Annotated in this window: 59 protein-coding genes and 1 tRNA gene (2 of these 60 only partly in view); 28 read left to right on the top strand and 32 right to left on the bottom strand. The window is 53.2% G+C overall.

Features of this window, described 5'->3' with window-relative positions; all coding sequences use genetic code 11:
* The 3 genes from SBG41_RS00615 to SBG41_RS00605 form a co-directional block, all read right to left on the bottom strand.
* On the bottom strand, positions 1-762 hold the 5' portion of the coding sequence (locus SBG41_RS00615; protein ID WP_317895605.1) for a hypothetical protein. The gene continues 315 nt to the left of window position 1, outside the view; 762 of the gene's 1,077 nt are visible here — the first part of the coding sequence; it begins with the start codon at positions 760-762; its stop codon lies beyond the left edge, outside the window.
* Positions 763-847: 85 nt separating this feature from the next.
* Positions 848-2,461 (bottom strand): gamma-glutamyltransferase family protein, encoded by a 1,614-nt coding sequence (locus SBG41_RS00610; protein WP_317895604.1) that lies wholly within the window; start codon positions 2,459-2,461, stop codon positions 848-850.
* Positions 2,462-2,530: 69 nt separating this feature from the next.
* Positions 2,531-3,175: a hypothetical protein gene (locus SBG41_RS00605; protein WP_317895603.1), complete on the bottom strand. Its 645-nt coding sequence runs from the start codon at positions 3,173-3,175 to the stop codon at positions 2,531-2,533.
* A 163-nt stretch (positions 3,176-3,338) separates the two neighbouring features.
* Between SBG41_RS00605 and SBG41_RS00600 the strand changes: the two genes are divergently transcribed.
* From SBG41_RS00600 to SBG41_RS00585, 4 genes are all read left to right on the top strand, one after another.
* Positions 3,339-4,286: a hypothetical protein gene (locus SBG41_RS00600; RefSeq protein ID WP_317895602.1), complete on the top strand. Its 948-nt coding sequence runs from the start codon at positions 3,339-3,341 to the stop codon at positions 4,284-4,286.
* A 175-nt stretch (positions 4,287-4,461) separates the two neighbouring features.
* Positions 4,462-4,836, top strand: a complete 375-nt coding sequence (locus SBG41_RS00595) for a hypothetical protein (RefSeq protein WP_317895601.1) — start codon at positions 4,462-4,464, stop codon at positions 4,834-4,836.
* A 118-nt stretch (positions 4,837-4,954) separates the two neighbouring features.
* Positions 4,955-5,866 (top strand): ribonuclease Z, encoded by a 912-nt coding sequence (gene rnz, locus SBG41_RS00590; protein ID WP_317895600.1) that lies wholly within the window; start codon positions 4,955-4,957, stop codon positions 5,864-5,866.
* 63 nt (positions 5,867-5,929) lie between these two features.
* Positions 5,930-7,330 (top strand): ATP-binding protein, encoded by a 1,401-nt coding sequence (locus SBG41_RS00585; RefSeq protein ID WP_317895599.1) that lies wholly within the window; start codon positions 5,930-5,932, stop codon positions 7,328-7,330.
* Positions 7,331-7,773: 443 nt separating this feature from the next.
* Here the strand turns inward: SBG41_RS00585 and SBG41_RS00580 are convergent, their stop codons facing one another.
* Complete coding sequence (locus SBG41_RS00580) at positions 7,774-8,139, bottom strand: ribbon-helix-helix domain-containing protein (RefSeq protein WP_317895598.1); 366 nt, start codon at positions 8,137-8,139, stop codon at positions 7,774-7,776.
* Positions 8,140-8,300: 161 nt separating this feature from the next.
* On the opposite strand from SBG41_RS00580, the gene SBG41_RS00575 reads away from it, so the two are divergent.
* A complete protein-coding gene (locus tag SBG41_RS00575; protein ID WP_317895597.1) occupies positions 8,301-8,474 on the top strand; it encodes a ribbon-helix-helix protein, CopG family in 174 nt (57 codons plus the stop codon).
* 183 nt (positions 8,475-8,657) lie between these two features.
* Here SBG41_RS00575 and hmgA read toward each other — a convergent pair whose 3' ends face one another.
* The 4 genes from hmgA to SBG41_RS00555 all read right to left on the bottom strand — a co-directional run bounded on the left by hmgA (position 8,658) and on the right by SBG41_RS00555 (position 12,885).
* Complete coding sequence (gene hmgA, locus SBG41_RS00570) at positions 8,658-9,944, bottom strand: hydroxymethylglutaryl-CoA reductase (NADPH) (protein WP_317895596.1); 1,287 nt, start codon at positions 9,942-9,944, stop codon at positions 8,658-8,660.
* Between the two features lie 232 nt (positions 9,945-10,176).
* On the bottom strand, positions 10,177-10,608 hold the full coding sequence (locus SBG41_RS00565; RefSeq protein WP_317895595.1) for a Zn-ribbon domain-containing OB-fold protein: 432 nt from the start codon (positions 10,606-10,608) through the stop codon (positions 10,177-10,179).
* Positions 10,609-10,653: 45 nt separating this feature from the next.
* Positions 10,654-11,811 (bottom strand): thiolase domain-containing protein, encoded by a 1,158-nt coding sequence (locus tag SBG41_RS00560; RefSeq protein ID WP_397470758.1) that lies wholly within the window; start codon positions 11,809-11,811, stop codon positions 10,654-10,656.
* 18 nt (positions 11,812-11,829) lie between these two features.
* Positions 11,830-12,885: a hydroxymethylglutaryl-CoA synthase gene (locus SBG41_RS00555; RefSeq protein WP_317895593.1), complete on the bottom strand. Its 1,056-nt coding sequence runs from the start codon at positions 12,883-12,885 to the stop codon at positions 11,830-11,832.
* Between the two features lie 171 nt (positions 12,886-13,056).
* On the opposite strand from SBG41_RS00555, the gene SBG41_RS00550 reads away from it, so the two are divergent.
* Positions 13,057-13,647, top strand: coding sequence for a hypothetical protein (locus tag SBG41_RS00550; protein WP_317895592.1), 591 nt, complete (start codon positions 13,057-13,059; stop codon positions 13,645-13,647).
* Between the two features lie 24 nt (positions 13,648-13,671).
* Entirely contained in the window at positions 13,672-14,208 is a 537-nt protein-coding gene (locus SBG41_RS00545; RefSeq protein WP_317895591.1) for a MarR family winged helix-turn-helix transcriptional regulator, read from the top strand.
* Between the two features lie 45 nt (positions 14,209-14,253).
* Here SBG41_RS00545 and SBG41_RS00540 read toward each other — a convergent pair whose 3' ends face one another.
* From SBG41_RS00540 to SBG41_RS00530, 3 genes are all read right to left on the bottom strand, one after another.
* Positions 14,254-14,724 carry a hypothetical protein gene (locus SBG41_RS00540; protein WP_317895590.1) on the bottom strand — a complete coding sequence of 157 codons (471 nt, stop codon included), beginning with the start codon at positions 14,722-14,724 and terminating at the stop codon, positions 14,254-14,256.
* A 110-nt stretch (positions 14,725-14,834) separates the two neighbouring features.
* Positions 14,835-15,332: a MogA/MoaB family molybdenum cofactor biosynthesis protein gene (locus tag SBG41_RS00535; RefSeq protein ID WP_317895589.1), complete on the bottom strand. Its 498-nt coding sequence runs from the start codon at positions 15,330-15,332 to the stop codon at positions 14,835-14,837.
* Between the two features lie 106 nt (positions 15,333-15,438).
* Entirely contained in the window at positions 15,439-16,782 is a 1,344-nt protein-coding gene (locus SBG41_RS00530) for an amidohydrolase (RefSeq protein ID WP_317895588.1), read from the bottom strand.
* A 174-nt stretch (positions 16,783-16,956) separates the two neighbouring features.
* On the opposite strand from SBG41_RS00530, the gene SBG41_RS00525 reads away from it, so the two are divergent.
* From SBG41_RS00525 to SBG41_RS00515, 3 genes are all read left to right on the top strand, one after another.
* On the top strand, positions 16,957-17,928 hold the full coding sequence (locus SBG41_RS00525) for a translation initiation factor eIF-2B (protein WP_317896478.1): 972 nt from the start codon (positions 16,957-16,959) through the stop codon (positions 17,926-17,928).
* Positions 17,929-17,949: 21 nt separating this feature from the next.
* The gene (locus tag SBG41_RS00520) at positions 17,950-18,942 is read left to right on the top strand and encodes a ribose 1,5-bisphosphate isomerase (RefSeq protein WP_317895587.1); all 993 of its coding nucleotides are present in this window, start codon (positions 17,950-17,952) and stop codon (positions 18,940-18,942) included.
* A gap of 105 nt (positions 18,943-19,047) precedes the next feature.
* Entirely contained in the window at positions 19,048-19,713 is a 666-nt protein-coding gene (locus SBG41_RS00515; RefSeq protein WP_317895586.1) for an endonuclease III domain-containing protein, read from the top strand.
* A gap of 41 nt (positions 19,714-19,754) precedes the next feature.
* Here the strand turns inward: SBG41_RS00515 and SBG41_RS00510 are convergent, their stop codons facing one another.
* Positions 19,755-20,231: a hypothetical protein gene (locus SBG41_RS00510; protein WP_317895585.1), complete on the bottom strand. Its 477-nt coding sequence runs from the start codon at positions 20,229-20,231 to the stop codon at positions 19,755-19,757.
* Positions 20,232-20,509: 278 nt separating this feature from the next.
* On the opposite strand from SBG41_RS00510, the gene SBG41_RS00505 reads away from it, so the two are divergent.
* The 6 genes from SBG41_RS00505 (at position 20,510) to SBG41_RS00480 (ending at position 24,903) form a co-directional block, all read left to right on the top strand.
* A complete protein-coding gene (locus SBG41_RS00505; RefSeq protein ID WP_317895584.1) occupies positions 20,510-21,691 on the top strand; it encodes an FAD-dependent oxidoreductase in 1,182 nt (393 codons plus the stop codon).
* A gap of 136 nt (positions 21,692-21,827) precedes the next feature.
* Positions 21,828-22,409, top strand: coding sequence for a PaREP1 family protein (locus SBG41_RS00500; RefSeq protein ID WP_317895583.1), 582 nt, complete (start codon positions 21,828-21,830; stop codon positions 22,407-22,409).
* 152 nt (positions 22,410-22,561) lie between these two features.
* On the top strand, positions 22,562-23,572 hold the full coding sequence (locus SBG41_RS00495) for a hypothetical protein (RefSeq protein WP_317895582.1): 1,011 nt from the start codon (positions 22,562-22,564) through the stop codon (positions 23,570-23,572).
* A gap of 109 nt (positions 23,573-23,681) precedes the next feature.
* On the top strand, positions 23,682-24,158 hold the full coding sequence (locus SBG41_RS00490) for a DUF123 domain-containing protein (protein ID WP_317895581.1): 477 nt from the start codon (positions 23,682-23,684) through the stop codon (positions 24,156-24,158).
* Positions 24,159-24,267: 109 nt separating this feature from the next.
* Positions 24,268-24,696, top strand: coding sequence for a nucleotidyltransferase family protein (locus SBG41_RS00485; RefSeq protein WP_317895580.1), 429 nt, complete (start codon positions 24,268-24,270; stop codon positions 24,694-24,696).
* A 6-nt stretch (positions 24,697-24,702) separates the two neighbouring features.
* Complete coding sequence (locus SBG41_RS00480; RefSeq protein ID WP_317895579.1) at positions 24,703-24,903, top strand: hypothetical protein; 201 nt, start codon at positions 24,703-24,705, stop codon at positions 24,901-24,903.
* Positions 24,904-24,997: 94 nt separating this feature from the next.
* Here SBG41_RS00480 and SBG41_RS00475 read toward each other — a convergent pair whose 3' ends face one another.
* Complete coding sequence (locus tag SBG41_RS00475) at positions 24,998-26,347, bottom strand: hypothetical protein (RefSeq protein ID WP_317895578.1); 1,350 nt, start codon at positions 26,345-26,347, stop codon at positions 24,998-25,000.
* 235 nt (positions 26,348-26,582) lie between these two features.
* Between SBG41_RS00475 and SBG41_RS00470 the strand changes: the two genes are divergently transcribed.
* A complete protein-coding gene (locus SBG41_RS00470) occupies positions 26,583-28,631 on the top strand; it encodes a hypothetical protein (protein ID WP_317895577.1) in 2,049 nt (682 codons plus the stop codon).
* Positions 28,632-28,652: 21 nt separating this feature from the next.
* On the opposite strand, the gene SBG41_RS00465 is transcribed toward SBG41_RS00470, so the two are convergent.
* The 3 genes from SBG41_RS00465 to SBG41_RS00455 all read right to left on the bottom strand — a co-directional run bounded on the left by SBG41_RS00465 (position 28,653) and on the right by SBG41_RS00455 (position 31,681).
* A complete protein-coding gene (locus SBG41_RS00465; protein WP_317895576.1) occupies positions 28,653-29,555 on the bottom strand; it encodes an MBL fold metallo-hydrolase in 903 nt (300 codons plus the stop codon).
* Positions 29,556-29,604: 49 nt separating this feature from the next.
* On the bottom strand, positions 29,605-30,558 hold the full coding sequence (locus tag SBG41_RS00460; protein WP_317895575.1) for a hypothetical protein: 954 nt from the start codon (positions 30,556-30,558) through the stop codon (positions 29,605-29,607).
* Positions 30,559-30,706: 148 nt separating this feature from the next.
* Complete coding sequence (locus tag SBG41_RS00455; protein ID WP_317895574.1) at positions 30,707-31,681, bottom strand: hypothetical protein; 975 nt, start codon at positions 31,679-31,681, stop codon at positions 30,707-30,709.
* 120 nt (positions 31,682-31,801) lie between these two features.
* On the opposite strand from SBG41_RS00455, the gene SBG41_RS00450 reads away from it, so the two are divergent.
* Positions 31,802-33,733 carry a hypothetical protein gene (locus tag SBG41_RS00450; RefSeq protein WP_317895573.1) on the top strand — a complete coding sequence of 644 codons (1,932 nt, stop codon included), beginning with the start codon at positions 31,802-31,804 and terminating at the stop codon, positions 33,731-33,733.
* Between the two features lie 29 nt (positions 33,734-33,762).
* On the opposite strand, the gene SBG41_RS00445 is transcribed toward SBG41_RS00450, so the two are convergent.
* Both SBG41_RS00445 and SBG41_RS00440 read right to left on the bottom strand, forming a co-directional pair.
* Positions 33,763-35,040 carry an ABC transporter permease gene (locus tag SBG41_RS00445; protein WP_317895572.1) on the bottom strand — a complete coding sequence of 426 codons (1,278 nt, stop codon included), beginning with the start codon at positions 35,038-35,040 and terminating at the stop codon, positions 33,763-33,765.
* On the bottom strand, positions 35,037-35,972 hold the full coding sequence (locus SBG41_RS00440) for an ABC transporter ATP-binding protein (RefSeq protein ID WP_317895571.1): 936 nt from the start codon (positions 35,970-35,972) through the stop codon (positions 35,037-35,039). Before SBG41_RS00440 ends, SBG41_RS00445 begins: the two co-directional genes overlap by 4 nt.
* A 415-nt stretch (positions 35,973-36,387) precedes the next feature.
* Here SBG41_RS00440 and SBG41_RS00435 point away from each other — a divergent pair, with 415 nt between their 5' ends.
* A complete protein-coding gene (locus SBG41_RS00435) occupies positions 36,388-37,554 on the top strand; it encodes an inositol-3-phosphate synthase (protein WP_317895570.1) in 1,167 nt (388 codons plus the stop codon).
* A gap of 187 nt (positions 37,555-37,741) precedes the next feature.
* Positions 37,742-38,761 carry an FAD-dependent oxidoreductase gene (locus SBG41_RS00430; RefSeq protein ID WP_317895569.1) on the top strand — a complete coding sequence of 340 codons (1,020 nt, stop codon included), beginning with the start codon at positions 37,742-37,744 and terminating at the stop codon, positions 38,759-38,761.
* Positions 38,762-38,795: 34 nt separating this feature from the next.
* Here SBG41_RS00430 and SBG41_RS00425 read toward each other — a convergent pair whose 3' ends face one another.
* Positions 38,796-39,242 (bottom strand): phosphate-starvation-inducible PsiE family protein, encoded by a 447-nt coding sequence (locus SBG41_RS00425; RefSeq protein WP_317895568.1) that lies wholly within the window; start codon positions 39,240-39,242, stop codon positions 38,796-38,798.
* A 128-nt stretch (positions 39,243-39,370) separates the two neighbouring features.
* Here SBG41_RS00425 and cutA point away from each other — a divergent pair, with 128 nt between their 5' ends.
* Positions 39,371-39,700: a divalent-cation tolerance protein CutA gene (gene cutA / locus SBG41_RS00420; RefSeq protein ID WP_317895567.1), complete on the top strand. Its 330-nt coding sequence runs from the start codon at positions 39,371-39,373 to the stop codon at positions 39,698-39,700.
* Here the strand turns inward: cutA and SBG41_RS00415 are convergent, their stop codons facing one another.
* Both SBG41_RS00415 and SBG41_RS00410 read right to left on the bottom strand, forming a co-directional pair.
* Positions 39,701-40,087: a nucleotidyltransferase domain-containing protein gene (locus tag SBG41_RS00415; protein ID WP_317895566.1), complete on the bottom strand. Its 387-nt coding sequence runs from the start codon at positions 40,085-40,087 to the stop codon at positions 39,701-39,703.
* Positions 40,035-40,424 carry a HEPN domain-containing protein gene (locus SBG41_RS00410; RefSeq protein WP_317895565.1) on the bottom strand — a complete coding sequence of 130 codons (390 nt, stop codon included), beginning with the start codon at positions 40,422-40,424 and terminating at the stop codon, positions 40,035-40,037. Before SBG41_RS00410 ends, SBG41_RS00415 begins: the two co-directional genes overlap by 53 nt.
* Before the next feature lie 165 nt (positions 40,425-40,589).
* On the opposite strand from SBG41_RS00410, the gene SBG41_RS00405 reads away from it, so the two are divergent.
* Positions 40,590-40,701 (top strand) — tRNA-Lys (locus SBG41_RS00405).
* An 85-nt stretch (positions 40,702-40,786) separates the two neighbouring features.
* On the opposite strand, the gene SBG41_RS00400 is transcribed toward SBG41_RS00405, so the two are convergent.
* On the bottom strand, positions 40,787-41,350 hold the full coding sequence (locus SBG41_RS00400) for a hypothetical protein (protein WP_317895564.1): 564 nt from the start codon (positions 41,348-41,350) through the stop codon (positions 40,787-40,789).
* Between the two features lie 171 nt (positions 41,351-41,521).
* Here SBG41_RS00400 and SBG41_RS00395 point away from each other — a divergent pair, with 171 nt between their 5' ends.
* Positions 41,522-41,845, top strand: coding sequence for a hypothetical protein (locus SBG41_RS00395; protein ID WP_317895563.1), 324 nt, complete (start codon positions 41,522-41,524; stop codon positions 41,843-41,845).
* A gap of 22 nt (positions 41,846-41,867) precedes the next feature.
* On the opposite strand, the gene SBG41_RS00390 is transcribed toward SBG41_RS00395, so the two are convergent.
* Positions 41,868-42,248, bottom strand: coding sequence for a hypothetical protein (locus tag SBG41_RS00390; protein ID WP_317895562.1), 381 nt, complete (start codon positions 42,246-42,248; stop codon positions 41,868-41,870).
* Between the two features lie 167 nt (positions 42,249-42,415).
* Complete coding sequence (locus SBG41_RS00385) at positions 42,416-43,150, bottom strand: DUF6062 family protein (RefSeq protein WP_317895561.1); 735 nt, start codon at positions 43,148-43,150, stop codon at positions 42,416-42,418.
* A 602-nt stretch (positions 43,151-43,752) separates the two neighbouring features.
* Here SBG41_RS00385 and SBG41_RS00380 point away from each other — a divergent pair.
* The gene (locus tag SBG41_RS00380) at positions 43,753-45,225 is read left to right on the top strand and encodes a leucyl aminopeptidase family protein (protein WP_317895560.1); all 1,473 of its coding nucleotides are present in this window, start codon (positions 43,753-43,755) and stop codon (positions 45,223-45,225) included.
* Positions 45,226-45,363: 138 nt separating this feature from the next.
* A complete protein-coding gene (locus tag SBG41_RS00375; protein WP_317895559.1) occupies positions 45,364-46,266 on the top strand; it encodes a hypothetical protein in 903 nt (300 codons plus the stop codon).
* Between the two features lie 15 nt (positions 46,267-46,281).
* On the opposite strand, the gene SBG41_RS00370 is transcribed toward SBG41_RS00375, so the two are convergent.
* Positions 46,282-46,983 carry a hypothetical protein gene (locus SBG41_RS00370; RefSeq protein WP_317895558.1) on the bottom strand — a complete coding sequence of 234 codons (702 nt, stop codon included), beginning with the start codon at positions 46,981-46,983 and terminating at the stop codon, positions 46,282-46,284.
* A gap of 212 nt (positions 46,984-47,195) precedes the next feature.
* Positions 47,196-48,485, bottom strand: coding sequence for a DUF401 family protein (locus SBG41_RS00365; RefSeq protein WP_317895557.1), 1,290 nt, complete (start codon positions 48,483-48,485; stop codon positions 47,196-47,198).
* 127 nt (positions 48,486-48,612) lie between these two features.
* On the opposite strand from SBG41_RS00365, the gene SBG41_RS00360 reads away from it, so the two are divergent.
* Complete coding sequence (locus tag SBG41_RS00360) at positions 48,613-49,110, top strand: ferritin-like domain-containing protein (RefSeq protein ID WP_317895556.1); 498 nt, start codon at positions 48,613-48,615, stop codon at positions 49,108-49,110.
* A 157-nt stretch (positions 49,111-49,267) separates the two neighbouring features.
* Here the strand turns inward: SBG41_RS00360 and SBG41_RS00355 are convergent, their stop codons facing one another.
* From SBG41_RS00355 to SBG41_RS00335, 5 genes are all read right to left on the bottom strand, one after another.
* A complete protein-coding gene (locus tag SBG41_RS00355; protein ID WP_317895555.1) occupies positions 49,268-49,750 on the bottom strand; it encodes a PaREP1 family protein in 483 nt (160 codons plus the stop codon).
* Between the two features lie 85 nt (positions 49,751-49,835).
* On the bottom strand, positions 49,836-50,426 hold the full coding sequence (locus tag SBG41_RS00350; RefSeq protein ID WP_317895554.1) for a DUF445 domain-containing protein: 591 nt from the start codon (positions 50,424-50,426) through the stop codon (positions 49,836-49,838).
* A 130-nt stretch (positions 50,427-50,556) separates the two neighbouring features.
* Positions 50,557-51,498: an NrfD/PsrC family molybdoenzyme membrane anchor subunit gene (gene nrfD, locus SBG41_RS00345; RefSeq protein WP_317895553.1), complete on the bottom strand. Its 942-nt coding sequence runs from the start codon at positions 51,496-51,498 to the stop codon at positions 50,557-50,559.
* Positions 51,499-51,516: 18 nt separating this feature from the next.
* Positions 51,517-52,326: a 4Fe-4S dicluster domain-containing protein gene (locus tag SBG41_RS00340; RefSeq protein WP_317895552.1), complete on the bottom strand. Its 810-nt coding sequence runs from the start codon at positions 52,324-52,326 to the stop codon at positions 51,517-51,519.
* Between the two features lie 18 nt (positions 52,327-52,344).
* Entirely contained in the window at positions 52,345-56,175 is a 3,831-nt protein-coding gene (locus SBG41_RS00335; RefSeq protein WP_317895551.1) for a molybdopterin-dependent oxidoreductase, read from the bottom strand.
* A gap of 194 nt (positions 56,176-56,369) precedes the next feature.
* Between SBG41_RS00335 and SBG41_RS00330 the strand changes: the two genes are divergently transcribed.
* Positions 56,370-56,531, top strand: a complete 162-nt coding sequence (locus SBG41_RS00330; RefSeq protein WP_317895550.1) for a hypothetical protein — start codon at positions 56,370-56,372, stop codon at positions 56,529-56,531.
* A gap of 31 nt (positions 56,532-56,562) precedes the next feature.
* Positions 56,563-57,249 (top strand): formate dehydrogenase accessory sulfurtransferase FdhD, encoded by a 687-nt coding sequence (locus SBG41_RS00325; protein WP_317895549.1) that lies wholly within the window; start codon positions 56,563-56,565, stop codon positions 57,247-57,249.
* A 35-nt stretch (positions 57,250-57,284) separates the two neighbouring features.
* Here SBG41_RS00325 and SBG41_RS00320 read toward each other — a convergent pair whose 3' ends face one another.
* Positions 57,285-57,385 carry the final stretch of an ADP-ribosylglycohydrolase family protein gene (locus SBG41_RS00320; RefSeq protein ID WP_317895548.1) on the bottom strand. 847 nt of this gene lie beyond the right edge of the window, so the window shows 101 of its 948 coding nt (coding positions 848-948); its start codon lies beyond the right edge, outside the window; its stop codon occupies positions 57,285-57,287.

Genomic DNA, 57,385 nt, shown 5'->3' with positions numbered 1-57,385 from the left:
TGGATAGAGGCTTACGTTTTGGCTGACTATGAAGATTCTTCCGAGTACGTGTTTCTTGCTTAGTGCGTGGTAGTGTCTGAGGACGTATTTGATGCTTAGCTCTGCACTGTCTTTGAGCTGTTTTTCTATTCGTGCTCTGACGGGGTATATGAGTTTGCGTAGCTCTTTGAGCGTTATGGTTGGGTTTACTTCAAGTGATGCTATGAGCATGTAGTCGAGGAATCTGTTTCTGCTACGATATGGGGGTATGTTTTTCAGCGTTGTTAGCATGCGGGCTCCAAGGTCTTCGGCGTCCTCTATGGTTGCTTCTGGGTATAGTTTGCCGAGGCAGTTCATGACCGGGTAGACTCTGGCTTCGTGGACTTCGTCGTAGAACGTGTCTAGGCGTGCTGCTATTTCGTCTTTAAGCTCTCTGGGCGCGTAGTAGAGGGCTCCGGCTGTCTTATCTCCGAACAAGTATAGTTTGCCTAGGTAGCGGTGGACGGGTATACTGTGAAGGTCTTTAATGTATCTTGTGTCAGCGGAGAAGTACTTGTCTCGTATCATTCTCCATTTCTCGGGGTCGGTTATCTTAGCGTACAAGTAGTCTATGCCGATTGGGTGAAGGTATGTGAGGTGGATCATCTGGTACTTCTTGAGAGTAGGCACGAGGACCTTGTAAACCCATCCCTTCCAGCGCTCGAAAACACTCCTTTCTAGCCGGAAATCGTGGCACGAGACGAGCAGTAGGTCCCTTATTGTTACGCTGCTCTTTCGAGGCATGGTAGCACCGCGTAGCCGGGTTCCACGTATTCTTAGGAGGAGCCTAGAGGGTATTGCTTTTGGCTTTGGAAGGGTGTCAAGGATTTCAGATTTTTGCTAGTGCTGTTCCGTCTCCCCTCGCGTCGCTGCACGCTGCGTGTTTGCCGTTTTTCTCTAGCAGTATTGATGCTACTCCTAGCCTGCTTGGGTAGGGTGTCTCCTCGACTGTGTAGCCTGAAAGGGTTGTTGTTCTGTAGCCTTTCTCGACTCTTAGCTTCTTTGTGCCGGGCGGCCATGCGAATCTCGGGGCGTCGAGTGCTTGTTGGGGGTTCATCTCGTAGTCTAGCAGGTTTGTTGCGAGGAGGCTGTGGAGCTGTGGGCGTGGGTGTCCCCCGGAGAGCCCTAATGCGTAGGTTTCTTCGCCGCGGTCTATGATGAGTGCTGAGAGTGTGTGCATTGTCTTCTTCCCGGGCTCTAGTGTGTTTGCGTGGCTTGGGTCTAGGCTGAAGCTGCTCGCCCTATTGTTTAGCGGTATCTGGTAGGTTGGCTCTACTACTAGGGAGCCGAAGGGGTGGAAGAGGCTCTGGATTCCCGCTACTATGTTGCCCTCGCTGTCTGCTACCACGTAGAATGTTGTGTCTCCGCTGGGCTTCCTCGGCTCTTCTACGCTGAGGCCTCGCCTCCTTCTGAGATCCTCTATGAACTTGCTTGATAGGAGCTCCTCCACTGGGATCCTCATGTAGCGCGGATCTGTGACGTAGGTGTCCCTGGCCCAGTAGGCTGGGACATAGGCTTCGAGGTGGGCTCTAATCCTCTCGGGGCCGAGGGGGTCAACTCTGGACAGCTCTATGGCTTCTAAGAGCTTCATTATGTGCAGCGTCGTTATCCCCTGCGTCGGCGGGGGCATCTCGTAGAGCCTTGCCCCGCGGTAGCTGGTCTCTAGGGGTCTTCCCTCCTCTGCGCGGTAGCTTGCCAAGTCTTCGGGGCTTAGTACTCCGCCTCTCTCCTCGATGTAGTTCGATATTTTCTCAGCTATGTCTCCCTCGTAGAAGCTCCTCGGATCCCTCGCTACCTCTTTCAGTGCCCTGGCTAGGCCTGGGAACCTGAGCCAGGACCCCCATCCGCGGTACTGCTTGCAGAATGTTTCCCGGAGCCCGGGGTCCTCGGCTTCGCTGCACAATGCTTCTAGGCTCCTGCCTAGGCTCGGCGGGGCCCCGAACCCGTTCTCCGCGATCCTTGCCGCTGGCTCTATGAGCCTGCTCCACTCTAGGCTTCCGAGCCTCTCCCATAGCAAGCGTAGCCCGTCAACCATTCCAGGGACGTTTACGGCGAGAGGACCGCGGAGCGGCATCGAGTCGTAGCCGCGGGAAGCCAGGAGGTCGCGGCTGAGCCCTCTCGGCGCAGGGCCAGAGCCGTCAATGAACAATGTTTCGCCGCTGCCGAGCCTAATGAGTGCGAAGAAGTCGCCTCCAAGCCCGCCAAGATGGGGAAGAGCAACGCTAAGAACAAAGCCGACGGCGACTGCCGCGTCGGCAGCGTTTCCGCCCTCCTCGAGGACGCGTACACCGGCCAAGGCAGCCAATGGGTGTTCTGCCGCGACTACTGCCTCCCCGGAGGCACATCTGGCTAAAGGTACTTGTCCCACGCTAAGCCCGCACCAATGTACAAGGGGGTCAACGACGGCCCTATAAGCAGCACTGCTTGCGCCCTGGAGGCTCAAAGAAGGGGTTCTGGAAAAGAAAAGAGGAGCGAGTTCTACGAATCAATGAAAATAGGCATGGAGGGGTACTTAGGCTTCTTTTTCTTCTCCCTGGCTCTCCGGCTCTCTTATCCTTTCTACTTGCCTTGTTATCGTCCTGGTTATTCTCTCTGTCTCGGGTACGCCGCGGGCCTCTATACAGATGATTACTGTTGCCACTATTGCTGCGAGGACCCAGCCAACGCCGTTCATGAATACTGCGAGGACAGGGGACACGGTGTAAAGTATTGAGGCACCCCATGCTGCCCTGTCCCTGGCGCGGTCGGCCTCGTCGAGGAACACGAGTCCCGCAAGGGCCGTGGCTGCTACGAGGAGCGGGGCGGCGATGTATAGGAAGAGGAGTCCTGCCTTAAAGGTGAGAGTACTGTTTGCTATGACTGCTAGTAGTTCTAGGAGGAAGCCGAAAGAGGCAAGCCCTGCCCCAATGGTGAAGGCTGTGCCAGCGGTCCCTGCTCGTGGGTCGTGGCGCCTCATGCCTGCCAGTACTGCCCCGGAGAAGACGTAGCCGAGGCCGGCTACGAGTAGGAGGAAGTAGGCGAAGCTGAGGGCGAAGCGCCCGAAGATTGCTGGCGAGCTCGCCTCGATGAGCTTCCCGGTGAGGGCAACCATTGCGCTGACGGCTTGTATGCATGCAACCATTCCTAGCCTGCTACTAAACCTATTAGTCTCTGCCAAGGCTTAATGCACCAATCAATTTCCTACAGATAGGTGTAGTTGCTGCCAGGAATAAAAACACTCCTACACCGGCACCGTGGATCTTGTCCAACGAACCATTAGTACAGATAGAGGACGCTGGACAAATGGATAGTAAGCTGGGCTACCGGGGTGGCCGGAGGGAATGGAGACTGTTGAAAAGATATGGCTCGCAACTCTTCTCGGACTCGTAGTAGCCGTGCTCGTGGCCAGTATATGGGTTATAGCGTCGCTCGGCGGTAAGACGGGCTGCAAGGGTAGTACTACAACTCTTGTTACGGTGACCTCGACGACTACGGTTACGCATACAATAGCCAAGGTGCCGGAGGGTGTTACTCCCTCGTGCTGGTACTCTGGCATCGCCTTCACAAATAAGTCGTGCTACGTCTTCGTCGAGCACCTATTGAGCCTCGCGGCCCAGGAGGCCAAGAGCGTGGCTGTTGCGCCCAAGTATCCGGTTGAGCTGCGCATTGCTCGCCTCGCGGAGTGGATGTCGCGGCGCCTCTGCCACCTTGACGACCCCTATGTGCGGGTAAGGGGCTCTGTGACCCACGGAGTACTAGAGCTGCCAAACGAGACGATAACCAGCGGCGGAGGAGGCTCCGACGACCTAGCCTTGTTGGCGTACGGCGTGCTTGAGGCGACGAAGAGACAGTATGAGCACTTCTTCTACGTGGCGGCGCTGCGAGGGGACGAGGTACACGCGATAGTCCTTGGCGTGTTCTTCGAGCCCCGGGGCGGTAAGAGCTACCACGTCTTCGACCCTGCAGCGCTGTATTTCGAGGGCGTCGTGATGCGGGCCCGGCTCGGAGAAACCCTAGTCAACCCAATGGATCTGTGTGGCGATGCAAAGGACCTGCTACGAGTATCCAAAACAGTGTACATTGACTCATCGGGCTACGAGCACGGCACAGTGACGGTTCAGACCTACTATGACGCCTACGAGGCCATAGCCGCATGGCTTAACAGGCTGCCGGCAAGGCCGGAGAAATACATAGTATTCGACCAGCACAGTTACCACGTGTTTCGATACGCAGACGAGCTCGCCGAGTGGCTACAGAAGCTAAGCCTTCAAGACATAGGTGCGGGATAAACATAGGGGGGATTCCTGACCCTTACCTACAGGGGATTAGCTGAAGCGGCTGTGAGGAGTGAGCCCCGCGCGCGCAGTCCCGCTGAGCCCTCCTGGGCCGTGAAGCTGGCTAGGGGTGGGCCGAGCCCTTCTTTAACCTGTGTTCAACCAGTGGTCCCGGAGTGGGGAGAGCAGGGTGATCTTCAAGTGGATTAGGCGGGAGACCGGCCGGAAGAAGCCCAACACTGCACAGTATGACCCCCGCGTCCTAGAGCTGTTTAGGAGAGCCGAGGAGGCACTCAGCAGGGTAGAGGTCCCTGGCTACGACGTTGACCTCGTTTCGTCGGGTATTGTTAAGAGGCTCCGGCTGAGCAGGGATAATAAGCTCATAGTCTTCCTAGACTATTATGGCACAGACCCCTCGTGCTACTTCTGTAGGTTCATTAACCAGGCGCTCTGGAATACTATACTCTCCAAGGCCCGTAGGGAGCTTGAGGAGGCAGGGATAACTAGCGTCGTCTTCGTAGACTATGCTACCGGGCTGGAACTGGAATACAATAAGGAGTGGTAGTAATCGGAGATTAGTAGAGCTGTAAAACGAGTATCTGCTCCTAGTTTCTCCGCAGCTCGCCCAAATTCTTGATAAAGCCTTACGCGTATGCTGCAATAGGTCTACGGAGAAGCCTGTCTTGGAGCTCGGTGTAGTGTTCCTCGGCTCGTCGGCGGCTGTTCCTACGCGTAGTCGTGGACTTCCAGGAATCGCTGTGGTTTATCGGGGCTCTGTCGTATTGCTTGACTGCGGCGAGGGTACTCAGGCTAGGCTTACGGAGGCCGGTATTAGCCCGCTGCGGCTTGCGGCGGTGCTGATTACTCATCTCCACGGCGACCATGTTTTCGGCTTGCCGGGTCTTCTCCAGTCAATGTCTATGCTTGGTCGTCGCCACGTCTTGCTGGTTGCTGGGCCTCCTGGGCTCTACGGGTTTCTCCGAGAAGCCGCTAGGTACACGGGGTGGTTGCCGCCATATCCTCTCTATGTCGTTGAGCTTGAGCCCTGGGAGAAGCTTGTCCTGCCGAACGGCTTCGAGGCAACAGCCTTCCCTGTTGACCATGGGGCCCGCGTCGCCTATGGTTATCGCCTCGTGGAGCCCCCGAGGAAGCCAAAGATAAACCTAGAGAAGGCTGCGAGGCTTGGGCTCCGGCCCGGCCCGTTGTTCTCCAAGCTGCAGCGCGGGGAGCCAGTAGTTATTGATGGGAGGCTTATTCGGCCCGAGGATGTTGTCGAGGAGCAGCCCCGTGTAACAATAGTCTATACCGGGGACACGAGGCCTACAAGAACAGTTGTGGAGGCAGCGAAGGGCGCTACGGTGCTGATACACGACTCGACATTTACCAGCGACATGGCCGAGGAGGCCCACGAGCAGGGCCACAGTACAGCATTGGACGCGGCGCGGGCTGCTGGCGAGGCTGGCGTGGAGATGCTGGTTCTCTACCATATTAGTGCGAGATATGACGACCCAGAACCCTTGCTCGCCGAGGCTCGGAGGATTCATCCGCGAGTGGTTGTTGCCGAGGATCTTGCTAAGCTCGTTCTGAGACCATAGCGTCGCCACAGATACAGAATTTAGAGTCTCAGACTCTGGAGTCTGTACTCTGGAGTCTAGGAGTTGCAGAGTCGATTCGTTGACAGAAAAGATGAGCTGAGGTGGCTTGAGGAGCACTGGAGAAGCGGTAGGGCTGAGCTACTCCTCGTTTATGGGCGTAGGCGCGTAGGCAAAACCAGGCTCCTAAGGGAGTTCTCCAAGAGCCATAGAGTATTCTACTTTGTCGCCGAGGAGGTCCCGGAGAAACTGCTCCTAGAAAGGCTCAGCAAGGAGCTGGCGGAGTTCATCGGCGACGAGCTGCTCGCTGAGCATCCCTTTACTTCTTGGAGGCAGTTTCTCCTCTACCTGGAAAGAATTGCAAGCAAGAGAACCGGGGTCGTCATCGACGAGTTCCAATATGCTGTCTCATCTAGCCCCGCTCTGCTCTCACTACTCCAAAACGCCTGGGATACGAGGCTCAGTGACACGGGACTCTTCCTAGTACTTGCGGGAAGCCTCGTATCATTCACAGAAGGCGTGCTGTCCTATAGGAGCCCCCTCTACGGCCGCTTTACCGGGGTCATGAAGCTTAGGCCCCTAGGCCCCTTCGAGACTAGATGCTTTGTGCCGAGCTGGGACCCGGGTGACGCGCTCCGACTCTATGGGGTCTTTGGCGGCATCCCCGGCTACCTGGTAGAGATTGATCCAGGCTCAACGCTCTGGGATAATATCGCAAGACTGGTTCTCAGCCCCAATGCGAGATTTCTCGACGAGGCAAAGTACTTGCTTAGAGAAGAGCTGCGTGAAGTCACTAGGTATTTCGCGGTACTCGAGGCAATAGCCCGGGGAGCAACCACTTATGGCGAGATAGCCTCGAAGAGCGGTATCCCCGCAGAGAGCCTCTCCAAGTACCTACGCGTCCTCGAGGAGATGGAGCTTATTCGCAGAGAGCAACCAGTAGTAGGAAAGGGGAGATCAAGATACATTATATCAGACCCGTTCCTACGCTTCTGGTTCCGCTACGTCCCAGCCCACCGCGCGGCAATAGAGCTTGGGCTTACGGAGAGAGTCGTTGAAACCGTTAGGAGGGATTTCGAGGAAAACCTCATGCCGATTGTATGGGAGGAGGTAGCCGCAAGGATCATTGCCGAGAAGCTGAAACATGGCTGGCTAGGCATTACGCCGACAAGGATTGGCAAGTGGTGGCATAGGGGAACAGAAATAGACATTGTAGTGGTAGACGACTCTGAGAAGCCACTGCGAATACTAGTTGCTGAGGCAAAGTGGTCAAGCCTTAGCGCTAGAGAGGCGCGGAGAATCCTTGACAATCTGCGCGCGAAGGCTGCCCACCTCCCCGTGAAAGCCTCTACGATACACTATGTCCTCGCAGCCAGAGAGCTTGAAGAGGAGCCGCAGCTACTCGGAAACGAGCACACAGTAACCATGAAGGACTATGAGGAGCTCTCCCGAAAGGCTTGCAAATAAGATGTGCTGGCCCCGGGGTAGTATCGTGCTAGATAATATTGCCCGAGTTTAACCTGAAATACTCAACAAGTTTACAATATTGTAAATTATTAGCTCTCTGCCCCCAGGCCGTCTCCATGTAGTCTCTCTACATATTAGTTTACATAAAAGTAACACAATGATTAAGCCCCTCTGCAAACCCTGCAAGAACCACAAGGTACGAGGAAGAGAATAGACGACTAGCATGCAGAAGGATACGGCATTAAGGGCCTCGAGTCAACCAAGAATAATCTATTCAGAGAAAGCAGCCAGCTAGCTATGGAGAACGGGGATTGTACGAGAAGCTGTGTGAAGGGTTGGGGTTGGGGGCGGTCCCGGGGCGGAGCCCGCCCGGGAGGGATCCCTCTGCGGCTTGGGGCCGGGGCGCGTGTACAGCGCGGAGAGTAATCGTGAACTCTGTACTGCTAGGGCGAGACGACTTCTGTCTCAACGGGGTAGAGCTGCTCTTCTACAGTGTCTTCTAGGCGTGATACTCTCTTCTTTAAGCTCTGTAGGCTAGTATTAATCCTGTAAAGCTCTCCCTCCACGTACACCTTGTACTCTTGGAACTCTCGGCGCATCTGCTCTATCTCGTGCAGTACTTGTAGCAGCACCTTTGTCGCTTCTTCGCTCTGCTTGCGCCTCCTCTCCTCGCGCTCCTTGCGCAGCTTCTCGAGCCCGTCACGGATTAGCATCTTCACTAGGCTCGTCACCTGCATCCCCATCTCGTCAGCGTACTCCCGTAGCTCATTGTACACCTGCTCTGGCAGCGAGAGATGAATAGTCGGCACTGTACACGTCCCATGTACTCTCTCTCAAAGAGGCCTCTATATAAGCGAAACGCACCCTGTAGCCCTCTTACAAGAATCCTCTAGTAATACTCGTAGGGGTAAGCTTCTACACTAAGCGCCCTACTACTAGAAAGAGACACGGGGTTGGGGGCGGTCCCGGTATGAGAGTAGTCACATTCAAAGTAGAGGAGGACCTCCTCGAGAAGCTAGATAGTTTTGCAAGACTAAAGGGAGTAACAAGGAGTGAGATAATAAGGAAAGCAATAGAGCTATACCTTAGGCTTGAAGACTACAAGGTCCAGCCCCAGCCTAAGGTAGTGAGACTACTAAGCTAACGGCAACCCCCTGTCAGGAGAACCACTGAGAGCTTTTTATAGCCTAGGTAGCACCGTTTTTACCCACATACTACCCTTAGAAGAGCCTCCACCATCCACGTATTCTATTCCAAAATGGCGAGGATGCTTCAACAAAAACGCTAGGGTATAGGAGAAGCCGGGTAGAGGAGCAAAAACTATGGGCTACTGTTGCTTCTTCGCCTCGCCTCTACCGAGGAGCCTATGTGCCCTTGCAAGCTCGTTTGCAGCAAGTGCTGCTAGGAGGTTGAGCTCGCCAGCTAACACTGTTGCCGCAACTATCTCGGCGAACTTTTTCGCATTGGTGCCAGGCGGGTCTCCGCCGCCAGCTACACCCATGATGCTTAAGGCTTCTCTCTGCGTGGGGAGCCTTGTGCCGCCGCCCACGGTGCCCACTTCGAGGCTTGGAAGGGTTACCGAGATGTAGAGGTCTCCATCGCGTACCTCGGTCCACGTGTAGCCCATACTGCTCTCAACTATTTGTGCCGCATCCTGCCCGGTAGCGAGAAATATCGCTGCCACTATGTTAGCGAAGTGTGCGTTGAGGCTGGGAGACCCGGCCCTCGCCGTGCCTAGGAGGTTCTTAGCCTTGTTAACATAGTCGATTTCCTCCGGCGGCGCCTTGAGAACCTTGAGCGCTACATCCCTCTTTATCAGCGCCTCAGCTATTACTGTCTTCCCTCGCCCCAGTAGCTGGTTGATAAGCGCTGGCTTCTTGTCGGTACACATGTTCCCGCTCACAGCTACGAGACGGGCCCTGCCCGGGAAGTTAGAGACAATGTACTCCGCCGCCTTATCCGTAGCAATAGTGGCCATGTTCATCCCCATAGCGTCCCCCGTATCGTAGACGAAGCGGAGCCACACGAGGTTCCCGGTAAAGAAGACCTGGATGTCCCTGAGCTTGCCGTGCCTAGTAGTGCTCTCGGCTTCTCGGCGAACCTCGTCAAAGTGCTCCCTCACCCACTGAACCAGCCTAACAGCCTCCTCGACGCTAGGAGTCCAGAACAGCGGCGCACGCGTCATACCATCGTAGACTATTCTCGTCCTAGCTCCACCACTCAGCGTTATCGCCTTCGCGCCACGATTCACGCTCGCGACTAATGCGCCCTCAGTAGTAGCCATAGGCACGTAGAACACGCCCTTAGCATACTCGCCCTCAACTCGGAGAGGCCCGACAATGCCTACAGGTATCTGAACAGCCCCAATAGGGTTCTCGATGTTCCTCCCCACGAGTTCCTCGAAGTCGAGAATAGTGCTACCAATAGACGAGAGACTAATCCCAAGCATCTTCTCCAGGGCAAGTCGGCGAGCAAGCGCACCAGCATTAGCATTTCCAAGAACCTTGTCGGCCTCATGGAGCTTAATCTTACCCTCGATTATCCCCTTAACTACTTCCTCGAGCCTGTCTTGACTATAGTGCTCTACGCGATCCTGCTCAGACGTATTCGGCAAAGAGGTACACCCCGTTACGTGGAAGAGCCATTATGTGTACACGCGTCTCGTTGCCCAACCTATTACACATATCCTCGGGGGATTATAATAGGGGCTTATTCATTGCTTTCATAAAAACTCGAAAAGGTTGTTGAATAGGCAACGGAAGCCCTTGCGCCCCAGAGCTAAGGTGATTAAGAAAACACCTCGGCCGAGAAGTAGCTAGAAACAATCCTTCAGTAATCGCATTACCCTATTTCCTTGGCTCGCTAAGTACTGGGCGGAATGCCACTCCGTAAGCTATTAGGCCGTGTTCACCGTCCTGCTTGATTCTGCGGAGTACTGCCTCTACGCGCATACCTGTCTTTATCTCCTCGGGGTCGATGTCTGTTAGCGGCGCCAGTACTCTTGCACCGTTGTCTAGGCCGTTGTCTAGGCGGACTATTGCTATTGGGAGTGGGGCTTTGTGGCGGAACCCATCCATGACCGTGTAAATTATGGTGTACGTCTCGACCGTGCCTGTTCTTGGCAGCTCTACATCCTCTAGATCTCTTGAGCCACAATGCGGACACGCTGGCCGTGGCGGGTAGATTATTGCTCCGCACTTCTTGCAGCGTTTTCCTACTAGGCGGTATCTTGGCTCACGTTCACGCCAAACCCTTGCGGGGGATATGCTTAGAGGCATGATTATTCACCCAGAGCTCCTCCGATCCACATGCCCCGTGGAGGGCTAGGTTTTCCTCAAAATGTGGACTGAGAGACTTGAGCCGTCGCCACCCATATTCGTGGTTAGTCCCGCTTCTGCGCCGTCTACCCGTAGTCCAGGGAAGTCTCCTCGTAGCTGCATAGCCACCTCTGCTACCTGGTAGACGCCAGTGGTTCCCACTGGGTGGCCTCGTGCCTTGAGGCCCCCGCTTGGATTTGCTGTCGGCCTGTCTCCTGGGTGGAAGCGGCCCTCGTTGAGTAGCTTCGCGGCCTTACCGTAGGGTGCAAACCCTAGTTCCTCGAGAAGCATTATCCCGTTTACGGTGAACGCGTCGTGTATCTCGATCACGTCTATGTCTTTCGGCTCGAGGCCTGCCATCTTGTAGGCCTTCTCTGCCGCGATCCTGGCGGCCGGTATGCGGTCGAGGCTCTCCCTATTCGTTAGCTCCACTGTGTCAACGGCCATCCAGGCACCCGCTATGTAGACGTCTGGCTTGTTGGGCATCTTCTTGGCCAGCTCCTCTGAGACCAGGAGTACCGCTGCCGAGCCATCGCCTATGGGGCTGCTGTCGAGGAGCCTTATCGGATCTGCTACTACTTGGCTCTTAGCTACGTCCTCCTTGGTTATTTTTCGGCGGAACTGTGCATACGGGTTACTCACTGCATTGCTGTGCATCATTACTGGCCACTCGCTCATCTCGTCCCTAGTGACGCCATGCTTCTCCATATAGTATCTCATCATTAGCGCGTTGAGACCCGTGAAGCTCGCGCCGTAGAATAGCTCGTACTCGGCGTCTGCTGCCTGCGCGAGAGCAGCCGTGACTGTCGACGTGGGGTAGTCGGTCATCTTCTCTACACCGACCACCAGCACGGCGTTGAAGAGTCCGCTGCGCACCATGAGGTAGGCGTTGTATACTCCTGCTCCGCCGCTGCCACAGGCCGCCTCAACCTTGAATGCCGGTTTTCCTCGGAACCCTAGGCCGGCAGCAATGTATGCTCCCAGGCTGTCTTGCTCGTTGAGCCTACTCGACATCATGTTCGTGACGACTATTGCTTCGGGCTCAATGCCGCCAGCGTCGTCTATCGCCTTGAACGCTGACTCGGCGGTTAGGTCTAGGAAGCCCTTGTCGAAGTGCCTACCTATCTTGGTCATTCCTACTCCTGCGACATAAACACGCGTCACGACCATCTACCTCCTGTTTTACTCGAGTATGCGCTCTATTATACCCCTCATCTTAGCGTATAAACCATAGTCTACGTACTTCTTCCTATTAATGTAGTCGTCGACCTTCGGCGCCTTGTCCCTCCTCTCCTCAACCTTGTCAGTAACAACGAAGCTGTAGGCGTCGCTTCCAGCACCGCTCCCGAACGGCGCAACGAGTATTCGCTGGCCGGGCTTGGCCTGGTCGAGGACTCTCGCGAACCCTATGAGTGCGCTACCGTTGTAGGTGTTGCCTATTACTGGTGTCACTAGGCCGGGGAGGATCTTCTCCTTAGGTATGCCTAGCCGGGCTCCTACGCGGAGAGGGAACTTGCCGTTTGGCTGGTGGAAGATAGCGTAGTCAAAGTCCTCGGGGCGTAGACCAAGGTTCTCCATGAGGCCCTTTACGGCGCCTATTATGTGGGCGAAGTACGCTGGCTCACCTGTGAAGCCTTCACCGTGGAGCGGGTACTTGCTGTGCGCTCCTCTCCAGAAGTCGGGGGTATCGGTCACATATGTGTAAACACCTTCTAGTACAGCAACGCTCTCAGATGCCGGCCCAACCACGAAGGCTGCTGCACCGCTTGCAGCCGTGAACTCCAACACGTTCCCGGGATTCGCTTGGGCAGTGTCAGAGCCTATCGCGAGCGCATACCTCATGTAGCCGGCCTCTACTAGGGCAAGGGCTGCTCTCAAGCCCTCGCTCCCAGCGCGGCACGCGAACTCGAGGTCAGACGCCATTGTCTCCGGCGAGATGCCCAGTGCGTCAGCGATGATGGTTGCAGCAGGCTTGACGGCGTAAGGCTTCGACTCTGAGCCGAAGAAGACGGCCTTTATCTCGGCTGGATCAACTCCTGCCCGCCGTATAGCGTTAAGTGCTGCCTCATAGCCCATTGTGAGGGAGTCTTCGTCGGGCCCGGCTATGGCCTTTTCTACTACGCCGAGGCCCTTCGGGACGCTTGGTTCCCAGCCCCAGACCCTGGCTATCTCTTCCATCTTTATCCTGTAACGGGGGACGTAAGCCCCCCAGCCGACCACACCACTATTGCGCGGCATCTTGTTCTTCCAGGGGGTTCTTGGCCTCCGGGGTGGAGGTACAAGTATCCTTCCCCCAAAGCAATAGTCGATAATACCATTCGACTATAGTCTATAAGTTCTTATTGCTCAGCATAACCCAAAGAATAAAGGGCCGCAATAATGCTTTAACACTTGTTAAAGGGAGGAGCTGTGGAGGAGCAAACAGTACTGCTAAGAATAAGAGCGGGGCGAAAGCTAAGCCCGCGAAAGGCCCAGGAGCTTAGGAGAAAACTAGTACGAATAGTGTCGCCACTAAACGTGAGAATAAGCGGCGACATCGTAGAACTTACGATATTTAAGGAAATAGACCGAGGAGTCGCCGAGCGCATTGCAAGAGCTATTGACGAATCATGTGCAAAAATAGAGGAAATAACAAGGCCGAAAATATGGAAGAGAGACCCTTCCCACATGCTTGACGCATATCACGAGCTATTGATCCGTAACAGGTTCTGGGAAGCACATGTAGCCGGAGAAACCATATGGAGAACCATAAGCCCCCTAGGTAAGCACTTAGCAGCACTCGCCGGAGCATACGCAAAGGCCCAGGAAGGCCTCCTCGACCCAGCACTTACTATACTAGAAAAAGCCACCCATGAACTAAGAGGACTAGTTGACGAAGAGTGTCTGAGGAAAGAACTCATCAAGGTCTATGAGTCCGGGAGGGGAGAGCCGTGGAGGTGCATATTCTTCGACCGAATAAGAGAGGCGCTACTGAAAAGACAGTCGAACCGTGAACACTAATTCACAGATGGGTTCCGGTGAGGCTTGCCAACCGATAGCTACGGCCTCCGGCCCTCCGAAGCAGCTGTATTAGTCGCTATATCGCGCGGAATAGACACAGCAGAGGCTATTGCAAGCCTTCTAAACACGGACAAAAACACTGCTAAGAACATCATCGAGACACTCATCGCGAAGGGCCTGGTAAAAGAGGTCGTTGAGGGCAGGATCATTAAGCGAAGAAGACTAGTATTAACCGAAAAGGGGCTTGACGCACTACCCGAGGCGCAGAAAATACTCAGCCAGGCAGCCACAGTAGCCAAGGAATACGCGGAGAGAAAGGAGGTTCCTCCCGCTTGGCCTTGGAGCCCTGCTGAGCTGTTCCTCGTACTGCCGGTCCTCGACATGCTAGGACTACTTCCTCTAGGCTTCCTAGCACTGGAAGCCGTAGATGCCTCTATGCATGAAGTAGACGAGTATAGTGATGACGAAGAGGAAGACCTTGCCGAGGACGACATAGATGACTGGGAGAGCGGAGATATCGACATGGATATAGGGATTGATGACGGTATAGACGTTTCCTGAAAACAGTAACCCCTTGAACCCGGAAAAGGATAGGACCAAGGATGGCTACATTAGGTAGGTTGCTGGCTCTTTTTGTTTCTCTTTCTTAGTCTCGGCCTCTATTATGTAGGCCGCTTGGCCGCCCATGTATATCCTAGCGTACACTCTTGGCACTTCGCCATTCGTTAGCTCTCTTACTCGTCCGCACTTGTTCAGCCCCTTAATCCCTATCTCTACCAGCATCTGGCCCTGGAACGCGTAGAAACCTATAGGGAGGTCAACGCGCTCACGAGATGCAGGAACCTCTATTTTCTTAAAGCCAGCGCGTAGAAGCTCCTTTGACGCCTTCTCCTCGAGCCTGTCAAGTATCTCCATGAACTCGTGGCTACAACTATTCATTTCAAGTATACGTGGATACTCGTTCTCAAGCTCCTTCTGAAGAGCATTGATAACCCTCTGTACCACGAGGAGCGGGGGCTCCGAGGCCAATTGTGGACCAGTTGCTCCGCCCTGGCTAGGGGACGTGTAGGCTGGCAAGGCTATCGCCGCATCAAGACTCCTTGTTGAAACGGGTACCCGTGTACCACTAAGGTGGGGATACAGGAGTTTATGTAGTAATCGCTGACGCAGTAGCTACTTCCAGACCCTTAATGGCGGTGACCGTGGTGCTGGTGCTTCTTTCCACGAAGCTGCTCTACCGCGTGCTCACCGATCTCCAGGAGGAGCCTAGTCATAGTCTCGGCTGCGTCAGGGTTGCCCGGGCTCACAGCGATCAGTCTCCCGGCGAAGCCGCAACCCGTGGCCCTGCTCAGCATAGCATTTACTACGCCTCGCTCAATGCTTCGCCGCCTAAACTCTTCCCCTATGCCTGGTAGCTCGCGGTCACAGATCCGCTTAGCAATGTCGACTGTTATGTCGCGGGGATTTGGCCCTGTCCCGCCAGTGGCCAAGACTATGTCTGCTGATCGCAGAGCCTCGGCTAGCGCCCAGAGTATCTCGGCTGCATCATTGCCCACGAGGAGGCGCTTGGCGAGAACGTGTCCCTTCTCGGATAAGAGCTTCTCGACAATTGGGGTTATTTGGTCGAGTGAGGGATCGGCTTTAACCCGGTCACTGGTTATGACGAGGGCCCAGCGGAGACCCATTGGGGCATACCCGTAGTGTATGAGAGGATGATAACAGGTAATATGCTGTACCCCTTGGGCATCGACAGGGTTGTCAGCGGTACAGCACGAACGAGGCTACAAGTGACTAAGAGCACGCTTCCCTAGGGCTGCATGGGGGCTCGCTGGTCTCGCCGGGCCCTATCTTCTCTATGAACTTGCTTAGCTCGTCCGCCGCCCTCGCTGCCTCTTCGAGGAGTTTTTCACGGTTCTCCGGGCTGAGCACTATCCTGCCACCTACTAGGACGTGGCTTGGGGTGCACTTTTCGCAGCTGTAGACGAGTATTTGCTCGAGGTTGTCTCTCCGCAGGGGCTGGGAGGATGGGTTGGAAACGTCTAGTACTACTAGGTCGCCCGGGGCCCCGATCCTTATCGTTCCGGCGCCGCTGGGGAGCATCATTGCCTTCGCTGAGCCCGTTGTGGCTGCGCGGAGGACGTGCTTGGCTCTAACCCTTGTATCCCAGTAGCTGTGCCTCTGCATGAGCACAGCGGTCTTCATCTCGGAGAACATGTTTAGGGAATCGTTTGAGGCAGCTCCATCCGTTCCCAAGGCCACGTTTATCCCGGACTCCATTGCCTCATAGAGGGGGAAGTGGCCAGCGGTAGCCAGCTTCATGTTGCTGGCCGGGCAGTGTACTAGGCTTGCCCCCTTCTCTTTGACAAGGCCGAGTTCCCACGAGGCTATCCACCCCGCGTGCACGAGCACGGAGACTTTGCTGAGCGCGCCCAGCTTGTCCAGGAGCTGCACGGGGAACAAGCCGTAGCGCTTCTTGGCCTCGTAGACCTCTCTTCGCGTCTCGGAGACGTGTATATGGAACGGTATGCCGAGTTCCTGGGCTACGCGGTGACCCTCCCTAACGGCTTCAAGCGGTGCCGCGTAGATGCTGTGAACGTTTATCACGCCGCCGACCAAGTCGTCCCCGCTAATTCTCTTAGCATATGCAGCGGCTGCTTCAACAGCCCTCCAGGGATCAACGCGGCCCATGATGACGGGGCCCAGCCGGGCCCTTACTCCTAGCTCCCTCGCCGCCCTTGCAGCCTCGTCGGGGAAAAAGTACATGTCCATGAAGCCGCACGTGGCGCTGAACAGCATCTCTATGACTGCCAGCTTGGAGCCGAGATACGCCTCCCCCGGCCCCATGTGCTTCTCGACCCACCACATGTGGCGGAGCCACTCGTGTAGCTCCGCGTCGCCATAGTATCCTCGGAGAAGAGTCATTGCCGCATGGGTGTGAGCATTGTAAAAGCAAGGGATGACTACGTGTCTTCTCCCGCACTCCACTACGTAGCCACTACGGGCTCCCGGAGGCTCGCTGTCCCCGATGTAGCGTATTTCTCTATCATCGACGAGGATATTGGTTCTCGCTGATGGCTCGCAGCCAGCACACGGCAAGACGAGGCAATTCTTCAAAAACACGGGGTCATCGACCAAGGTTTTCGGTGAGCCTCCTCTATCTTACTTTGGTTGCCTCTAGGTAGTGAGGCGGGGATTTATTACGCTTAGCTCTGGGATGCCGCTACTTATTAACCTAGGTCTCTCCTACAACTAGTACATGCAGGCGTCTCTACAGAAGCTGTGACGAGAGTGGTGCGTGTATCTGCCTTGGTGTCGCAAGCCGTGTCCGGCTTCATTGGTAGGGTCCGAGGCCTAGGGGCTACGGAGGCCTCGGAGCTCGTTATAAAGGAGTTTAGGAGGATGATTGAGAACGCTGCTTCTGTTAGCGATGTGTTGGAGGCACTTGACTATCTGAAGGCGAGGATTGAGGAGTACCCGTTCTCCGCTCTCCTTGTCAACGTTGCACGTGAGGTCTTTGGCGCGCTCGCTGAAAGGAAGTACAAGAGCCTAGAGGAGGCTAAGAATATCATTATCCACGAGCTTGATGACACTATGCGCGCAGTGCTAGAGGAGACCGAGGGGGCCGCTGAGATAGCTGCTAGGAGGCTTAGCGACGGAGACATTGTGCTGACCTATGGGTATAGTCGCAGCGTTATAAGGGCGCTTGAGAAGGCCGCCGCCATGGGGAAGAAGATAAGGGTCATAGTTGCCGAGTCGAGGCCCCTTCTCGACGGCCTTGAAGCTGCTAAAGTTCTTGTCGAGAAGGGGTTTGACACGACTCTCATCGTCGACTCCGCTATGAGGTTCTTTGCCCGGGAGGCCACGAAGGCATTGATAGGCGCAGACGCCGTGATGGCTGATGGCTCTGTTGTTTCGAGGACGGGTAGCGGGTTGTTAGCGCTCGTAGCTAACGAGGCGAGGGTACGGCTCATAGTTGTTGCTGGTAGCTACAAGCTCTACCCGGAGACGGTGTACGGGCTCACAGTCGAGACCCCTGCGCTAGGCGACGAGATAGTACCAGAGGATCTGAGGAGCCTTGGTGTCCAGGGATATGCGCCTCTCTTCGAGATAATCCCGAGCCACTTGATAGACGCTCTTGCCACTGAGAGAGGCCTGGTGGCGCCGGAGGCTGTGCCGCTAATAATTAAGGAGATTTATGGTGAGTGGCCGCCTGAGCTAGAGCCCCTTGACAACCTAGTCGCCAGGGCTTCGAAGAGAGTCATGGATCTAGGCGAGGTGTAGCCAGTAGAGGGGCTGGTATCTATGAGCGAGGCCCGGATAGCTGAGAGGGTACCGGACGAGGTTCTACGCATAGCCGAGGACATTAAGACTATGAGAATAAGGGGGGCTGGGCGCATAGCCAGGGCAGCTGCCGAGGCGCTAATGATTGCTGCCGAGAAGTATAGCGGCGAGAGCCTAGGAGACTTCCTCAACTATATGGAGGGTGTTGCAAGGCTCCTGGTATCGACGAGGCCTACTGCCGTGAGCCTCCCCAACGCCGTCAACTACGTCATGTCGGTTCTAAGGGAGAAGGAGTACGGGAGCCTGGAGGAAGCGAGGAAGGCGGTCATAGAGAAGGCGAGAGAGTTCATAGAGTACTCTAGGAGTGCCCTCCAGCGACTAGGCGAGATAGGGGCTAGGCTAATCAAGACAGGTGACGTCATACTGACGCACTGCAATAGTAGCGCCGTCGAATCAGTGCTGAGGACCGCCTGGAGGCAGGGGAAGAGATTCAAGGTATTCGCTACTGAGACACGGCCCAGGTTCCAAGGCTACATAACTGCTAGGGATCTCGCAGCAGAGGGTATACCTGTCACCCTCATACCCGACTCAGCAGTCCTCACCGTTATAGAGAAGTATCGCGTCACAAAGGTCATTGTAGGCGCTGACACCGTTACGGCGAACGGCGCGGTAATAAACAAGATAGGGACTAGCCAGATAGCGCTGGCCGCGAAGCTCCACGGCGTAACCTTCATAGTCGCGACAGAGACCTACAAGTTCAGCCCATACACCGTGGTAGGACAGCTCGTCGAGATCGAGGAGAGAAGCCCGACAGAGGTACTCGAGAAGCCTATCCCAGGGCTAGCGATAAGGAACCCCGCCTTTGACGCGACACCGCCAGAGTACATAGACATGATAGTGACTGAGCGCGGCATAATACCGCCGAAGTCAGCCGCCCTACTACTATGGGGCATGTTCCGCCGCCACCCCGTCGACAAGGAGAAGCCACAGGTAGAGGAGGACACAATAGCCTAGGGAATGAGGCCTCGCCCGGGCATCGCTTCTCCAATAGCCTTTTGGGAGAGCCGTATATTTCGCCGTGGCGAATTCTCTGCTCCCGTTGCTCCTGGGCTGCAAGCAGTGAGTGATCCTAGGAGCCTCGTAGAGGAACTCGTAAAGAGGCTTAGGGAGTGGTTCCGCGAAGAACCGTGGTGGCGGGGAAAAAGTCCCTACGAGGTATTGCTCCGTATCCTCCTAGGTGCACGCGTCACGTATCGCCAAGTAAGCAGAGTTATTGCGGAGATCATGGAGCGCTATCCTAGGCCAGAAATGCTCGCTGATGCCTCCCTAGAAGAACTACGCAGGCTTGTGAAGAGCCTCGGCCTTGTAGAGCAGCGAGCGAAGCTCCTCCGCGGCCTCGGAGAAGTGATGAAGCAAGTGGGTGGTCTTGAGGAGTTTCTGCGCCTCAGCCCCGAGGAAGCGAGAAGACTCCTCCTCAGCGTGCCGGGTGTGGGCGAGAAGGCGGCCGACCTTGTGCTTGCGGCGCTGTTCGGGCAACGATTATTCGTCGTCGATACACATATCCTAAGGATAGCTAAGAGGCTAGGCCTCCTTGATGAAAGCATTAGCAACATCTATGAGGCTAGGAGGAGGCTCGAACCACTCATACCACCGGAGCACCGGGAATGGCTCCACGTAGCACTCCTACGACTTGGGAGAGAAGTGTGCCGGCCAAGGAGGCCGCGCTGCGAGGAGTGCCCGCTGAGAGATATTTGCAAGCATGCTAGGCAACGAGTAGAAAAATAGTGTCTATTATCTACTCTCCGCGAAGCCTTCAGGGAGGCAGCTCAGTCGGCTTGCTCTCCCTTAGCAAAGGGCTTGAGGGCTTCAATAAGCTTTGAGGCGAGATCGTCAGGATTGCTATACTCGATTACTGCGCGAAGCACCGGATACCCCGGCATGTCGGTGTCTAGCTCGTACCGTATCTCATCGGCACCTAGGCGTGCCAGCACCTTGAGCGCATCCATGTATGCTTTTGCCGCCTCCTCGTCCTCTGCATCACTGCTTGAACCGGGAAGAGGAATAGTTATTACTACTGCATAGCCCGTTTCACCGGCCTCCGTGACCTCTACGCTGAGCATGCCTAGGTGTATCCTGGTTGCCTCGCCCTCTGCCTCAAAGCTTATACCTGATTCCCGGAGGAAGCTCTGAAGCCTCTTGGCCCACTCCTTCTTCCCTGCATGGCCCGGTATGCCTTGCTCCTCCTCAGGGGTTATCTCGTCCTCGATATCACCGCCTATTCGCGCGACCCCTTCCTCCACCATGTTCTCGTCCCTCCTAGTGCCCCTAGATGTATCGCCTAGGTGTTTTTGCAGACCCCTTTCTGCTTATCCACTCATAGTTTGAGGAAGCAGGGCCACATAGAATTGTATATAATTGTTTCTTTCCCTGCAGATACTTTTAGTTTAATGCCGTGCCTAGTAAAAATTGTTTTCGTTACTACTTAGTAGCCGTAACGCTTTTAGGCCTCCCGTAAATCTTCGGTTACACTCCTTACACGGCTGATACAGAAACACGCGTTCAAGTCGTAGGGGTGTAGCGTATGGCGAAGAAGAGGCTCGTGATAATAGGTGGCGGCATAGCAGGTATGGGTGTAGCCCACGCAGTATTCGACAAGGCAAAGGACCTTGTAGACGTAACTGTGATAACAAAGGATCCGTTCTACATGACTGGTCCCAGCAGGCCCCTACTACTAACCAACGAGCAGAGCTATGACAGAATGATACGTGGCTACGAGGAGGCAGCAGCCAAGGGCATTAACTTCGTCTTCGGAAACGTTGTGAGGATCGATCCGGCGGAGAGAGTAGTAGAGGTAGCAGAGGCTCCAACAAGGACACCGGTAACGAGGAAGGTCACCTACGACTACCTGGTAGTTGCTCCAGGCGTAGTGTTTGACGGCAGCAGCATCGAGGGATACAGGGAGAACTGGTATAGGAACGCAACGGTCTACGAGCCGGGACGCGTAGACGTTCTCAAGCAGAGAATATGGACTGCGACCAAGGGCACCGTAATAGTCTATGCTCCTCCGCAGCCATATCGCTGTGCACCAGCACCAGCAGAGACAGCGATGGCTATCTATACTGTGCTCAAGCACCGCGGCGTAAGGGAGAACTTCAGGATCATCCACGTTGATGCGAACGACAAGCCGCAGCCGCCAGTAATCGCTGACGTGATAAAGGAGAGGTACGAGAAGGCAGGCATTGAGCTCATAACCAGCAGGCAGATTGTAGAGGTCGGCCCAGACTACGTAGTGCTCAACGATGGCGAGAAACTAGAATACACGATACTCGCAATGCTGGAGCCCAACAGGGCGCCAAAGTTCATAGAGGAGGCAGGCCTGGGCGAGAAGTGGTTCGAGGTGAGGAGCCCACAGGACACGAGGAGCCCTAAGTACGACGACGTATACGGTGCCGGCGACGCAGCCAAGCTACCATTCCCCAAGAACCAGGAGATAGCCTACGAGAGCGCCCTATTCACAGCCAACAAGCTCCTAGAAGACCTAGGCGCAGGCGCCGAGCCCTACAGCGTACAATACACCTTCGTAGGCTGGGCATACCTCGGCAACCTCGAGGGCAAGCTGGAGACCGAGAGCGTACAGTTCGGCCTCAACTTCACAACGAAGCCGCCAAAGCCGAGCAAGGACCCAGTGCCGAAGAAGGACTACACCAAGCAGAAGGACAGATGGGAGCAGAGCTACCTCAACAGACTATACCACCCCAAGTAAGCCTTTTTCCCCAGAACCCCCGGGACACTATACTCGTCTACCCTTTCCATTTTGTACACCATTTTTCCCTAAGGCGTAGCTCGGCAACCCTATTATAGGAACATCTCTTTTCCTAAAAGGATGGTAGAGAGGGAGCATGGTCACCGCAGAGGTATTGGAGAAGCCGCTGCCTAAGCCTAAGAAGGACCTTGTAGGCTATGCCTCTGCCCGCGTACTGGAAGCGCTTGCTGAGGCATTACTAGCCGTAGAGTTTCTTGAAAAAGGCTATACGCGGAACGCTGCAGGCAAAGCATTCCAGGCATGGAGGGCTCTAACAGCATCAATACTGGCACTGGAGAAAAACAAGATACTAGACATGCTGAAGAGGGCGGAGGAGCGCTCTTGGCTCGCAGAGAAAGGTCTGACTAGAATACCGAGTACTCGGCTGAAGTATCTAGGCCAGCTCATAGAAGGGATTGGTTACGAGAACTACGCGCCCTATACTAATACAGCCCTAGACCTGCACGACTATCAATACCACGGCCCGGATCCCGAAGCCGAGCTAAGCAAGTACACTAGGCGCGAAGAAGCAGTATACGATATCATTTACCTCCTCAACCGCCTAGCGAAGATCGTTCGAGAAAAGCTTAGGCCAGCACTTAGAGGAAAAGACGCTTGGACCGACACGCATGAAGAGATCCTCAAGAAGCTGGAGGAGAGGCTAGCGAGACAACCATAAGTCTACTCGCAGCCTTCGCGCCAAGGCCTTGGCTCTTCTTCTTGCCGGTCCCGCGGCCATTACTATGCATCGCACATTCACCTTGCCAAGGACGGCATCAATAGGTATATATGGAGCGCTTTAAGACTATATATGTGGTGGCTAGATAGCATATGAGCGTTCCCAAAGCCATCAGAGCATTATTCATCGTTCTCGCAGTCTTCGCCTCTGTCTACGCCCTAATCGCCGCAAGCAATGCATCACTGTGGGCAAATAGCTTAGCCGGGAAAGGAGCCACAGAATGGCACAGAGACCTATATTCGTCTCTAAATTCGTCTCTAAACGGGGAGCCAGGGACATCTCTCAACACTATTACCACTAGGCTTGCTCAAGGAGTCGGCGATAGCCAGAACTATTCTGGCAAGATATTCGAGTGCCGCATCGTTATCACCGAGAAGGAGTATGACCATGAAAGAGGATATTGTGATGCATGGATTGGCGGCCCCTACCTCTACTCCCTTGAGGGGGTGAGCATACAGTTCTGCATATATGGTCAGAGCTTTTACACGACCCTCTACTTCGAGGAGTTCGCCGGCCTAGCGCCGGTACTACTGCTCCCGGAGAACGGTTCCGCTGTGCTAAGCCATGCAGGAAAGAGACCGGTGACCGCAAGCGAGTCCGGCTGCACACTCCCTTTGACCGGTAATCACAAGGACAGAGTCTACTTCCACGTAAGATTCGCCTACGAGGAGGGCACCGCGTGGTGCGACAGCTTCTCGGGAATCTGCTACCAGTACTGGAGACTATACCCCGTCGAGATAGCAGGCGTAGCGACTGCCACCCAGCTAGGCGCTAGGCAGCACCCAGAGAACTATACTCCCCCAAGTAGTACAGCGTTGGGCAAGCTACCACCATACGCCATGTATAGTGGTGGCTCAGGCGAGTACTCCTTCTGCATACCTGGACAACATTTTGAAAGCGATATCCCCCTGGCAATTACTCCGATCATAGTCACGTACCCCGACAAATGGTCCATAGGGCTAGCAGTGCACTTCTACAAGGCGGTTATCTGCGACATAATACATACATCGCCACGCGTGAGAAGGATTAGCACCAGGAGTTTTTACTGGTGGTTCAAAGACGGGGACATGACGAATTATGAGATGATACTCTCGCCGGGATAAGTTGCATCCTTTTCTCGATTCAAGTAACTGTAAAAGAAGGTGTAAAAGAAGGGCTTGTCCCCGGCATATTCCATCTCCGAGAATAGCGGCTCGCGGAGATGACCTTGGCGTGAGCGTTGGCGTCTACCTGCTCCTCTTCAGCCTCCGCGACGAGGCTTGCACGAGGCTTGGCAAGGAGAGTCTTTGCTTAGGACCCGGGCTCTACGTCTACATCGGGAGCGCCTGTGGCCCCGGTGGGCTAGGGGCTAGGCTGCGCCGCCATCTCTGCGGCAAGCGCAAGAAAATGCACTGGCACATTGACCGCCTCCTATCCCTGCCCGGCGCGGAGCCCCTCCTCGCAGTCCATGTCCCAGGGGAGCAGCTTTGCTCCCCCAGAGCAGAGCCGTGGCTAGCACTCGCCGCTGCCTCCTCTAGGCTACTAGAGCCCGTTGGAAGAGGCGCCGGCTCCACCGACGACAAGATTGCTCCTACGCACCTCTTCCTCTGCAAACCAGGATCTATAGAGCGCTGCGTCCACGCCTTAATCGGAATAGCCTCGTCCGTCCCCGGGGCCCCCCAGCTGACTACGAAAAACGAAACATGCTAACGCTAGCCTGGCATGCCTAAACCAGGTTAGGCTTGCCTCCTTAGCGGCTCGGGAGGCATATTTTGATTCCCAGACCCCCTCACAAGCAATCGTGGGAGCAGGGGACGCGATGCTAAGGCTCCGAGAAGTTGCGGAGAGTCTTCGGAGGCTTGATTGGAGAAGCTTAGAGGCTGAATGGGTTGTTGTTTTCGGTAGTCTAGCTGAGCGCGGAGAGGGCAGGGATGTAGACCTCCTTGTAAAGCACAGGGGCGGGAAGGGAGGCAGCGAGTGGAGGATAAGAGTCGTGACAGCCGTAGCCGATGCACTAGGCATTGATTATTCCCTCGTAGACGTTGTTGAAGCAGAACCAGATACGCCTTGCCCTATTATTCGTAGCGCTTGGAGACGCGGCGTAATAGTCTACGAAGAAGAGAAAGGGGCCGCCAAGGAGTGGTTACTCAGACGTGTAATGATTTGCTGGGACTACGAGATCGCAGCCAAGAAGCTAAGACTAGTTGAGACCGCCGTTGAGGCGGCTAGGCGGAGGTGGCGGGGCTAGAGCGATATGGGTGTACTGGCCAGGCTGGCTACGACAGTAGCCGAGATGACTGCTAAGCTAGACGAGCTCGCAGAGAAGGGGCTACAGAGCTGGGTCGAAGAGCTAGCAGTGATCCACATGCTACAAGTACAAGCAATACTAGACATGGCTATGAGGCTCGCCTCTCAACTAGGATACACACCCACGTCGCCCCGTGAGGCCATTTGACTCCTACTCAGCAAAGGAATAGCAAACAATAATTGATATAATCTCATTATTTAAATTAAAAAAAATAATTAAAAATAATACAAAATGTTTCTTACTATCCTGGCGAAAACAGTACTTCATAAGTCATTGGATCATTGTCTTTAAACCACCAATAGAAGAACCTTGTATACTCTACATAGACGTATGGCGTTGTATACTGGTTATCGTCTCTACCAGCCTTATAAAAGTGTATCGTAAGTGATGCAGACCATACATTAGAATAGGTAACAGTCACAGTAATACCGGATAGGCTTACGTCGCTTTGGTAGGCTCCATACTGGCCAAAATAGATCTTATCAACATAATAGCCTGGATTAGCATATGGTGGTAAATTGCTTGGAGGTACATAGTCTTCAGGATATGGAGTAATGCCTAAGTCTGAGGCTTTTGCAATTCCTCTTATCATGTAGGGGTATAAAAGCCAGTATTCGTAACATATACCGCTAAAGCTATCACAATAGTATACACTCCATTCATATATGTATTCTGTCCAGAAGTATATCTCTTCCTTGTGGTTACCAGTCAGCGAAGGACAGTGCTGGCTAATCTCAATCTGCGAAGGCACTAATTTCTTCCCAGCAGAGCTCCATTCAACATCGCTTTCTGGCCTTAAAAATATTCCTGCATCAAGATCCTCGAAAGCTTCAAGATAGACAGCTGATTTTGGTGGTCTACTATCTAAGCAAAACTTTGTAGTTAGTCCTTCAATAGAATATAAATAAGGCCCCTTTACCCACGTAAGACAATATCCCTTCTTGTAGTCTGTTCCTTCTTCTTGGATGACTATGCTGCATTTAAAGGGATCTGTAGAAGCAGAATCCGTTATACTAGGGTTTAATCCTCCTCTACTTATGGCCCGGATATGGGTTGTTTTATTGAACTTGTGTGATTGACGTTGGTTCATTAATAACTGGTTAGCTTGAACAGCTATTTTCTTTGTATAGATTATACTCTTGGGGTAGACTTCTACTATTTTACCCCACTTATATACTTGCTTCCCATTCTTTAGGCAATTTACAAGGACAAGGAATTCTTGGGGCTCATAGTAGCCTACACGAAGCTCATTAGTCTTCTTATCAAGAGTGTATTTTGTCACATACGCGTTGAGGATCTTACTAACTATGACCCTGCTCCCGGGTTTATGAGTACCCGTGTATATCGGCTCTGTATAACCGTCTTTTGTAGGATTATAAATAGATGGAAATCTTCTCACATGCACTATGCATTTATCTGCATTTATACTTGGAAGATCTATCTCAAGCTTTACCAGCATCTTTGGCTTTCCTTTTAACCAGTTATTTATGATAACTTGTGCTTCGTCGCTGGCAAGGACGGAATGCATTATGGCAAAGGCCGCAACAACTACTATTGATAAAACAAGGATATTCTTTACCTTATTCTCCACTAGTGAACACCCTTTTCTATCCACGATAATACATTTTATTATATACTCAGATATATATATCACTATATACTAACTAGACAAAAACTTTTTGAATGAGTTAGTGAGTGTTCCATTAGTCTGCCGTATTAGTGCTCTGTACTTATATAATGGATTTAAATAGCGTAGCTGAAAATAAATGCTTATTTATTATCCTCATATACATTACTGTCTTGGCTACATGGGGTTAGGCTCTTAAATGCTGAGTCAACGTTTTAGGGCCTTCAAGCTTGCAGTAATCGTAGCAATAGTTATCATTGTTTTCATCAGTGTATTCATCCTTAGTGTTTCTCTGCCTTGGTTTCAGCGGGGCCACGTGGTAAGCCTGGTCGTCGACCTTGATAAGGCGCTTGTCTATACCGGTGAGGGCTGGGAAAGCCTTGGATCCATGAATGGCTCGGTGCTGCTTCTGGAAACACATCTCCCCTATCCCCATGGAGGCGTGGAGGCTTTCAGAGTAGCTACGATCGGGGGCTCTAAGAAGACTATAAGCTTGGAGATAGACAGGGGGAAAGCGCTTTCAGCGTGGAGCAAACTCTACAACGCTGCGTCGAGGAGCCCTGCTAGCCTTTCCCCGGCTGAGAAGCTGTGGAGCCACTCCCTGCCAGTAATGAGCCTAGTCGCCGTCCTCTATACCCCGGACGGCAAGGAGTATATTGGCGGCGTGACGCTTAGCCCTATAAGACTCCTACTCTCCAAGAACCCCGGGATGAGCCGTGATAAGGCGTACGAACTCGCAGACAAGAACCCCTCCAAGCTGCTTGAGAGCGTCTATGGCGGCGGAGTGATCGTTGTCAAGCAGCTGAGACTCTACCCCATAGACTTCGGCAAGGCGATAGACAACGCAGTGGTGTCTGTGCAAGAGATACTCCACGGCAGAGCATTGCCGGGGCCGAGGCTCGGTGTAGAGTATTGGAGCCCTGAGCCAGGCTACCCAGGGATATACTACGAGGTCTACAACAAAGACCTCTACGACCTAAGCAGCAAGCCTGCTCCGAGCGAGTGGTATAGCAGGATAAGACTCGACAATGGAGGCCCAGCGCCAAGCAGCGACATAGACAGGCTGTGGAAGATCTATACCCAGCACTTCAGCAAAGTCTACTACATAGACAAGAACATGTATAGCCTTGAGCAAGCACTCCGCTTCGCATACATAACCGCCGCAGACGGGGAAGAAAAGGGAGGCAAAGCATGGCTCATAAGGCCTATGAGTGAGTTCCTAACAGACCTAGCCCATTACCGAGCAGGTCTATACAAGTACTACATGTGGCAGGACACAGACATACCCGTAACCGAGGAAACAATACCCGCAATATGCCTAACCGCAGACTACAACAAAAACAACCCTTATTCAAAGTACATTGAAGCATCGATATCATATGCATATAGTAGTGCCGACAAGACTGTCAATGGCTTGTCACTATTCGGGTTCATAACTATAGCTCATCAAGAGAAGGCACAAATACGAAACAAAAACGGTACACCTGCGTACATCAATATACAAAAGCCTAGGAAATGTATAGTCCTTAACTCTGCTATTGGTCCGGGTATGCTCGGCGACTTAGCGATAACCGTAGTTGATATAAGCACTTATGGCGACTACTGGGTGGTCAAGCCGGCAGTAATCTTTGTACCAAGCATATACCTGGACATAGATTACTTAAATCCAGAAAGGAAAGACATAACCGATACAATACCCGGCGATGATAAGGTTCTTTGGGGAGACGCGGCCTTATACGAGACCTTTAGCGACTATGTTAGCTACGATAAGTACGAGAACGGATTCTACTATGATATGACATGGGCTTGGGATACAAGTCTAAGCGGGTTCTGTGGTGACACAATAAGCTACTATTTCCCATCGCTCGGAAAGATGCTACAAGCCCTCGGATTCATAAAGGGTGCAATCGACCTCTTCTCAGAATTCACCAGAGCGGTACAATTATCGCCCTATGCGTCTGCTGCTCTAACAGTTGTTGAACTTGTTCAAAACTCTTTACAGATTACAGTTCTCCAAGCGCACGGCTCGAATCTAGTACTACAAATTCATGGAATAGCACAATGGGAAATGGGGTTTAGTAGCACCTATGTCGAGGTTTATAAACGTAGTCTCAATGTATTGCCAAATGTTGCAACAGGGTTCAAACCACTCTTTGTAGAGTACTATATGACTGTGGGTTATGAGCCTGGTTCGCCGGGAGGCGGTGACCCCTACATCCCGACAAACACGACTATTGTCAATAGGTAATCTTTCCCGCGGAGTAGATAGTTAATACTGGCTCTGTACTTGTACGCTTTTCTCTGCGATGTAGATTGTTGTGCCTGCTTTTGCGTCTATGTAGTGCTGTGGATAGTATGTCCTCAAAACGTTTCTTATTGTGTCGCCGCTGCAGTGTATCGGTGCTATGTACTTTGCTCCCAGCTTGACGAGAGTGTCGGCTATTTGTTTGCAGACTGGTTCTGGTGTGCCGAAGAGGTGGAAGCCGCCGATAACCAGTGCTATGGGGCGGTGGGTTTCCTCTACTGCCTTCCTGGCTATGTTCGTTACTCCGGGGTGGCTGCATCCGACTAGTAGTACTAGGCCCTGGCTGGCCACGTTTACGGCGAGGCTCTGCTCCCATGGAGGCCCGTGGAGCGGGCCAAGTATCAGTATGCCCGGTGCTATCTCCGTTGTCTCGTTGACCACTATGATGCTGTGGAGCCCCATTCCGTGGAGAGCGTCTAGCGTGTCCGGGTTGAAGCCGCGAGGGACGTAGACTGGCTTATCCGGGCAGTGCTGGGCTATGTACGCTAACCCGCCTATGTGGTCTAGGTGCTCGTGCGAGACCACTATGGCTGAGACGTTGCACGGGTCTATGCCGAGCCTATGGGCGTTGAGTCCTAGGATGTAGTCGTCCGGCCCCGTATCGAACAATATGTTGGCTACCGGTGTCTCGACGAATACGCTTAGGCCCCATGCTGGCTCTAGGCCCTTCCAAGCCCGGTTATCCACCACGATGTAGAGCCTTGCCCAGGCAACGCTGCCGATGCCTTGGGCTCTGGGAGTGCCCGTCTCTGACGGTCTGAAGCACTCTCCTACCCTATTTACCCCCAGCACGTACATGCCTAGAAGTGCTAGGAGTACTGCGAGCAATACGAGTATGAGCAAGGGAGATGTAATCGCTCTCGGCAAAACGGGTTGCCCGTGTAGGAAGAGGAGGGATTCCCACGCGTATACGCGTCTATGCTAGCCACGAGGTGTTCCGGAGAATCGTTTCAAGGACCTGGTCGTGGGCCCCGAAGGCCTCGTAGAAGCTATCCACGTAGGCCGACGCCATGCGGTAAATGATGCGAGCAACCTGCTCGTCCACGTCCTTGGTGGCGAGGTTCAAGGGGTACGGGTCATAGTAGTCGTCTCCCCTTATCAGCGAGGAGGCGAAGTGCCAGAGTATTTTCCTCCTCTTCCTGCCCGAGACTTTTTCGAAGCTCGACCCAGTGGCGCTGAATGAGCAGTGGAGAACATATATCGAGTCAATTAGTATTGGCTTCTCCCTATTACTGCGCCCAGCTGCCTCAAGGTCAACAATATGGTAGCCGTGCTTAGTCACACCCACTGGCTCCAGGGGTGGCCGGACACCGTAGCGCTCTATGCCGCGTGGATCGTAGAGCAGCACCGTCGTGCCGCCGAGGACCTCTAGGCGCCCATCCTCTCGGAGCCTTGCAACCGTGTTCTCGGTCGAAGCGACGCCGAGTCCCCGGGCCAGGGAGAGCACTGCGATAGTGCTCTTGCCGCCGTGCGGGTAGCCGAGGAGCAGCACCCCGTGGCCGTTTGACGGATCGTGTATGACCACGCTGTCGGTGAGCAAGATGTAGCCGCTCCTAGCATAGGTCCTGGCAGCGACCTGCAGCATGAAGAAGACAGGAGCCTCGTTGACATAGGGCTCGGGTACACCGCTACGAACATAGTAGGCATCAGCTTTCTCGCCGAACTCGTAGCCCGTTACCTCGAAGCCGTCCCCATTCCACCACTCCACTACAGCCTTGACGGGTATAGAAGCGGTCTCCACGACGCCTTTTACCGGGATATAGCGCCGGGCGAAGAGGCCCTGGTAAGCATCAGCTACTTTGTCCGCTATCTCGGCGCTGCGTACTCTTAGCTCAATACCTATACCGCCAACGAGGCTGATAACTGGCATCAGCTACCCTACCCTGTGCCCCCATGGTAGAATAGCTCCACGTATGCGGCTGGGAGGCAATAAAAGCACCGTCCTAGTGAAAAGAGAGAAACCGATATGTTCATTGCAATACTCCGTGTTACTGAGAGGCGGCCAAGCGTTTAGCGGGCTAAGCTCTTTCTCGCCGAGCATGCCTTGAGCCTATCACAAGTATTGCCAGAAGAGCCAGCGCTGCAACCAGAGCCACGCGTGCATAGCCTAGCCGAGCCGAGCTTTCATTCGGCACGGTTTCTTCGGTTACTGGTTGTTCTGTAACCGTAGTGGTTGTTGTGACTGTTTTCCAGAGGGTCGTTGTACTGGTAACAGTCTTGGTAGCAACAACTAGTTGTTGTACTGTGCTGGTACCTGATGACCCAATAATGTATCCGTTAGGAATTGTTTTGCAGGCCTTTGTGGCAGCCTTGTAGCTCTCCATGCTTTCCCTGTCTAGAACTGTTCCCGGGGCTACCTGCAGTGTTGTACTGTGGAGCGAGACAGTACAACTAGAGCCTTCCTTGGGGTCCTCGAAATACATGTATGTAACGAGCCTGCTCTGAGCGTCATAGACGATTGCCAAGCGTTTCAAAGGACTACACACAACGACGAGGCTCCTGGCACCAGGCTGGGCCCCCGCATCGCCTCCAATGTTTAGCGAGCCTTCGAACCCCTTATCCACTAGGAACCATGCATCGCGTTCTCCGAGATTAGTTACTGTTACTGCCACCCTGTGGTCTCGGAGCAGTTGTTCAAGATCCTGCATTGATAGGAAGCCGAGTTCGCGGACAAAGTCCTGGCACGGCAAGTCATCCATATTATTGCTAGTGCCTACGTCTACTATCTCAGCCCTAGCTACCATCTTGTAGCTAAACGTGCTGCTGGAGCCAGGTGGCGCGAACTCAACATCCTTGGCCACCAATGCTAGGTCTATGACTACGCTACTCGAGTCCTTCGAGCACGTAATCGTGTAGTGTATCTCATCTCCTTCCCGTACTAGGGGGCTAGGAGGTATCATTGCACTAGCACTTACCGCTAGGCCGACGACAATTGTCGTCAAGAGCATTACCACTACTGATATCAATAATACGTGTTCTACACAATGCTCCAAGCCCTCTAGCACCGCTGAGGAGAAGCCCCGTATCTAGGCATTACGATGAGCTTTGATTACGTGTAATCAAGCCCAAACCTATTGCAACCAATAAGGCAGTACCAGGCTATGGTGTATGGCATGAGATACAAGGCTCTATATGGTGGCTTAGTGCTCGTAGTCCTTACTCTAGCAGTGTTTCAGCCAGTGACTGTGAAGGCTAAGAGTACTGGACTTGGATGGATAAGGCCGGGGCTTCACGTTGCCTACGTTTGTGTTTCTGGCTCGCTCACCATTAGCCCGTGGGCTGGATGGAGGTCCTCGCTGAGCGACGAGGTATCAGTGTACGGCGGGGTAGGTCTTGGGCACCACAAGATACCGGTGTTCAAGGTCGGGAGATCTTCTGCGCTCAACATCTATGAGCATTACGTGGTGAAGAGCATCGACAAGAAGGGTGTCCATCTCTACTACGCTGTCTGGGCGAACAAGAGAGACGTGGGCGCATTTAGCGCCGAGGACGCGGTTGTGCCCCCAAAGGAGCCGTTTAATGGACCCTTCTGGGTAGACCCGGGCCTCTTGAGGAACGCTGAGCAGGGCTCACTGATACGCATCAAGTGGGGCGACAAGGAGATACCCTATGCCGTGAAGTTCGAGGGGAGATACGACCTATCGCCCTTCAACCAGGGCAGCAATGGGCTGGCGAAGATCGCTCCAGGCATGACTATCCCCTTGCCCAAGGGCACTACCCGGGACGTAGTAGCACTCGTAGCGGTAATGGATGCTATAGTTGAGCGGAACGGGCAGAAGCAGCAGAAGCGAGTCATACACGAGCTCGTCGTTGACAAAGAGACTGGGCTGATACTCGAGGAAGCCTATATGGAGAGGAGCACTGAGCAACAAGGCCCAGTACAGGCTGTGAGCAGGTCTCTCTATGCACGCTACCTAGCCGAGATAAACATGGAGATGAGTGGAGGCTACAGGTTGTTCCGAGAGGAGAACCCAGTTATCCATGCCGGCTACATGGTTGATGCAAACGGTATGCTCTCGCCGGGCGGTACTCCCTCGCTGAACAGTATAATATCGACCATAGTCGTAGCCGTCATGGGGGTGTACAAAGGCCATGCAGTCACCTATATGCAGCTATTCATAGGCCTAGATACACCGGTCACAATGGCATACATCATTGACTCGAACATAAGGAGCGGAGAAGAACACGTATTGGAGGCAGTCAACCCGCTTACGGGCCAACACGTTGAAACCGTTGAGGGGTCGGGGCAAGGCATACTCTATTTGCCGCAAAACCGGCTAGGGTCAAGTAGGATAGAGGTCTATGGAGCCTCGTTCGTCCTCGTGGATACGAAGAACGCGGAGATAGAGGGGCTAGGGCAGAGAAAGGTATACGTCTACACCACGCAGGACGAGCACAGCCTAATATCCCTAATGGCGTACATAGATACCGGTAAGGGAGGCGTCCTCGCAGTCATACAGCCAGGCGGCGTGCCAGGATACCAGTTCCACCCCGTGCCAGGCGCCCCTGTCTCGGAGACCCCTAACACGTTCCCATACATGGTGGAAATAAGTGAGCTCGTGGCTTCACGTATAGGCAACCAAGCCAGCAATGCAGCGGGAGAGCAGGGAGGAGGGACGCAGAACAATAACCAGGTAGATATTGATCAGCTGATAAACTCGCTCAGCCAGGGAGAAAAGGACAAGGAATCGGGAAACAGTAGCGGCGGGGGATCTGAGAGCACGGGGCAAACCGCTGCCAGCGGATCACAATCAGTAGCCATAACGACTGGGCCTCCAACGTGGACCATGACGAGCAGTAATGGAGGGGGAAAGGCTTCGGCCCAGCCAACGCACTCTGCTACATCAGTAACCATGGCCTCAGGTGAGCAGCGAGGCTCGCAAAACGAGGCGAGTCGTGGAAGCACAGCGAGCAGTGTGGAAAACAATGGGGGAGAAGATAAGCTCGACAAGTATGTATCAATAGGTTTGACGCTGACGGTGTTCCTGGCAATAGTCATCTATGAGGCTAGGCTTAGAGCGAGGCGAGGGATGGCGAGCCGCTAGCCTATATCCTCATGTAGGGAAGGGCGCTTTTAGCCCACAAGGTATTTTCTTAGCCTAGCCCGGTACACTGCTATGTCTAGCAACAGTATCACGAGGGACGCTATTGCTATCTTCACTAGTGCCCCCGCTATCTCGTTGAACCCCATGTTGTACACCATGATGTTTCTCAGCGCGTCCATGACCCATGTTACGGGAGAGTAGTCTGCTAGTAGCTGTGCCCAGCGCGGCATCCAGGACTTCGGGAACCATATGCCCGCTGTAAAGGCTAGTAGGAGGCCTAGCGCTATGCCTAGGCTGCTGGCGCTGTGCTCCGTTTTCGCGAAGACGGATAAGAGTAGGCCTATGCCGACGCTCATGTATGCAGCGATGAATAGGAGCAGTGGTACTAGCCAGTGAACCGGGTTAGCAGGGTCAAAGACTATGTGGGCTCCCGTGCCATAGACGCCTGCCAGGAGCAATATAATTGCCGATATAAGCATCACTACTATGCTGGAAAGCATTAACCCTGCTATCAGCGTTCCAGGAGTTATCGGTGAGGCCAGTATCCTGCGAAGAGTACCATTCGATTTCTCCCGGTAAATAGCTGCCGCTCCCGCCGAGAACCCAGTGTAGAGGAACATCATGCCTATGCCCCCTACGGTGTACCAGCCTAATATATTCTCCCTGGATGCAAGAGTCTCCGGCTTAACCTCCTCATAGGAAGCATTGATAGGCACTGCTATGCCGTAGATAAACCTCTTAGCCATCTCGATGACACTCTTATTCGCACCCAGTGAGCCCATATACTGCTCTATATACGTTATAGAGATCCGCGCCTTAACCAAGCCTATTCTCCGAGAGAACTCGTTGAGAAACCCGCTGACAACCCCGTAGCTTATTGAGGCCGAATAGAGGTCCTTAGCACCTATTAGAACCCTTATCCTGGCCGTCCCCGTGGTCAGGTTCAAGGAGAACCCGCTAGGTATAATTATGCCTGCATCAATTCTGCCGTGCTTTAGGTCATCTAGTAGTGCTGTCTCGTTCTCATAGAGCCTTACATTGAACATGCGCTTGCCCTTATAGGTCACGTTTGACATTATCTTCACGAAATCCTCTGAGGTAAAGTTTAGACCGGGTGGCGGAGCATCCTCGTTAACAATGCCGACGTCTAGCTGGACCGGCGAGCCCGCCCCCGGAGGCACAAAGACGAAGGCGACTAAGTAGATCCAGATGAGGGGCCAGGCTATGAGCCAGAAGACTGCGACCTTGTCGCGGAATACGATTTTCAGGTCACGGATAATGAATGCGAGGATTTGTTTGCCCTTCATCCTCTGAGCCTCCTACCGGTTAGTTTTAGGAAGACGTCTTCGAGCGTAGGCCTCGTTATCCGGAGCTCTAGGACGTGGTAGCCTTTTGAGTAGAGGTCTTCCAGTATGCGTGGAACAATTTTCTCCGGGTCGTCTATGTGTAGCCTAAGCTTGTCTTCTTCGGCGTAAACACCTCTAGTATACCTCGAGGATAGTTCGCTGACGATCTCCCTGGCTGGGGGCTCTTCGAGTCTTAGCTCTACAACTGTTTTCGGCCCATAGCGCTTCTTCAATTCCTCGGGTGGGCCTTCTGCAAGCAGCCTACCCCTATCCATTATGCCTACAACATCCGATAGCTTATCGGCTTCCTCCATGTAGTGGGTTGCAAGAACCACTGCTTTACCCTCCCTTCTCAGCTCCTCGAGGAGGCTCCACACTTCTCGCCGTGTCTCCGGGTCAAGCCCCGTAGTGGGTTCATCTAGCACAAGCAGCTCAGGGTCGTGGAGAAGCGAGATTATTATTGCAAGCTTCCTCTTCATTCCACCACTATACGTTGAAACCTTTCTGCGGAGAACCGCCTTGCTTAGACCAAGCCTTTCTCCGAGACGGGTCGCCTCCTCGATAATCGCGCCGGATTCCAGTCCGTAGAGCCTTCCATAGAACAGCGCGTTATCATAGCCTGACAAGTGCTCTATGAGCCCGTTCTCTTGTGGACAATACCCGATACTCTTTCTCGTCTCTGGGCTGAGAGGCTCGGCTCCCTTGACAAGCACTGTGCCGGAATCCGGCTCCAATACCCCAACTATTATGCTTAGAAGTGTGCTTTTACCGGCACCGTTGGGGCCTAGAAGTCCATATATCATTGGCCTCTCTATAACCATTGACAGATTATCCAATACCAATTGATTGCCGAGATACTTGGTAACGCTATCAACTCTCAGAATAGGTATCAAAGGTCTGCACCGAGAATTCTTTCCCTTCCTTCACGCCCTACAGGTACTATTACGGGAATTAAATCCTACTATACTTTTCCCCTAGATTCTCCAAAAGAGTGTGAAAACAATGCACAGAGGGGCAAGCCGATAACGCCTTGCGGGGGCCGTATCGTAGCAACATTGTCTAAATATATAGGTTTTTGGAAAACATGTACACCATACATATAATGGTTTGGAGAAATGCTTTTATACAAGCAGCTCCCTCTTACCGGTGCTGGACGCTGCGAACACAAACAACGCGCAAGCACACCTTAGCCATTAAGAGGCCTAGGCATTAGGCTTCGTCGGGCTCAGCCCGCATTTTCGATGAAATAACCTCTCCGAAACCGCTCAGGCTTAACTCAAGACCTCTATCTTGTAGGAGGTGATAGGCATGAGTATAAAGGTGGTTTTGGTCGGACAAGGCCTTGTTGCAACCCACTTTGCTGTAGGTGTTGAGAGGATAAAGAGGGGTGAAGTAGAGCCCTACGGTGTGCCGCTGGCAAAGTACAAGCTACCATACAGGATAGAGGATATAGAGATCGTTGGCAGCTTCGATGTTGATGAGGCGAAGGTCGGTAAGACTCTCTACGATGTAGCCAAGGAGGCTGTAGGCGATATCCTACCGGTACCGGATACTCTAAAGAACATTGTTGTAAAGAGAGGTATTCACCTAGACTCCCTACGCGGCCTGCCATTCAGGGCGAAGGGCCTAGAGGATGAACTGGGCTCGGTAAAGGCTGCTGTAGAGGCATTTGCAGACGAGCTCAAGAAGCTCAGCCCCGACGTGGTATTCATAGCGATAAACACTGAGCCCGATAAGCCGTTCAACGACGTAGCAGCACTAGAGAAGGCCATAGAGAGCGGTGAGGGCGTGAACGCCAGCCACGCCTACGCGTACGCGACCTACCTCTACGCCAAGGATACTGGCCGGAAAGTAACACTGGTAAACGTCATACCGAGCTTCATCGCGAGAGACGATGCAATAGTAAAGCTCTTCGAGAGCGTTGACAGCATAGTGCTAGGCGACGACGGCGCAACTGGCGCCACACCGCTCACCGCTGACCTACTAGAGCACCTTGCAGAGAGGAACCGCTACGTACTGAGCATAGCACAGTTCAACATTGGAGGAAACACGGACTTCCTCTCACTGACGATACCGGAGCGCAACAAGATGAAGGAGGCAACAAAGAGCAGCATAGTCAAGGACATCCTCGGCTACGACGCGCCACACTACATCAAGCCGACAGGGTTCCTGGAGCCGCTCGGCGACAAGAAGTTCGTAGCAATGCATATCTGGTGGAAGACCTTCAACGGGCTGGAAGACGAGCTAGTAGTAAACATGAGGATCAACGATAGCCCAGCGCTTGCGGGCCTAATGGTGGACCTAGCGAGGCTCGGAAAGGTACTACAGGATGCTGGCGTAAAGGGCACAGCATACCCAGTGAACGCGTTCTTCATGAAGGATCCAGGACCTCGCGGAGCAAAGAACATGGCAAGGATAAGGGCCTACTACCAGCTACTAGACTATCTCAGAAAGCTCGGACTCGAAATAGACTAAGCCCTGGCCTAGACTCGTTTTTACTAAACCATTCCTCAGCATTCTTAACAGGAAGTATTCTTTCTAATTCTTCTAGTCCAGGCATTATTCATTGCTCACCGGGGCATACATTTAGCACTCCCGTCTTTCACTACGCTATTATACCGCTTCATCCCATTCTTCTTTAACACTTGGAGGAGAACTCGTCGTGCGCTTCGTTATTGGTTGCAAGCCTGGAGAAGCAAAGCCCCGCGAAGAGAAAGTTGCTATCATAGGTGCTGGTCCCGCAGGGCTTGGCGCCGCTGGCTACTTACGCTGCCGCGGCTTCAATGTAACAGTCTTCGACATGCTCCCGGAGCCTGGTGGCCTACTCATCTTCGGCGTACTGGATATACACGTCAATAAGCCGAAGATCAAGGAGGGTATAAAGGAACTCATAAACATGGGTGTACAGTTCAAGCAGTGCGTCAAGGTCGGCAAAGACATCCTTCTCGAGGACTTGATCGAGCGCTACAACGCAGTTCTAATAGCCACCGGTACATGGAAAGGCCGCCGCCTAAACATACCCGGCCGCGACTTACCAGAGGTGGTAGACGCCTTTGACTGGATATTCCAGTACCATCTATGGAAATACGAATATAGTAGAGAAAAGCCGATGATAAAGCCACGCGTAGTCGTGATAGGCGGCGGCTTGACAGCCATCGACGCCGTACACGTGTCTAAGTGGCTTGGCGCCAAGGAGATACACCTGGCCTACCGCCGTACACGTGAATACGCACCCGCAGGTCCAAGAGGCTTCAAGGAGGCTGAAGAAGAGGGAGCCATAATACATGAGCTGCTGAGCCCAGTTGAGTACATTGCCGGGCCCGACGGCCACCTAAAGGCTGTAAGGTTCGAGAAAATGAGGCTAGTACCAAAGCCCGGAGAGAAGAGGCCTGGCATAGAGGGAACCGGCGAATACGTTACAATAGAGACCGATATGGCTATCGAGAGCATAGGCCTCGTGCCCACGCCTCCATTCGAGGACGAGTGCTGCGGGATCAAACTGACCAAGCGCGGCACCATAGACGTTGACGAGTACAAGAGGACTACAAGGGAGCCAGTATTCGCAGCAGGTGACGTGAGCCACGGCCCAAGCCTCATAGGCCCCGCACTGAAGAGCGGAGTAGACGCTGCCAAGGCTATAGAGAAGTACCTTAACGGTGAGCTGGGCTGGAGGAAAGCCTAAGCAGAGAAGCCCCCTTGATTTTTAAACTTCTGCACTAGTTCATCGGCTGCCTTTCCTCCTCTACCCTGATCGTCTGGATCTCTACTCTTCGCGCCATGATCCACAACACAACTGTTACTGAGAGGAGGCCGCCAAGAGTAGCTGCACGTACAACGCTGAATGTCTCTGCCTCGCTTGCTATGCTGAATATGAGGTCACGCGCCAGCGCTATAGTGATGGCCTCTAGCAAGATGTCCATCCGGAACCGGCCGCCAACTATGCTGACAACTATTGTGCGCGTCAAGTCGATAAATATGAAGATGAGCAGGATCTTCTCCAACACCTCTGTATAGCTAAACCCCTCAACGATAAGCGCCTTAAAGAACTCCACTATCGCCGCCAGCGTTGCAGTAGCGAGAGCAATCAGCGCGATCAGCTCAAAGACGTGATACGTTTTCTCAACTATTCTTTTCTCTCGCTCACTCGGCGCCGCAAGAGACAATCCAGCACCACGCCCTCCTATACCTGAAGAACCTCTAGGTGGATAAAAATAATCTAAGAACGACGCCATACTACGATAGACGTGGAGTAAAATCATGGACCTAAGTCCTTGAGCGGGGAGGAGAGACCTTGTCCCTTATAGAGTCTGGAGTATACGTTGTGCTCATAACCGCTCCCAGGGGTAAGGGGAAAGAGATTGCACGAAAGCTGGTAGAGGAGAGGCTTGCTGCCTGCGTGAACATTACAAGCGTTGAGAGCGTGTACTGGTGGCAGGGGAAGATCGAGGAGGATAACGAGGACCTGCTTGTCGTCAAGACGAGCGCCGAGAAGATAGAAGAACTAGTGAGGCGTGTAAAGGAGATACATCAATACGAGGTACCTGAGATAATAGCGCTCCCTGTGGCGGCCTGCCTCCACGACTACTGTAAATGGGTCAGAGAGGAGACCTCAAAGAAGTAGTCAGTGTTTCTCCTCGAACACGCCTAGGCCATCATAGAGTACTTTTTTGGCGCCAAGCATCTGCTTAACCAGGGGGTCGTCCAGCTCGCTGACGCAGAGCACTATTAGGTCGAGGCTGAGCCCTGGCGGCTTCAGTGCACGAGCCTCCTCAGCAACCCCTACTTTGTCGGCACAGTCTTCGTCGCGAAGCACTAGTGCTACATCATAGTCACTGTATGGAAGATGATCGCCGCGAGCCCTTGAGCCGAAAAGCACTATTGCTGAGCGAGGATATTTTTCACGAAGCCTGGCCAAAAAGGCTTCCAGTAGCTCGTCGCTTTTCGCCACTTTCTCTCTAAGAGATCTTAGAAGCCGCCTCCTTAACCCAGTCGATGATTCTCCTGGCATAGCGGAGACACCTCTCACCGAGCTCTCTGTCATATCTCAGAGGTTTCCGGCCAGGATACCGGGCCATAGTGTAGTGAGGTGTAAGTGCATCTGCGTAGACGAATAGCTCGTCGGGGACACTGATATCTAGCTCTCGGAGCGCTTCAAGAAGCTCTGCCAAGTCGTGCGTAAATGGATGAGTGCCCGTAAGGGCAACGATCAATGCTTCGAGATATAGTTCTGCTGCCTGCTGTGCCTCAAAACAGGTAAGCCAGTAATGGCCTTCCCTAAGATGTCTCTCTGCATCATCTATTAGCACGTCTGCCTTCTCAACCCATTCAAGAGGAAGCTCAACCAAGCCAGCATAGGCCCCACTTACACGGATAGTATTAAGTCTACAATATTAATGCATTAGCGCTGCCCCGTGAAGCCCAGCGTACCCTTAGGTCATCCTAGAACATAATGCTTAATAACCTCTAATCAAGAGTAGTGTCTCTCCAATACTACTTGGAGACGACTGGACGGGCCCGTAGCTCAGCCTGGTAGAGCGGCGGGCTCTTAACCCGTAGACCAGCGGGCCTTAGGGCCTGGCCGTTGGGCGGAAGTCCCGGGTTCGAATCCCGGCGGGCCCGCCACACCCGCCCGCAAGGGCCCACTACTTTTCCGATATCTCTTACTTATGCATACTTAATTATATAAACAATAACTAAAACACTTATCTTAGCTACTTTTGAACCTATTAATGACAACTGTCATAGATGAAATTAGAAGCCCTGATAAGAAGCCACGAACCAGATATCCAATAGAATTTACAGGATAAACTATAAGTATTACCAGTTTATATAGCACTAAGATAAATATTACAATAAAAGCAACTCCAAGAACTAAAGCAAGTGCATAAAGCAATATCCTTATTGCTCTCCTTGATACAATATTGTAAACACTTGTTTGTTTGAATATTTCATGAGGTATCAGTGCTATATAAGCCAAGTAAACAATTAGCCTTAAAGAATAGTCTATTATTATCTCAAAGTTAGAATTTGATGCTCCAAACACTAAACCATATATAATACCATACATTTCGGTTCTAGTGATGTTTAGTACGTTCACGTTAGCTAATCCTGTGAGCTTGAGCAATCGTGTAATTGAAGTACCCCCGCCGAGGTAATAATTAAGCACAAGCATGCTAAGAACAACAGAGGATGCTAGAAACATCCCATCTGCAAGTTCAAATGCATCTATTTCCCCATTCTCTAGCGCCCATTTCCTTAGACTATAACTCAATATAGTCATAGCAATTGTAATCAATAGTATAGATGCAGTAATCAGCAGAGACACCCCTAATTTATTTGATAGGCAAACTGTGTTAATAAGTATATACACTCATCAAAGTGATCAGCTTGACTAAGTACAAGCTACGTGAAGCAAGCCCACCCTGTTTATGGTTGGAGCCAGTTGAGCATAGAGGAGCCGATGCCCACAATTATTAATGGAACATTGTACTGGAAGACAACTATAACCACTAAGGATTACCGGGGCCTAGTATCAGTGGACGTTGTCAATGCCGACACGGGTCAAGTTCTGAGCCTAATCCCACGCCACAGTACAAGCTACTTAGACCTAGTAGTGCTCCTAGCCAAGGGAGGAAAGCCCGAGAAGGGAACCATACAGGAGAGGATAGAGAGTATTGAAAAACGCATAGATAAGCTCATAGGCGAGCTCGAGGAGCTGAAAAAAGAGCTTGAAGAACTAAAGAGCCAGCTCAATGAGACTAAATAATTCTATAATCCCTTTGTTGCCGCTACTCCTTCTTCCCCCTACAGGCTTCCTCCAGGCGACGAATCAGCTCCCGGCAGTCACGGAGCTTTTTCGCAGCCTTTAGTGAGCCACTATTAGCTGCTAGTCTCAGCGACCTAAGCACTAGGCATAGGAGGCCTTGTTCGTCCAGGTTGTTCAGCTTTAGCGCTGAGAGCAAGGCTTGCCTCGAAGCCGGACGGTCACGTGTCTCGAGGAAGGGTAGCCACTCATCCCTCGCAACACTGCGTATGAAGACACCATCCTCGCAGAGTATTATCTGTGTACCCGCGTGGCCCTCGAGGGATACTTCATACTCGCCACAGGGAGGTGCAAGACAAAGAGCCAGTTCTAGTGCTGAACTACTCGGTTTACAGCTGCACGTCAAGGCTCAACGCCATACAGGGGAGAGACGGGTAAACGCGGGTTAAAGAGGTATAAGAGGCCGATGACTCGCTGTGCGCAAGGCCCAGATACCAAGAGAGGGATCCAGCATCTAGGCAGCTAAGGCCGCCCCTGTTCTCGAGACTATGGATAGGCAAGGGGGGCTCATCCTTACCGTGTCCTGCCAAGAATTTTCTCAAGGAAGCTACTCCGCTGCCTCCGGGGCTCTGCTCGGTCACAAAGAGTCGTCGCCACCTCTCTGCCTCGGAGCGCCTCAATGGCCTCCCGTAGTGCTTGTTGCTCTCTCCTTGTAATAGGCTCTTGGCTGCGATAGTCGTGTTTCTCTATCAGTCTTTCAAGTCTTTCCCGAATATCCTTGAGCTTCTCTAGCTGTGCTCGAAGAAGCTGGTTCCGTAGCTCCTTTTGAGGCAGCCTACTCAGCACCATTCTTAGGTGCCTTCTGCAGAGAATGGCTGGTAATGTAGCGTATTCCTCGCGAAACTTCTCAGAGACTTGGTAACACTTGGAAAACTCCTCAACATAGATCTCTTCAGTCTCCCTCGCGGTCCTACATACAGGGCACTCGTTCTCCTCTTCGGGTATTCTACCCTTCTCGAGGCTCTCCATATACGTTGAAACCACATCCTCATAGATAATTGCAGCCCCGAGGCTATCAGCTATCTCCGGGCTAAGAGCCATCCTCAGAAGCAGCCATGCGTGGTGAGTGCAAAAGCCGAGGCTGCTGCGAATCTCGCGCCGAACACCAGGATCGTTAACGTACTCGTAGAGGATACTCTTAACAAGTCTTTCCTCCGCATCTCTTATGAGCCTACATATCGGGCAGCCGGGCTTCCTAAGGGCTTCCCGGAGATAGGCGCCCATAATGCTTCTACATTCTTCGCTCATTGATTCCTCGCCAATCGTCTGACACGCGTGTACCTAGCAGTTGCAGCTACAATTAAGTACTCTCCTTGCCGCGAAAAATGGTAGGGGTCGTCGAGAACTCCTTAACCATTGCTGTCTCGTCCCTTGCACCGCCGCGTTATATGCTGTGACGGAAAAATGTAGTTTATCGGGTACTCGTTGCAGAATTGCAGCTAGTGGTGCTTCGGCTTTGCGAGAGGAGCGCCTTCTAGGAGGTATTCAAGACCTACGAGCGCATATATTATGCCCCATACTTTGTCGAAGTGTGCCTCTTCAAGAGCTTTGTAGATGAATAGTGCTGCGAGGACGAGATATACTAGGTTACTTGCCTTCCGGAAGACTATACGTCCCAGCCCCGGAACAGCCTCGCCATAAAGGAGTCACCACGCGTCAAAACGAGGGTATTCGGGTCCAGGTTTTCCTGCTCAGAGTATGGATTAGTAGTTCGTTCTCCAATAGGTTATTAGGCTATGAACCCCCTTTATTAATGTTAACGCCTGTGAATAGTGCTTGTCTCGGCCAGCATTAGCGTTTTTGCCCCTTAGTACTGGAGACTGATTCTATGCGGAGGCGGGTTCTCAGCCTTGATACGCGGCTCAATACGCGCAGGGTTCGACAAAGGCGAAGTAGATGCAGTAGCTTACGTGGTTAGCAAGGAAACACTTGAGAAAGCAAAGGCTCTAGGCAGAGCGTCTGCCGAAGCCATTGGCCTCGGCGACTTCAGGGCAGGGCTCGAAGAAACAGCCATGCTCTATGAGCCGGGCACTAAGCCTAGCCGGGTCATTCTGAGCGGCGTGGGCGGTGCAAGCGACTGGCCGGACCTCGTTGAGAGGCTTCGCGTCGGCGTCGGGGCTGCTGTCCGAGAAGCCCGCAAGAGGAAGGGCATCAAGAAGCTCGGAGTAATTGTTCTCGAAGAGCTCGTGGAGAAGGCGGCCGCCGAGGCAGGCAAGAGCACGGACTGGGTTATCGAGCAGCTAATGGTAGCCGCGGACATGGCTAACTATGCCTACGCCTTGAAGGGCAAAGGCGATGCACCGCACGTCTTGGCCGAGATAGGCGTAGAGCCCGGCACCGAGGCTGCTCTCCAGAACGCTCTAGGCATAGCTGAGGGCGTTAGGGTTGCAAGGGATATCGGTAACGCGCCACCGGCCATGATGAACCCGGAGCGCCTAGAGGCCTATGCTAGAGAGATCGCGGAGAAACTAGGGCTAGGCATAACTGTGCTTCACCGTGGCGAGCTCGAGAACCTAGGGATGGGCGGCATACTGGCTGTTGGGCAGGGTAGCGAGGTAGAGCCTCGGCTCATAATACTTGAGTACAATGGCGGTGGAGACACCGTAGCCGTAGTGGGCAAGGCCGTGACGTTCGACGCTGGCGGTCTAGACCTCAAGCCCCCACAGGCCATGCTCGAGATGAAGTACGATAAGTGCGGCGGCGCAGCAGCAATAGGCACCGTGGTCGCGGCTGCTCGGCTCAAGCTACCCTACCGAGTAGTCGCCCTGGTACCCGCTGTTGAGAACTTGCCGAGCGGGAAGAGCTACAAGCCACTAGACGTCATAAAGATGTACAACGGCTTAACAGTTGAGGTCGGCAACACTGATGCCGAGGGCAGGCTCATACTCGCAGACGCCCTGGCATACGCGGCGGAGAAGTACAAGCCCAAGTTCATGGTAGACTTCGCGACCCTCACCGGGGCAGCAGTGGTAGCACTTGGAAACCACGCGGCAGCACTCTTCAGTAACAACGAGGAGCTACTGAGAAGCGTCGAGAAGGCCTCAAGGCTCGCAGGCGAACCAGCCTGGCCAATGCCCCTCTGGCCGGTCTACGAGAAGCAGCTCGAAAGCAAAGTAGCCGACACAAACAATGTAGGAGGAAGACCCGCCGGAGCAATAACTGCCGCGAAGTTCCTAGAGAAGTTCGTCGGAGACACCCCATGGGCTCACCTAGACATCGCCGGCACGGCCTGGGTACAGGAAAAGGGGCCCTGGAAACCCTACTACCCCGGCGGAGCAACAGGCTGGGGCGTAAGAACAGTCATAGAGCTACTCCGGAAATAATAGGTCTTGATGCCGAGGAAACATCGCTCGCTAAACCACTATTGATTTTTCCTTGTTTATAGCATATTTATCTAAACTGTTCGAGTCAAGGTATTTAAATCACAACCTGCTCCACAGTACTGTAAGGCGGCCCAAGAAATGCTCAGCAATAGTGAGAAGAGCAGCCTCGAGCAGAAGCTCACCGATATGCTGAAACGCGTTGCTCCCGGCGCCTTCACGGCACTCGACATGGCCGCTAGGCGGTGCTGCGGCACCTCCTTTCCCAGGCTATTGGTTGAGGGAAGGTTCTCCGAGGCAAAAGAGCTTCTTAAGAAGATTTATAGCTCTGAAACCGGTCTTCGAACCGCCCTCTTAATCTTCGTTGCAAAACCGCTTGTAGAGCTACTTGGCTTAGACAAGAAGCCCGAGGAGCTAGCAGAGGCGATGCTTAGGGATGACTGGAGCCGCGTATACGAAATACTCGGATTGATGACCAAGCCTTACAGAGGCGTTGAAGAAGATGTAGGTGAGATGCTTCTGTGCATCTACGCCGCAGAGCACCTAGCTGTGAAAGCATATCTATTGCTCGGCGACCTCCTTGCAAGAAGAGATCCGCTACTAAGCAGCGTATCGAGCTACATAGGACTAGAAAGCAAGGCGCACATGGAGGCCGTTAAAGGTATCGCCGCGAGGCTCGGCGCTTCTCTCCCCGAAGGCGAGGAAGCTGCCGAGAAATGCCCTGACCCCGAGATAAAGAGGCTTGCAGACTATGTTCAAGAGCTAGAAGAGAAGACGAAGCAGCCAAGCAGTATAGATAGCGCTGAGTCCTTACTGGCTGAGGCATTCCGAGTACTGGCTGGACTCGAGAAGCTTACCGGGGAAGAGAAGTACACACAACTCCTCCTACCACTCATGAAAACCTTGTTCAGGGGCGACGAGGGGCAGCTTGTATCTATGCTCATAGACAACATTGTCAAGGATGAGGAGTTTCACGAGGAGGCTGCAAAGACTCTCTCAAGGCTCATAGCTCTCAGAGCTTCTTCGCGGAGAAGAACCGCCTAGACCCTTCGCGCCCTGTTATCCTTCTATGCTTGTCGTCATAGACGCTAATTGCAGCATGGTTTTCCTCGCATCTGTACTAGTCTTCGCTGCTGCTAGGAGCCTCTTGGCGAGCCTAGACGCCTTCACAAGTATCTCTTTGAGCATTGCAACCTCTGGGCCCTCATAGCCCAGTTCCTCGGCTTTTCGGAGAAGCTTGACGACAAGCTCTAGCTCGTTAAAAGCCATTGTGCGAAGTAGCAGTATCTCGGCCCTGCCCAGCCGCGGCTTAGCGAGCAGACGGTCCAGCTTCTCGAGCAGCGATGCCGGGTCCAGGCTCGCTACTTGGAGACGCAGTAGCTCGGTCTCCGGGTCCACGATCTCTTCCGCTAAGAGAGCGTCGTCGCTGACAACGCCTCTCTCGTACTCCTCGAGGGCCTCTGCTATCTCCTCGGGGCTATTGATTCTCCACCAGTGCTGGTTCCTGCTCTGATAACTGGTCTCGATTACACCGTAGTCTCTTTCAAGGCTGCGGAGAAGCATTGAGGGATTATAGTTCATGCCCCACGCGCGTAGCTTGTTCACTACGTCGCGGTAACTGAAATCCCCTAGCTTGACGCCCGGTGCGCTCTGGGAACCATAGTAGGACTCGAGTATGGCTCGTAGAACAGCATAGGCCCTCTCCCCGTGCCTAGCTAAGAAGTCTAGTACACGTTCTCTCACGCCTAGCTTCTCGCTCACGGCGTTCACGGCCTCGCTACGAGTGATTGACGGGGAGAGGGCCCCCTCCTCCTCGGAAACATGGGGCAATGTGCAGCGGAGGAGGCTCCAGGTACTAGGTTAGAGTTGGTGTTCCCGGATAGAAGTGCAAGGGTAATCAGGTCTGGGGGATTGATGACCTCTGGGTACTACTCTATGTGATACCCGGGCCTATACGGTGCGGAACGAGGGGTCTATAGGAGCGGGAGTATGGTGAAGACAACTATCGCCGAGGTAGCTATAGCCGCGAGCGCTGCTAGAGCAAGAGTCTTCGCAGTATTTGCCCGATAGTAGTCCACTGTGAGGGCGAAGCATAGGTGGACAGGGGAGACCATTACGCCCATGGAGCCCCCGGTATAGGCTATTAGCAGTGCTGCCTGGTTTATGGCTCCGCTGGAGACGATGTATGTCTTGAGCAGCGGTATGGCTGTGGCCGCGAAGAAGTTCTCGCCGCCAGCGGCAAGGCCGAGGATGAAAGGCACTGAGAACAAGACCGTTGTCTCGGGAAGCCCTAAGCCCGTGGCGAACTCGTACATCGCGTGAGGCGCGGCAGTGTGGCTGAGCAGTTCCTTAAGGAAGAGGGCTTCCGCTAATACTCCGTGTATTCTCGGCTTCGTTGCAAGCCCCAGTGCTCCGCGCAACTCTCTCCGCCCGGGCCGAAGCACTAACAATACCACCGCGAGGGTGATGACGAGGGCCTCTAGGAGGCCAACTACGTGGCTGAATACCAGGGCTGCTAGGAGGAGAAACGGCCACAGCGCCTTGAGGAGGTCCATAAGCCTCCCGCCCCTATTGCACTTGTAGCGATAGAGTGCAGGAATAGCCACTAGGAGCCCGCCAAGTATTGCTGCAGGAGTCTCGGGCCACGTGTTAGAGACGACACCCATGGGTGTCGTGCCGAGCACCGCAGCGGTGATTATTATGCTCTGGAATATGGGCCACATCGGAACCCATACGTGGCGGAACCAATAGTTTAGGTACCCAGCCCACTCCGGGGGCATACGGGCCTCCTCTAGGTACTTCCGCCTCATAGCCATGGCCGAGACCAGGGCGCCGCCAGGCATGGGTAGGAGGCCTATGAGAGCCGGTACTGCTAGGAAGCTGAACCTGCACCCAACCGCCGACGAGCCCTCCACCAGCAGGGAGAGGTAGCCCGCCTCGCGGAGAACGCCGGCCAGGAACAAGCTGAGAAATATGTAGACAAAGGTTCGCAGATTAACCCATTCTCCCAGCGCCAAGAAGCTAGCAACAATGCTGTCAGCGCCGTGGAACAACAGACTATAGGCGCCGTAAACAGCTATCATCGCCGCGATAGCCGCCAGCGGCCCCCTGCCGCGGAGAGCAACCACCACAAGTACAGCGTAGCCAGCAATGAACGCCACTAACTGGCCTGGAAGCACTGCCGAGACACCGAGCCAGCTCAGCCACTGCGCTAGAGCACCGAGCCTGGCATGATAAGAGCTTGTCCCCGCACAACAAGGCATCCGGGCAGACACGGCATCATGGACAGTGGCTAGAAGAGGAGAAGACTACTCCTGCTTGTTTTCCGGGACGCCTATGATTAAAATACGGCAATAACTCCTCTCCTAGACCTAGGCAGGTGTGCTTGTCTTGGCAGAAGACCTTGTAAGAATCTTTACCCAGGCCTCCGAGAACGAGAAAAAGTACGCAGAGGAGCTAGAGAACATAGCCAGGGATCTTCCCCACCCTATTCTCAGAGCACTGCTCCTAGGAATAGCTGGCGACTCGCGCAAACACAGCTTGTTCTACCAAGCAGCAGCCGAGATAGCTTCGGGTAAGCAGGGCCTCTTGACGCGGGAAGAATTAGCTAAGCTCAAAGAAGCGGTGAGGAAACACATAGAGACCGAGAGAAACATGGTAGAGCTAGCACACAAGCTGCTCCATCAAACCGATGACCCTAGGCTGAAACTAGTCCTAGAAGCTATACTCGAGGACGAGAACCGCCACCACGCCCTCCTAGTAGCACTAGCCACGCAGGTAGAGAAACTAGAAACCATAGAGGACGAACAAGAGTTCTGGAAACAAGTATGGAGCAGTAGCACAAGGCCCTCCAAACACTATCTAGCAGGACCGAGAACAAGAGAATAATAGCTAGCCGCTATTCGGTCTTAACGCCTTTTAGCCGCCGAGGATGACGGGTCTCATCGAAGTATCCTATTTGGGGCTGCAGGCCTAGACCAAGAATCTTGTACGCATACGGCCAAGAGGGGCTAGCCAGGGCTGCAGCACAATATTGTTGCAGTCGTTATTTTTGTTGCATTTTCTCCTCAATTGTTTTGACTAGCCTCTCTACATGTTTCAGCGCCGCCTCTACATGTCTTTTCTTACACCAGCCCTCGTAGAAGCAGATGTGCATGCTATTCGCTTGGTTCCATGCATCGTCAACCCAGTCTCCCAGTTCCTCGCCAAGCCTTGCTGCATACTCCCATAGTTCGCTGTGGCTCGCCAACCGTTTCTTGTCCTGCCAAGACGCATAAGCCTTAATCGCTAAGGCTGCTGCACCCCATGTTTTCTCAGCCGCCTGCCTTATGTTGCCCCTCTCAAGCTCCTCATAAGCTTCTCTTAGAAGCTCTTTCGCAGCATCTATGTATTCTTGTGCACGTGTTTCTGGATCAAGATTCTGTACAAGTATTTCAACTACATATTCTTCGAGTCCAGTACCTTGTTTTTCAGCCTCACGTTTAATTCTTTCCAATATTCTCTTAGGGAGCGTTATTGTAGCAGCCACTGTTCTCCCCTCTATAAGACCACTAGGAATACGAGAAAAAGTCCTACTATACTTAATGAGATTCTGCATGAGGGGTGTCAAGGATCTAGACTATTAGAGCTATTATGCCTTCTGCTAAGCCTATTATTGCTCCCAGGATGAAGCCCATTATCTCTATGAATCTTAGTTCCTTGCTGGCTATTTCCTTGAAGACCTTCTCGAGCTCTGCCACGGGCAGGCTCTTGAACTCCTCCTCGACTATCTCTGCGACGTTTACTCTCAGAGATGCCTTCTCTAACAGCTCTATCACCATAGGGGTTACTGCTTTCGCGAGCATCTCGGCTAGGCCTGGGAGAAGCATCGCTGCCAGGGGGCTCTGTATAGGCGACTGGCGCAGCTTCTCCTCCACGGCCTCCCTTATGAGGCCAGCTATCTCCTTCTCCAGGCGCTGCTTATACTTCTCACGAATACTCCTAGAGTACGCGTACTTCGCCATCACTCGGCCTAGGCGCCTAGCAAGTGCATCCTTACGGGCCGGGATAAGGCCCTGGATGCAAACTCTGCGACCTGGGAGAATGCAGCGGGGCTTCTCGGGCCGGAACAACATACGGACAGCAATAACGTTGGTTAGGTAGCCTATTGCTCCGCCAACTAGGCCGAAGAGTACTATTATCCCTATGCTGGTTAGGAGCCCCAACATTTATACCCGCAGAGGCGGCGAGAGAAGAGAATTTTATTTAATCCCTGTCGGCACGGCAAGAAGCAGAGACAATAGAATTGATATAGACTTAAAAAGCCGTGAGGCAAGGTAGGAAAAAGGTGCCGTATTAGTGGAATGGAAAGCCAGCGTTCTTCCATGCTAGCTGCGGCGCTAGTAGGATAGCGTATCTTAGTGCCAGTGCGAAACATGCTATGAGTATTGCTCCTAGGTAGATGTTTACCTTGTTCTTCTTGGGCATCGTGTAGTACATTGCTATTGGGGTTGCCCAGCCCAGTACTAGGTAGCTCCAGAACGCTACTGCCGCCGATGTTGACTTGATTAGCCAGCTTACCGGTGTTGACCCGAACCTCGCATAGATGTCTATCAGCATGCCTATGAGCATGGCTATTTCCATCCATAGCACTACTACATCGTACTTGTGGAGCTTCTCGGCGATGTCTAGCCACTTGTCCTTGACTTTCCGGAACTCTGGTAGCAAGTAGTCAGGCGTGAAGCTTCCCAGGATCCTTGTCATTATTATTGTTGCTGCTATGCCGCTGCTTGCCCCGCTTGTCACAAAGAGCCATGAGAGCCAACCGGTGTTCCAGAGGGCTGCATGCCTCGCCATTGATAGTAGTAGTCCAGTGTATGCTGCTGTTGCGAAGCCAAGTATTGCTGCTATGAAGCTGAATACTAGCCTCCATGGCCTGGATGCGTTGGCGTAGTACATTATTGCTACTATGAGCCCCCATATTATCGCGACTGATATTATTATCGAGCCTATAGTCATTACTGATGACGATGTATTGTTGAACACGTTGAGTATGTGTAAGAGCCCCTCGGTTCCGACGGCTGCGCGGTGTAGGTCAAGTACTAGCAATAGGACACCTGCTGCAAGAGTTATTGGTGCGAGATACGATGCTGTCTTCGCCACCACGTAGTACTTCTCGCCCTTCTTGTCAGCATAGTCTGCTGCGAAGCCGAGCATCCACATTCCGCCAGCCATTCCGCCAAGGTAAAGATACAATGCTATGAGTGTGCTCCATGTAACATCAGGTCCTATCTCCATTCGGACTCACCTCCGAGGCTACTCTTTCTTTTCCTCTTCACCTTTCCGGGACTTTACCAGGCCAGCCAAAATAGCTCCACCAACAGCACCTATAGCCACCCACTCCGCGAGAATCTTCCCGCTAAACGAGCTATAGTTGTCCTTCCCGGTGTTCGACAATGCGTATGCAGGCTCCCTGGTAGACGCTGATGGTAATCCGACGTCCTTCGGCCTGACACCCTTGGGCAGGGCTATCATGTATCTTGTCCCACCGACCTCGCGGAGACCATAGACGTAGCGCCCCTCCTTGTCAAGGGCTTCTGCCTTCGCCCTTATCTCGTCATAGTCGCCGAACACAAGCGCTCCCGTCGGGCATGCCTGTGCACATGCCGGCGGTATGCCATTCTTTATCCTGTCATTGCAGAACGTACACTTGTCAATCGTGTTCGCCTCCTTGTTGAGCTTGACTATGCCAAATGGACACGCTACTTCGCAGTAGCCGCAGCCAATACACTTGCTGCCATCCCATACTACTGCTCCTGTCTCTGAGTCAACGTGTAGCGCCCTGGTCGGACAGACCTCTACACATGTTGGCTGGAGGCAGTGGAAGCACTGGAGCTTCGTGAACACCCATAGCGGTGGCTTGCCGTTGCTGCCGAAGAGCTCGTGGAATATTATGGTTGTCCACGTCCTTGATGTAACGTATTGCGGGTTCGTATAGGTCGGGCTGAACTCCGTGTCGTCGCCTGGTAGGTTGTTCCACTCTAGACACGCTATCTCACAAGCCCTGCAAGCTATGCACTTCTCCGCGTCAAAGAGCATTGCTTTTCCTTTAACCTTCACGGCCACGCATGCTCACCCCGCGGGTTAGCTATTTGAGGGAATAAAGTCGATCGACTTGGCTGTCTTAATGAACTCTGAGACCTTCATGTAGACATACTTGTCCTTAGTGGCCTTCTTGATGTATGCTAGGAAGACCTTGGACTCCTGCATAGTTGTTGTAGTGTCCATGTAGTCGCCTGTCAAGAAGTTAGCTATTGATGTGGATGCGTGGAGGCCGCTGAACCCCCAATGCCACGGAATATTGACCACGTATACCTCTTTGCCAGCAATCCTTAGCTTCGGTGCCCTGTTAGTGATGAGCGCCCTTAGATAGATTCTTGCACGGCGATTGCCTATCTCCACGATGTCGCCGTTCCTTATTCCGAGCTTTTCGGCAAGCTCCCTAGGTATCTCTACGAAGGGCTCGGGGAACAGCATTGCCAGTCTCTGCAGTGAGCGCGTCATTATACCGGTGTGCCAGTGCTCGGTGAGCCTATTGGTTGTTACTACTACTGGTGAGGCTCCTTCGGGTAGGGGTAGTTCCGTTGGGACGAAGTTCATTTCCTCCTTGAAGTGCTCGAACATCTTCTTGTTATGCGGTGATCTCCAGGCGAATGGCGGATACTCTAGCCATAGGTCGATGCTCGGCGACTCAACGGGCTCAAAGTGCCATGGATAGTCAAGGTTGATCCCCTTGAGGGCTCCGCCGTCCTCTACTACGTACCAGTCGCCATACTTCGCTATCATCGAGGCTATGCACGCCTTCAGGTCATGAGACGAGCTGTAGCATGTCTTGAGTTCATCCGTGAATTTCTTGTGCAGCCCGCCTACTGCCCAGTCATAGGTACCTACGTAGACCAATGTCTTGCCGTTGGGTAGCTTCACTTGTCCCTTGTAGTACGGTCTCTTGAAGTTAGCTTTGCCCATCATTACTAGCTCTGGGTCATAGTAGAATGTCTCGCATATTGGGCAGTGGAAGCCCAGCTCCTCAGCAGTCTTTATCTCGACCGTGCCGTCCTCGTAAACGAGCACCAGCTTGCCCGTGACCTTGGCCTCCCTTACCAGCTCGGAGGCGTGGTAGGCCCCGGTGAAGATGTCTGCAAATATTCTTGCCTTCTTGCCGTTAACCTTGTACCAGTGACCTGCCCATCCACGCTTGTAGAACTTACCTAGGAAGAAGTTGTGTCCCGGTATGAAGGCGGGGCGCCAATAGCCCAGCTTGGCGTCCCTTATCTCGCCGGTCTCGCCGGTTATCTTTAGCACTGCTCCGTCTGGCACCGGGTTGCCCTTCTCATCGTTGAAGTCTAGTGGTAGTGCGTACTTGCTCCTATCCATGGTGAAGCTCGCTGTCTTGCCCGCCACTTTTTCTAGGCCGTCAAGGTTGTAGAGTATTCTCACATTCTTGGGCCATGTTACTCCCCAGTCCTTCCATATACGGTACGGCCTACCGTTCACCGTTATGTAGTCCCATAGCCCATCAATATCGCTCGGCGAGCGCGGTGCTGCTGAGAGCCTCTTGGCCAGCGGCTTCATCGCTGCCCAGTCGTACATGCCGCTGTAAAGGTCTACGGCGAGGTCTATTTCGCGATAGATTAGCTCCGTGTCAGTCTCCGCATAGTCGGGGTAGCGGTGGCCTGGGTTACTGTAATCCATGAACGGCTCTATCTTTCTGCGATACACCTCTACGGGCTTCTTCATGCCGAGGTCCGGCCGGTAGAATATTACCCTCTCGACCCGCTTGCCAGCGACCTCACTTGGAAGCCTTATCCCGGCCACTTCGCGCAGGTAATGCCATAGCTTTACGTATATCCATAGGTCTGGCTTAGCGTCTCCGGGAGGCTCCTTGACGCGCTCTGTCCACATTATCCAGCGGTTGCTGTTAGTTATGCTGCCCTCCTTCTCGTAATGGGATGCCGCTGGGAGCACTACGTCTGCGAAGAACGCTGTCTCGGAAAAGAATATGTCACTGACCACGACGAGGTCCATGTTACCCCAAGCAGCGTAGTCTATGAGCGTGTTGGGGCTGCTCACTGCAGGATTCTCTGCAAATATGAACATTCCTCTTAGGACTGGCTCGTCGCTGCCCGGTAGCTTGTCTAGGAGGTTGCCCATCCACCACGTTAGCTCAGTATAGCCCTTGGTAAACGGGAGATCGCTTATCGCCTTGCTGTTCTCGTCCCAGGGCTTGTCCTCTGGATCAGTGCCGACGAATATGCCCATGGATAGCTCGAAGCGCCTCCAGTTCATAAACCACCATGACCAGAGAAGGGCAGAGCTGTTCACCTTGAGCCTGCAGTAGCTTCCATCGCTCGAGCAATCAGTGCAGGAGAGACCGAGCGCCTTGCACGTGTTCTGGCTTGGCGCCCAGGTGAAGGCGTCGGGGAAGCCCTGGTTCTTCCACTCCTGGTAGGCCCGTATCTGCTTAGTACTGGTCGGCACCTTGACATAGCCTGGGAATATGTGGCTCAATATACAGAGATCAGTTGTGCCCTGTACGTTGCTGTGGCCGCGGTACGGGTTTACTCCGCCACCGGGATAACCCATGTTGCCTAGGGCTAGCTGGGTCACAGCGGCCATTCGTATGAACTGTGTGCCTACATGGTGCTGTGTCAGGCCCATAGCCCACTGTATTGTCGCGAACTTCTTGAATCCTGTAGTTACGCCACTGTTCTCGACGAAGGTCTTAGCTATCTGGCGCAGCCTGTCAACAGGTATACCGGTTATGTTCGAGACCTGTTCCGCGTCAAAGTGCTTGACTATTTGCTTAAACTTGCTTATCTCATCCATATCTACGTTTAGTCTCTTAACGTACTCCCTGAATGTGTCCAGCTGGTCTATGGGCGGGTTCCTCTCGTAGAACGCGTAGTGGAGCAGATAGTATAGGAACGCTATGTCGCTTCCAGGGCGGAAGAATGCGAAGAGGTCAGCCTTGGCCGCTGTCCTGCCCATCTTGGGGTCGACGACTATGAGCGTTAGTGTTCCCGCCTCCTTGCCCTCCATTACGTGGCTGAAGCCGACGGGGTGGGCCTCAGCTGGATTGCCTCCGAACACGAGGTATGCTGCCACATAGCTGTTGTCAGGGAAGCTCTGTGTCTGGGCACCGAACCCGAAAGTCGCTGCTAGCCCGGCTACCGTTGTCGAGTGGCACTTTCTCGCATCGTGGTCTATGTTGTTGCTCCCGACGAGCATTGTTAGCTTGCGTATGATATAAGCCTCTTCGTTGAGGTGCTTAGCGCCAGCAAGAACCATGATGGGGAAATAGTTGCCCTTGTAGTAGTATCCATCGCTGTGTACCGGGCCCCAGGTCTTGCCGCGCGCACTAGATGATAACAGGCTGCGGAGCTTCTCAGCTATGTAGTGGAATGCCGTGTCCCAGTCAACAACTCGCCAGCGGGGCATGTATTTCTTTAGAAGAGCCTCCAGATCCTTGGCATCCTTTATTCTCATTACCTCCTCGGGCCTAGGCCTAGGCCCCTCCCGTATAATCGGATATTTGAGACGTAGAGGACTGTACATTAGATCTGTGCTGGCCTGGCCCTTGGGGCATAAGTGGCCCTTGTTTAGCGGGCTACCAGGGTCACCGGTTGCAAACACTACTTCGCCGTTCTTGCGATAGAATATTATGCTACAGCCCACGGAACACCAGGTGCAAATAGCCTTAACGGCTTCCATTGACTCTAAGCCGGGCTTTTCCTCAGCTCTGCCTGGCACCTTGAAGCCTGGTGGGACACGATGCTGTGCCTTAGCAATTGGTACACCGGCCACCTCGGCGGCTGCAGCAGCTGTCAACGCGCTGAGAATCTTGATGACTTCTCGACGGGTTATTCTCGGTGCTTCAAAGAAGGTGTCCCTGCTGCGCATATTGTTTTTATCCAAATCCTCACAGCCTCTACGATTATTACAGTACATTCAATTAATTAAATGGGTAACGCTTGTGGGTCCAACTAATACGTACTACGTATGTTAATTGCTGAACAAAAATCAAGATAATATATCAATCAGAACGCTAATTCGATGAAAACTAGCTTTAATAGGTTCCAAGCCGTGGTCTAAAAGTGGTGCAAAGAGTTTTGCTAGATAATGAGGAGGAAAACGAGGGCTTCGTCATAGAGGAGCCAGAAGACGAGTTTGCATTAGAGGAGCTGACCTTTGGGCCGCTATCCAAGTGTAGAAGCAAGGGTGAGAAGAAGAGGGATAAGTTCCGTGTACAAGGGGTTGAGGAAAAACAGTGACTACAATGATATTGTTAAGGAATGTATGTCCATGTCGTCGGTAGAGGTCTCTGGTATACCAGTCGCTGCTGACTACAGAGTAGAGGTGAGGCTTGAAGCCAAGAAGCTTGGTGTCACGCGCTCTGCGCCCTTCCTTCTAGACTATCTTGCAACCGGGCTCGCCTTATCCCGGGGCAAGATCATGTGCGGAGGCTACGTTGGCGTCGAGCGGGTTGAAAAACTCGGAAAAACGGGCATAATCGTCTACGGCACTACTATGCGTATGCGCGGGGAGCGCTGCGTAGAGAAGCCGGAGCGGCTCAGTCTCCGACTACTCAATAGCATTTATCGAGACTTTTCTACGCGTCTACCGAAGCGTGGCTGCCCTATAGCTGTTCACAGGCTTGCCTTCTACACCTTAGGTAGTAGAGGCCATGTTTTCCGCTTCTTTGTGGTCGATCCCAGTAGGCATGCAGCAGCATATAAGCTGGCTGGCATTATATCGGCGCTTTCGTCGAAACTCCCTAATGAGCCCGGAGTAGTTGTTTCAACAGGCAGGCTTTCCGACGATATGGTGCGGGCACTGTCTCGTGCAGGTATACGCGTAGTTATTAGCTTTCATCACCCCTTGCTTAGTGGGCTGCTAGAGGCTAAGAAGCTTGGAGTAACACTTGCTCTTCAAGACCCTCATACTGGTAAACTACGGGCATTTGGAGGGAACACGCCCGTTGATGAATAAGATCCTAGAGGCAAGCACGGTACATAATTTCCGGCTTATGAGTCGGCTTCTGTATCGTATTCTTTGCACTGTCTTGCTGCCTTGACTAGTTCCCTTGCCTTCTCGGCTATTACTTGGTATGATTCGAGCCTTCTTG

Source organism: Pyrofollis japonicus, assembly GCF_033097485.1.
GTDB lineage: Archaea > Thermoproteota > Thermoprotei_A > Sulfolobales > Pyrodictiaceae > Pyrofollis > Pyrofollis japonicus.
Note: the sequence above shows the minus strand (reverse complement) of the source record. Positions and strands in the feature narration are given on the sequence as shown.

What these genes read in the sequence shown, in the direction of transcription:
- SBG41_RS00600 (WP_317895602.1), top strand. Translation starts at nt 3,339, where the DNA reads ATGGAGACTGTTGAAAAGATATGGCTCGCAACTCTTCTCGGACTCGTA.
- SBG41_RS00575 (WP_317895597.1), top strand. Translation starts at nt 8,301, where the DNA reads ATGAGAGTAGTCACATTCAAAGTAGAGGAGGACCTCCTCGAGAAGCTA.
- SBG41_RS00565 (WP_317895595.1), bottom strand. Translation starts at nt 10,608, where the DNA reads ATGCCTCTAAGCATATCCCCCGCAAGGGTTTGGCGTGAACGTGAGCCA.
- SBG41_RS00555 (WP_317895593.1), bottom strand. Translation starts at nt 12,885, where the DNA reads ATGCCGCGCAATAGTGGTGTGGTCGGCTGGGGGGCTTACGTCCCCCGT.
- SBG41_RS00535 (WP_317895589.1), bottom strand. Translation starts at nt 15,332, where the DNA reads ATGGGTCTCCGCTGGGCCCTCGTCATAACCAGTGACCGGGTTAAAGCC.
- SBG41_RS00520 (WP_317895587.1), top strand. Translation starts at nt 17,950, where the DNA reads ATGAGCGAGGCCCGGATAGCTGAGAGGGTACCGGACGAGGTTCTACGC.
- SBG41_RS00510 (WP_317895585.1), bottom strand. Translation starts at nt 20,231, where the DNA reads ATGGTGGAGGAAGGGGTCGCGCGAATAGGCGGTGATATCGAGGACGAG.
- SBG41_RS00505 (WP_317895584.1), top strand. Translation starts at nt 20,510, where the DNA reads ATGGCGAAGAAGAGGCTCGTGATAATAGGTGGCGGCATAGCAGGTATG.
- SBG41_RS00500 (WP_317895583.1), top strand. Translation starts at nt 21,828, where the DNA reads ATGGTCACCGCAGAGGTATTGGAGAAGCCGCTGCCTAAGCCTAAGAAG.
- SBG41_RS00495 (WP_317895582.1), top strand. Translation starts at nt 22,562, where the DNA reads ATGAGCGTTCCCAAAGCCATCAGAGCATTATTCATCGTTCTCGCAGTC.
- SBG41_RS00485 (WP_317895580.1), top strand. Translation starts at nt 24,268, where the DNA reads ATGCTAAGGCTCCGAGAAGTTGCGGAGAGTCTTCGGAGGCTTGATTGG.
- SBG41_RS00480 (WP_317895579.1), top strand. Translation starts at nt 24,703, where the DNA reads ATGGGTGTACTGGCCAGGCTGGCTACGACAGTAGCCGAGATGACTGCT.
- SBG41_RS00470 (WP_317895577.1), top strand. Translation starts at nt 26,583, where the DNA reads ATGCTGAGTCAACGTTTTAGGGCCTTCAAGCTTGCAGTAATCGTAGCA.
- SBG41_RS00460 (WP_317895575.1), bottom strand. Translation starts at nt 30,558, where the DNA reads ATGCCAGTTATCAGCCTCGTTGGCGGTATAGGTATTGAGCTAAGAGTA.
- SBG41_RS00450 (WP_317895573.1), top strand. Translation starts at nt 31,802, where the DNA reads ATGAGATACAAGGCTCTATATGGTGGCTTAGTGCTCGTAGTCCTTACT.
- SBG41_RS00445 (WP_317895572.1), bottom strand. Translation starts at nt 35,040, where the DNA reads ATGAAGGGCAAACAAATCCTCGCATTCATTATCCGTGACCTGAAAATC.
- SBG41_RS00435 (WP_317895570.1), top strand. Translation starts at nt 36,388, where the DNA reads ATGAGTATAAAGGTGGTTTTGGTCGGACAAGGCCTTGTTGCAACCCAC.
- SBG41_RS00415 (WP_317895566.1), bottom strand. Translation starts at nt 40,087, where the DNA reads ATGCCAGGAGAATCATCGACTGGGTTAAGGAGGCGGCTTCTAAGATCT.
- SBG41_RS00385 (WP_317895561.1), bottom strand. Translation starts at nt 43,150, where the DNA reads ATGAGCGAAGAATGTAGAAGCATTATGGGCGCCTATCTCCGGGAAGCC.
- SBG41_RS00375 (WP_317895559.1), top strand. Translation starts at nt 45,364, where the DNA reads ATGCTCAGCAATAGTGAGAAGAGCAGCCTCGAGCAGAAGCTCACCGAT.
- SBG41_RS00365 (WP_317895557.1), bottom strand. Translation starts at nt 48,485, where the DNA reads ATGCCTTGTTGTGCGGGGACAAGCTCTTATCATGCCAGGCTCGGTGCT.
- nrfD (WP_317895553.1), bottom strand. Translation starts at nt 51,498, where the DNA reads ATGGAGATAGGACCTGATGTTACATGGAGCACACTCATAGCATTGTAT.
- SBG41_RS00325 (WP_317895549.1), top strand. Translation starts at nt 56,563, where the DNA reads ATGTCGTCGGTAGAGGTCTCTGGTATACCAGTCGCTGCTGACTACAGA.